55 protein-coding genes (2 of these 55 running past the window's edge) are annotated in these 55242 nt (G+C 70.4%); 35 read left to right on the forward strand and 20 right to left on the reverse strand.

Annotation, left to right across the window (positions count from 1 at the left end; all coding sequences use genetic code 11):
* Together A6B37_RS08370 and A6B37_RS08375 are read right to left on the reverse strand one after the other, a co-directional pair.
* Positions 1-710: the 5' portion of an AraC family transcriptional regulator gene (locus A6B37_RS08370; RefSeq protein WP_111825450.1), read on the reverse strand. Its footprint begins 340 nt before the window's first position; the window shows 710 of its 1050 coding nt (coding positions 1-710); it begins with the start codon at positions 708-710; its stop codon lies beyond the left edge, outside the window.
* Entirely contained in the window at positions 707-1597 is an 891-nt protein-coding gene (locus tag A6B37_RS08375) for a LysR substrate-binding domain-containing protein (protein WP_111825451.1), read from the reverse strand. The genes A6B37_RS08370 and A6B37_RS08375 overlap by 4 nt, the downstream gene beginning before the upstream one ends.
* Before the next feature lie 125 nt (positions 1598-1722).
* Between A6B37_RS08375 and A6B37_RS08380 the strand changes: the two genes are divergently transcribed.
* Positions 1723-2379 (forward strand): NAD(P)H-dependent oxidoreductase, encoded by a 657-nt coding sequence (locus tag A6B37_RS08380; RefSeq protein ID WP_102771567.1) that lies wholly within the window; start codon positions 1723-1725, stop codon positions 2377-2379.
* Here A6B37_RS08380 and A6B37_RS08385 read toward each other — a convergent pair.
* From A6B37_RS08385 to A6B37_RS08405, 5 genes are all read right to left on the reverse strand, one after another.
* The gene (locus A6B37_RS08385) at positions 2376-3278 is read right to left on the reverse strand and encodes a DMT family transporter (protein ID WP_111825452.1); all 903 of its coding nucleotides are present in this window, start codon (positions 3276-3278) and stop codon (positions 2376-2378) included. The genes A6B37_RS08380 and A6B37_RS08385 overlap by 4 nt on opposite strands.
* A 131-nt stretch (positions 3279-3409) precedes the next feature.
* Entirely contained in the window at positions 3410-4660 is a 1251-nt protein-coding gene (locus A6B37_RS08390) for a D-amino acid dehydrogenase (RefSeq protein WP_111825453.1), read from the reverse strand.
* Between the two features lie 116 nt (positions 4661-4776).
* Positions 4777-5214 (reverse strand): Rrf2 family transcriptional regulator, encoded by a 438-nt coding sequence (locus A6B37_RS08395; RefSeq protein ID WP_102771570.1) that lies wholly within the window; start codon positions 5212-5214, stop codon positions 4777-4779.
* Positions 5215-5270: 56 nt separating this feature from the next.
* A complete protein-coding gene (hmpA, locus tag A6B37_RS08400) occupies positions 5271-6488 on the reverse strand; it encodes an NO-inducible flavohemoprotein (RefSeq protein ID WP_102771571.1) in 1218 nt (405 codons plus the stop codon).
* Positions 6489-6577: 89 nt separating this feature from the next.
* Positions 6578-7246 (reverse strand): 4'-phosphopantetheinyl transferase superfamily protein, encoded by a 669-nt coding sequence (locus tag A6B37_RS08405; protein ID WP_111825454.1) that lies wholly within the window; start codon positions 7244-7246, stop codon positions 6578-6580.
* Positions 7247-7356: 110 nt separating this feature from the next.
* Here A6B37_RS08405 and A6B37_RS08410 point away from each other — a divergent pair, with 110 nt between their 5' ends.
* The 18 genes from A6B37_RS08410 (at position 7357) to A6B37_RS08495 (ending at position 22628) form a co-directional block, all read left to right on the forward strand.
* The gene (locus A6B37_RS08410) at positions 7357-8085 is read left to right on the forward strand and encodes a beta-ketoacyl synthase chain length factor (protein WP_111825455.1); all 729 of its coding nucleotides are present in this window, start codon (positions 7357-7359) and stop codon (positions 8083-8085) included.
* A complete protein-coding gene (locus A6B37_RS08415) occupies positions 8061-8942 on the forward strand; it encodes a lysophospholipid acyltransferase family protein (protein ID WP_246842400.1) in 882 nt (293 codons plus the stop codon). Before A6B37_RS08410 ends, A6B37_RS08415 begins: the two co-directional genes overlap by 25 nt.
* A complete protein-coding gene (locus tag A6B37_RS08420; RefSeq protein ID WP_102771574.1) occupies positions 8923-9183 on the forward strand; it encodes a phosphopantetheine-binding protein in 261 nt (86 codons plus the stop codon). Before A6B37_RS08415 ends, A6B37_RS08420 begins: the two co-directional genes overlap by 20 nt.
* Before the next feature lie 17 nt (positions 9184-9200).
* A complete protein-coding gene (locus A6B37_RS08425) occupies positions 9201-9455 on the forward strand; it encodes an acyl carrier protein (RefSeq protein ID WP_102771575.1) in 255 nt (84 codons plus the stop codon).
* Between the two features lie 8 nt (positions 9456-9463).
* Positions 9464-10000: a hypothetical protein gene (locus tag A6B37_RS08430; RefSeq protein WP_348639087.1), complete on the forward strand. Its 537-nt coding sequence runs from the start codon at positions 9464-9466 to the stop codon at positions 9998-10000.
* Between the two features lie 3 nt (positions 10001-10003).
* The gene (locus A6B37_RS08435) at positions 10004-11683 is read left to right on the forward strand and encodes an AMP-binding protein (RefSeq protein WP_111825457.1); all 1680 of its coding nucleotides are present in this window, start codon (positions 10004-10006) and stop codon (positions 11681-11683) included.
* Entirely contained in the window at positions 11680-12432 is a 753-nt protein-coding gene (locus A6B37_RS08440) for a glycosyltransferase family 2 protein (RefSeq protein ID WP_102771578.1), read from the forward strand. Before A6B37_RS08435 ends, A6B37_RS08440 begins: the two co-directional genes overlap by 4 nt.
* Positions 12429-13352, forward strand: coding sequence for a glycosyl transferase (locus tag A6B37_RS08445; protein WP_111825458.1), 924 nt, complete (start codon positions 12429-12431; stop codon positions 13350-13352). The genes A6B37_RS08440 and A6B37_RS08445 overlap by 4 nt, the downstream gene beginning before the upstream one ends.
* Positions 13345-13788, forward strand: a complete 444-nt coding sequence (locus A6B37_RS08450; protein WP_102771580.1) for a thioesterase family protein — start codon at positions 13345-13347, stop codon at positions 13786-13788. The genes A6B37_RS08445 and A6B37_RS08450 overlap by 8 nt, the downstream gene beginning before the upstream one ends.
* Positions 13785-14393 carry an outer membrane lipoprotein carrier protein LolA gene (locus A6B37_RS08455; protein WP_102771581.1) on the forward strand — a complete coding sequence of 203 codons (609 nt, stop codon included), beginning with the start codon at positions 13785-13787 and terminating at the stop codon, positions 14391-14393. Before A6B37_RS08450 ends, A6B37_RS08455 begins: the two co-directional genes overlap by 4 nt.
* Positions 14377-16704, forward strand: coding sequence for a hypothetical protein (locus A6B37_RS08460; RefSeq protein WP_111825459.1), 2328 nt, complete (start codon positions 14377-14379; stop codon positions 16702-16704). The genes A6B37_RS08455 and A6B37_RS08460 overlap by 17 nt, the downstream gene beginning before the upstream one ends.
* Positions 16705-16717: 13 nt before the next feature.
* The gene (locus A6B37_RS08465; protein WP_111825460.1) at positions 16718-17962 is read left to right on the forward strand and encodes an NAD(P)/FAD-dependent oxidoreductase; all 1245 of its coding nucleotides are present in this window, start codon (positions 16718-16720) and stop codon (positions 17960-17962) included.
* On the forward strand, positions 17959-18498 hold the full coding sequence (locus A6B37_RS08470) for a hypothetical protein (protein ID WP_111825577.1): 540 nt from the start codon (positions 17959-17961) through the stop codon (positions 18496-18498). Before A6B37_RS08465 ends, A6B37_RS08470 begins: the two co-directional genes overlap by 4 nt.
* Positions 18495-19694 (forward strand): beta-ketoacyl-ACP synthase, encoded by a 1200-nt coding sequence (locus A6B37_RS08475; protein WP_111825461.1) that lies wholly within the window; start codon positions 18495-18497, stop codon positions 19692-19694. The genes A6B37_RS08470 and A6B37_RS08475 overlap by 4 nt, the downstream gene beginning before the upstream one ends.
* On the forward strand, positions 19691-20146 hold the full coding sequence (locus A6B37_RS08480; RefSeq protein ID WP_102771585.1) for a hotdog family protein: 456 nt from the start codon (positions 19691-19693) through the stop codon (positions 20144-20146). Before A6B37_RS08475 ends, A6B37_RS08480 begins: the two co-directional genes overlap by 4 nt.
* Positions 20143-20874 carry a 3-oxoacyl-ACP reductase FabG gene (fabG, locus tag A6B37_RS08485; protein WP_111825462.1) on the forward strand — a complete coding sequence of 244 codons (732 nt, stop codon included), beginning with the start codon at positions 20143-20145 and terminating at the stop codon, positions 20872-20874. The genes A6B37_RS08480 and fabG overlap by 4 nt, the downstream gene beginning before the upstream one ends.
* The gene (locus A6B37_RS08490; protein ID WP_111825463.1) at positions 20874-22097 is read left to right on the forward strand and encodes a beta-ketoacyl-ACP synthase; all 1224 of its coding nucleotides are present in this window, start codon (positions 20874-20876) and stop codon (positions 22095-22097) included. Before fabG ends, A6B37_RS08490 begins: the two co-directional genes overlap by 1 nt.
* A gap of 69 nt (positions 22098-22166) precedes the next feature.
* The gene (locus tag A6B37_RS08495) at positions 22167-22628 is read left to right on the forward strand and encodes a GatB/YqeY domain-containing protein (RefSeq protein ID WP_102771588.1); all 462 of its coding nucleotides are present in this window, start codon (positions 22167-22169) and stop codon (positions 22626-22628) included.
* A gap of 40 nt (positions 22629-22668) precedes the next feature.
* Here A6B37_RS08495 and dinB read toward each other — a convergent pair whose 3' ends face one another.
* Positions 22669-23748, reverse strand: coding sequence for a DNA polymerase IV (gene dinB, locus A6B37_RS08500; RefSeq protein WP_102771589.1), 1080 nt, complete (start codon positions 23746-23748; stop codon positions 22669-22671).
* A 70-nt stretch (positions 23749-23818) separates the two neighbouring features.
* On the opposite strand from dinB, the gene A6B37_RS08505 reads away from it, so the two are divergent.
* Positions 23819-24241, forward strand: a complete 423-nt coding sequence (locus tag A6B37_RS08505; protein ID WP_102771590.1) for a PaaI family thioesterase — start codon at positions 23819-23821, stop codon at positions 24239-24241.
* Between the two features lie 9 nt (positions 24242-24250).
* On the opposite strand, the gene A6B37_RS08510 is transcribed toward A6B37_RS08505, so the two are convergent.
* Positions 24251-24709: a hypothetical protein gene (locus A6B37_RS08510; RefSeq protein WP_102771591.1), complete on the reverse strand. Its 459-nt coding sequence runs from the start codon at positions 24707-24709 to the stop codon at positions 24251-24253.
* 62 nt (positions 24710-24771) lie between these two features.
* Positions 24772-25587, reverse strand: a complete 816-nt coding sequence (locus tag A6B37_RS08515; protein WP_102771592.1) for an IclR family transcriptional regulator — start codon at positions 25585-25587, stop codon at positions 24772-24774.
* A 109-nt stretch (positions 25588-25696) separates the two neighbouring features.
* Here A6B37_RS08515 and A6B37_RS08520 point away from each other — a divergent pair, with 109 nt between their 5' ends.
* From A6B37_RS08520 to A6B37_RS08530, 3 genes are all read left to right on the forward strand, one after another.
* On the forward strand, positions 25697-27739 hold the full coding sequence (locus A6B37_RS08520) for a metallophosphoesterase (RefSeq protein WP_246842401.1): 2043 nt from the start codon (positions 25697-25699) through the stop codon (positions 27737-27739).
* Between the two features lie 31 nt (positions 27740-27770).
* Positions 27771-28736: a tripartite tricarboxylate transporter substrate binding protein gene (locus tag A6B37_RS08525; protein WP_111825465.1), complete on the forward strand. Its 966-nt coding sequence runs from the start codon at positions 27771-27773 to the stop codon at positions 28734-28736.
* A 111-nt stretch (positions 28737-28847) separates the two neighbouring features.
* Positions 28848-30764 carry a S9 family peptidase gene (locus A6B37_RS08530; protein ID WP_111825466.1) on the forward strand — a complete coding sequence of 639 codons (1917 nt, stop codon included), beginning with the start codon at positions 28848-28850 and terminating at the stop codon, positions 30762-30764.
* On the opposite strand, the gene A6B37_RS08535 is transcribed toward A6B37_RS08530, so the two are convergent.
* The gene (locus A6B37_RS08535; protein WP_111825467.1) at positions 30754-31962 is read right to left on the reverse strand and encodes a GGDEF domain-containing protein; all 1209 of its coding nucleotides are present in this window, start codon (positions 31960-31962) and stop codon (positions 30754-30756) included. The two genes, A6B37_RS08530 and A6B37_RS08535, sit on opposite strands and share 11 nt — an antisense overlap.
* Before the next feature lie 548 nt (positions 31963-32510).
* Here A6B37_RS08535 and pgaA point away from each other — a divergent pair.
* From pgaA to pgaD, 4 genes are read left to right on the forward strand one after another with little or no spacing between them, the layout of a single operon-like run.
* Complete coding sequence (gene pgaA / locus A6B37_RS08540; protein ID WP_281492754.1) at positions 32511-34931, forward strand: poly-beta-1,6 N-acetyl-D-glucosamine export porin PgaA; 2421 nt, start codon at positions 32511-32513, stop codon at positions 34929-34931.
* Positions 34932-34941: 10 nt separating this feature from the next.
* Entirely contained in the window at positions 34942-36978 is a 2037-nt protein-coding gene (pgaB, locus tag A6B37_RS08545) for a poly-beta-1,6-N-acetyl-D-glucosamine N-deacetylase PgaB (protein WP_111825469.1), read from the forward strand.
* Positions 36975-38312, forward strand: a complete 1338-nt coding sequence (gene pgaC, locus A6B37_RS08550; RefSeq protein ID WP_102771599.1) for a poly-beta-1,6-N-acetyl-D-glucosamine synthase — start codon at positions 36975-36977, stop codon at positions 38310-38312. Before pgaB ends, pgaC begins: the two co-directional genes overlap by 4 nt.
* Positions 38309-38752: a poly-beta-1,6-N-acetyl-D-glucosamine biosynthesis protein PgaD gene (gene pgaD / locus A6B37_RS08555; RefSeq protein ID WP_102771600.1), complete on the forward strand. Its 444-nt coding sequence runs from the start codon at positions 38309-38311 to the stop codon at positions 38750-38752. Before pgaC ends, pgaD begins: the two co-directional genes overlap by 4 nt.
* 10 nt (positions 38753-38762) lie before the next feature.
* Here the strand turns inward: pgaD and A6B37_RS08560 are convergent, their stop codons facing one another.
* Positions 38763-40001 carry an MFS transporter gene (locus tag A6B37_RS08560; RefSeq protein ID WP_102771601.1) on the reverse strand — a complete coding sequence of 413 codons (1239 nt, stop codon included), beginning with the start codon at positions 39999-40001 and terminating at the stop codon, positions 38763-38765.
* A 167-nt stretch (positions 40002-40168) separates the two neighbouring features.
* On the opposite strand from A6B37_RS08560, the gene A6B37_RS08565 reads away from it, so the two are divergent.
* Positions 40169-40975 (forward strand): helix-turn-helix transcriptional regulator, encoded by an 807-nt coding sequence (locus tag A6B37_RS08565; protein ID WP_111825470.1) that lies wholly within the window; start codon positions 40169-40171, stop codon positions 40973-40975.
* Positions 40976-41073: 98 nt separating this feature from the next.
* Complete coding sequence (locus A6B37_RS08570; RefSeq protein WP_111825471.1) at positions 41074-43671, forward strand: PBP1A family penicillin-binding protein; 2598 nt, start codon at positions 41074-41076, stop codon at positions 43669-43671.
* Between the two features lie 18 nt (positions 43672-43689).
* Here A6B37_RS08570 and A6B37_RS08575 read toward each other — a convergent pair whose 3' ends face one another.
* A complete protein-coding gene (locus A6B37_RS08575) occupies positions 43690-44391 on the reverse strand; it encodes a metallophosphoesterase (protein ID WP_111825578.1) in 702 nt (233 codons plus the stop codon).
* Between the two features lie 214 nt (positions 44392-44605).
* Here A6B37_RS08575 and A6B37_RS08580 point away from each other — a divergent pair, with 214 nt between their 5' ends.
* Together A6B37_RS08580 and A6B37_RS08585 are read left to right on the forward strand one after the other, a co-directional pair.
* Positions 44606-45781: a PepSY-associated TM helix domain-containing protein gene (locus A6B37_RS08580; protein WP_111825472.1), complete on the forward strand. Its 1176-nt coding sequence runs from the start codon at positions 44606-44608 to the stop codon at positions 45779-45781.
* On the forward strand, positions 45778-45960 hold the full coding sequence (locus A6B37_RS08585) for a hypothetical protein (protein ID WP_102771604.1): 183 nt from the start codon (positions 45778-45780) through the stop codon (positions 45958-45960). Before A6B37_RS08580 ends, A6B37_RS08585 begins: the two co-directional genes overlap by 4 nt.
* Positions 45961-45964: 4 nt before the next feature.
* Here the strand turns inward: A6B37_RS08585 and A6B37_RS08590 are convergent, their stop codons facing one another.
* Entirely contained in the window at positions 45965-46804 is an 840-nt protein-coding gene (locus A6B37_RS08590) for an aldo/keto reductase (RefSeq protein WP_111825473.1), read from the reverse strand.
* A gap of 149 nt (positions 46805-46953) precedes the next feature.
* Between A6B37_RS08590 and A6B37_RS08595 the strand changes: the two genes are divergently transcribed.
* Entirely contained in the window at positions 46954-48747 is a 1794-nt protein-coding gene (locus A6B37_RS08595) for an ABC transporter ATP-binding protein/permease (protein ID WP_168202135.1), read from the forward strand.
* A gap of 52 nt (positions 48748-48799) precedes the next feature.
* Entirely contained in the window at positions 48800-49189 is a 390-nt protein-coding gene (locus A6B37_RS08600) for a Rieske (2Fe-2S) protein (protein ID WP_111825475.1), read from the forward strand.
* On the opposite strand, the gene A6B37_RS08605 is transcribed toward A6B37_RS08600, so the two are convergent.
* Positions 49138-50148, reverse strand: coding sequence for a bile acid:sodium symporter family protein (locus A6B37_RS08605; RefSeq protein ID WP_111825476.1), 1011 nt, complete (start codon positions 50146-50148; stop codon positions 49138-49140). The two genes, A6B37_RS08600 and A6B37_RS08605, sit on opposite strands and share 52 nt — an antisense overlap.
* 103 nt (positions 50149-50251) lie before the next feature.
* On the opposite strand from A6B37_RS08605, the gene A6B37_RS08610 reads away from it, so the two are divergent.
* The gene (locus A6B37_RS08610; protein ID WP_102771868.1) at positions 50252-51094 is read left to right on the forward strand and encodes a LysR family transcriptional regulator; all 843 of its coding nucleotides are present in this window, start codon (positions 50252-50254) and stop codon (positions 51092-51094) included.
* A gap of 11 nt (positions 51095-51105) precedes the next feature.
* Here A6B37_RS08610 and A6B37_RS08615 read toward each other — a convergent pair whose 3' ends face one another.
* Genes A6B37_RS08615 through A6B37_RS08625 form a run of 3 tightly spaced genes read right to left on the reverse strand, consistent with a single transcriptional unit; the run spans position 51106 to position 53300 of the window.
* On the reverse strand, positions 51106-51375 hold the full coding sequence (locus A6B37_RS08615) for a hypothetical protein (RefSeq protein WP_102771608.1): 270 nt from the start codon (positions 51373-51375) through the stop codon (positions 51106-51108).
* 60 nt (positions 51376-51435) lie between these two features.
* Complete coding sequence (locus tag A6B37_RS08620) at positions 51436-52305, reverse strand: N-formylglutamate amidohydrolase (RefSeq protein WP_111825477.1); 870 nt, start codon at positions 52303-52305, stop codon at positions 51436-51438.
* Positions 52306-52307: 2 nt separating this feature from the next.
* Positions 52308-53300, reverse strand: coding sequence for a tripartite tricarboxylate transporter substrate binding protein BugE (locus A6B37_RS08625; protein ID WP_111825478.1), 993 nt, complete (start codon positions 53298-53300; stop codon positions 52308-52310).
* 112 nt (positions 53301-53412) lie between these two features.
* On the opposite strand from A6B37_RS08625, the gene A6B37_RS08630 reads away from it, so the two are divergent.
* Positions 53413-54348, forward strand: coding sequence for a LysR substrate-binding domain-containing protein (locus tag A6B37_RS08630; RefSeq protein ID WP_111825479.1), 936 nt, complete (start codon positions 53413-53415; stop codon positions 54346-54348).
* A gap of 108 nt (positions 54349-54456) precedes the next feature.
* Here the strand turns inward: A6B37_RS08630 and A6B37_RS26325 are convergent, their stop codons facing one another.
* Both A6B37_RS26325 and A6B37_RS08640 read right to left on the reverse strand, forming a co-directional pair.
* Positions 54457-54672, reverse strand: coding sequence for a hypothetical protein (locus A6B37_RS26325; RefSeq protein ID WP_102771612.1), 216 nt, complete (start codon positions 54670-54672; stop codon positions 54457-54459).
* 102 nt (positions 54673-54774) lie between these two features.
* Positions 54775-55242: the 3' end of an AGE family epimerase/isomerase gene (locus A6B37_RS08640; RefSeq protein WP_111825480.1), read on the reverse strand. Its footprint extends 639 nt past the window's final position; the window shows 468 of its 1107 coding nt (coding positions 640-1107); the start codon falls outside the window, past its right edge; the stop codon is at positions 54775-54777.

Raw genomic sequence — 55242 nt, forward strand, 5'->3', positions numbered from 1 at the left:
CAGGTCTCCTGGGCGCTCTCGCCGCGATCGGTCAGCGCCGCTTCCAGGTATCTGCGCGCCAGGTCGGCGGCGACCTGGTCTCCCGGCTCGCGCGGGCGGGACAGGTCGCTGGCCAGGCACACCAGCCCGTTGAAGTCCTGGTTGAATTTGACGGCGCGGCGGAAATAGGCGCGATGCGCGGCGACGTCCTTGGGCGGACGATGCGTGAAACAGACGTCCAGCGGCTGCCAGCGCGGCCCGATCAGTTCGCTGAGGATGCGAAACAGCGTGCCCACGGCCAGCTCGACCGACTGGCGCATCGCCAGTCCGGGCGTGGGCAGCAGATCCTCGCGCAGCACGATCACGTTGCCCGCGTCTTCGACGCGGATGATCAGCGAGGCGTTCACCAGCCGCAGATAGCGGCACAGGGTGTCGATGGCGGCGCGCGGCGTGGGCGCTTGCCTGAGCACCAGGCTGATGGGGCCGAGCGCGGACAGCTTGCGCCTTGCGGCCAGGCGCAGCGCCAGGTCTTCCGTGCGCGTGGCGCGCGCGGTGATCTCCAGCAGTTCGCGCACGGCGTCCCGCGAAATCAGCATCTCCGGATCGTCCAGGAACTTCGCCTGCAGGCCCACCGCCTTCATGAAGGCGTAAGGGTCGCGGCCCAGCGATTGCACCAGTTCGACGTAGCCGCTGAGGCTGCCGCTGCGCATCAGCTGCGGGGCGTGTCTCATGCCTGGGCCTCGAATTCCCGGCCCAGCCACGCCAGGAACGCCTTGACCGGCGGATGCCGTTCGCGCCCCGGCGCGCACAGCGCCGTATAGGCCGCGCCCGCCACCCGCACCTGCGGACGGCAGGCCACCAGGGTGCCCGCGTCCACGCTGTCGGACACCATCACCGAGCTGGCCAGCACCAGGCCCTGCCCGGCGATGGCGGCCTGCAGCGCATAGTGTTCCTCGTCATAGGCATGTTCGGCCGCCGGCCGGCGCCAGGCCGGCAGCCCGGCCGCCTCGCACCAGTCCCGCCAGCCCTGTTCGTACAACAGCGAGTCGCGCCAGCGCACGGTCACCAGCGCCGGCGCGCGCCTGCCCTGCCGCGCCACCAGGGCCGGCGCGCCATAGACGCCGAACCACTCCTGCAGCGTGCAGGCGGCATGCAGGCCCGGATACTGCCGGCGGCTGTAGCGCACCGCCACGTCCACGCTGGCGTCCTGCAGCAGATCCACCGACTCGGCGCTGGCGTTCAGGCGCAGCTGGTATTGCGGATGGGCCTCGTAGAAACGTCCCAGCCGCGGCACCAGCCACAAGGCCGCGAACGAATGCGTGGTCGATACCGTCAGCGCGCCCGAGGCCGGCGCCGGCCGCAAGTCGTCCAGTGTCTGGGCCACGTCCAGCAGCGCGCCGTGCACGCGCGCGAACAATCGGCCGCCGGCGTCCGTCAGGCGCACCCCGCGCGGCACGCGTTCGAACAGCGCCACGCCCACATGGCGTTCCAGCGCCTTGACCTGGTGCGAAACCGCCGTCGCGGTGACGGCAAGCTCGACCGCGGCCAGCTTGAAACTGCGCAGCCTGGCGGCGGCCTCGAAGGTGCGCAGCGCCGTGACGGGTAGCGTGGCGAACATGGATGGCGGGCCCGGGATGAATTTGATTCATCTTAGTTCAGGAATGCTCATTTGTCGCCGCCCGGCGATGAACCTAAATTCTGCCTGACGCATGGCATATCGCCTGCAAGAACGGGAAACCTCACATGAATTCACATCAAGCCGAAAAAAGCCTGCTCATCCTGGTGGGCAGCCCGCGGCGCGACGGCAACAGCGCGGCGCTGGGCGCGGCCGCGCTGCGCGGCGCCGAAACCGCGGGCGTGCGCGCCAGCCTGCTGTTCCTGGACGATTACATCCACGGCTTTCTGCCCGACCTGCGGCGCGCGCCGGCGCCCACGGACCGCTACGCGGAACTGTTCCTGGAGCATTTCCTGCCGGCCGACGGCATGCTGCTGTGCACCCCCATCTGGTGGTACGGCATGTCGGCCCAGGCCAAGGCCTTCTTCGACCGTTCGTTCGCGCACTACGCCGGCGCCGGCCCCGAGCCCGAGCGGGTCAAGGCCCGCATGGCCGGCAAGCGCCTCGGCCTGGCCGTGGCTTCCGAGGAGACCTATCCCGGCGCCGCGCTGGGCATCGTGCACCAGGTCCAGGAATACGCGCGCTACACGCACTCGGATTTCATCGGCTATGTGCACGGCGCGGGCAATCTGCGCGGCGAGATCGCCGCCGACCCGCGCCGGCCGCTGGACGCCGCGGCCGCGCTGGGCGCGGAATTCTTCGCCCGCAAATATTCCGACTACCGGATCGAGACGCCGCGCGCGCGCAATGTGTGGGACGAACCCGCGGGCGCAGGCGCGGACTAGTCCAGCGCCAGCCCGCGGGCGCGGCCGAACAGCGGCCGCTGCACGGTCTGCGCCAGCAGCACGCCGGCCAGCGTCACCGCGCCGCCCAGCAGGTGGTAGCCATGCAGCTGCTCGCGCAGCAGCGCGAAGGCGGCCAGCGCGGTGAACAGCGGCAGCAGGTTGATGAAGATGCTGCAACGGTTGGGGCCCAGCCGCTGCACGCCCTCGATCCACAGGAACGACAGCAGCACCGACGAGAAAATGCCCGCGTAAAGAATCAGCGGAATGGTGTCCGCGTCCAGCGCGGCCTGCGCCGCCGGCACGCGCAGGTACAGCGGCAGCATGTAGAGCAGCGCGAAGATCGACTGCACGAAGGTCGACTGCCAGGCCGGCAGCGGCACCTTCCAGTGGCGCAGCAGCACGCCGTACAGCGCGTACGACAGGGCCGCCAGCAGCATCAGGCCGTCGCCCGCGTGGATGCCTTGCTGGAACACGCTCAGCATGTCGCCCTGCCCCACCAGGTACAGCAGGCCGATGAACGAAAGCGCCCCGCCCGCGGCCATGCCCAGGGTCAGGGGGTCGCGCAGGATCAGCACGCTGAGCAGCATGCTGAGCAAGGGGATCAGCGCGGTCAGAATGGCCATGTTGGTGGCCGTGGTGGTTTCGGCGGCGCGGTACGACAGCGCCTGGAACAGCGCCGAGGACAGCGCGCCGTACAGGGCCAGCTTGGGCCAGAGGCGCAGGATGAGCTTGCGGTTGCGCCAGGCCGGGCGCGCGGTGAACAGGCCCATGAGGAACAGCGCCAGCACCAGCCGGTAGAAGGTGATGGCCGTGGGCGAGATGGCGCTGGCCGCCATCTTGGAGACGATGACGTTGCCCGCCCAGAACAGAATGGCGAACAACGGGTACAGATAGGACATGATGATTGCGCTCGCAGGATTAGGATGGACGCGGCCGCGAAGCGGCGCGCGGATGCCTATCCTAGGGAGCGCGGGACAGTCCGTCTGCCGACGAAATGGCAGGGACTATCTGAAAATGGACATGGGCCGGTTCAGGGGCGAAACGGCGCGGGGTCCAGGGGCAAGGCCACGTCCGCCATCTGGGCGGTCAGCAGCGCCGCGCTGCCGCAGGCCAGCGTGAAGCCCAGCGCGCCCTGGCCGACGTTGAGCCACAGATTGTCGGCCGCAGGGCTGCGCCCGATCAGGGGCTTGCCGGTGGGCGTGGCCGGGCGCAGGCCCGCCCACGGCACCGCCTGGCGCAGGTCCAGCGCCGGGAAGGCCTCGCGCACCTGGCGCTTGAGCAGCGCGATGCGCGCCGGGTCGATGTCGGCGTCGGCGCTGCCGATGTCCACCATGGCCGCGATCCGCAGCATGCCGCCCACGCGGGCGTAGACGATGCGCCGTTCGTAGTCGGTCACGCTGATGCGCGGGGCCACGGAATCATCGCCGTCGGCCAGCGGCACGCTCAGGCTGTAGCCCTTGAGCGGATACAGCGGGACGTCATGGCCCAGCGGACCGAGCAGCGCGCGCGTGCCGATGCCGGTGGCCAGCACGATGGCGTCGGCACCGATGTCGCCCTGGCGCGTGTTCACCGCCACGATGCGGCGGCCTTCGCGCTGCAGTCCGGAAACCGGATTGGACATGACGCATTCCACGTTGCCCAGCGACTGCAGGCGCTCGAACAGCGCCTCGGTGAACTGGCGGCAATCGCCCGCCTCTTCGCTCGGCGTGTAGATGGCGCCGGCCAGGCTGCCGCCCATGCCGGCCAGCGCGGGTTCCAGCGCCAGGGTCTGGGCCGCGTCCAGCACCTGCTGCTCGGCCCCGTGCGCGGCCTGGTAGGCGACCAGCGCGCGCGCTTTCTCCAGCAGCTCGGGGCTGCGGTAGGCGATCAGCTTGCCGTTCTTCAGGTGGCCAAAATCCAGGTTCTCCTGCTCCAGCAGGGTATGCATCACGTCGCGGCTGAGATAGGACAGGCCGGAGAGCTGGGCGGTCGATTCGCGCGCCACCGAGGCGCGGCACGCCAGCGCGAATTGCAGGCACCAGCGCCACTGGTGCGGGTCCAGCCGGGGCCTGAACCGCAGCGGCGAATCAGCCCGCAGCAGCCAGCCCGGCACGCTGGGCAGCACGCCGGGGCCGGCCAGCGGCGCCACGTAGCTGTAGCTGAGCTGTCCGCCGTTGGCGTAGCTGGACACTTCCGCCGGACGGGGCTGGCTGTCGACCAGAACCACGTCGTGGCCCTGGCGCGCCAGAAAATACGCCGACGTGACGCCCACGACGCCGGCACCGATGACGCAAACGCGCATGCCTGAATCCAAATGACTGGGAATCGCCTATTCTCGGGCGCGCGCGGCGCCTGCCGCAAATGCCAAATGCCGCAGGGTCCATAACAAAAGGGAATGCGCAGAAGGGAATGCGCGCCTCAGGCGGCGCGGTGCAGGCGGATGATGGCGGCGGCGGTCGGATCGCGCACCAGGTCGGCCAGCGTGTAGCCGTTGAGCGCGTCGTAGAAGGCCTGCAGCGTGCGCGCCAGCACGCCGGAAAGATGGCAGACGCCGTCCAGCGCGCAAGGCGGCTCGCGGCAGTCGATCAGCGGGCCCTGCTGCTCCAGCTCGCGGATCAGGTCGCCCAGCCGGTACTCGGCGGCCGGGCGCGCCAGGCGCAGGCCGCCGCCCTTGCCGCGCGAGGTGTCGATCCATCCGCGCTGCGCCATGAAGTGCGCCACCTTGACCAGGTGATTGCGCGACAGGCTGAAGCGGTCGGCGATCTCCGGGATGGTGACGGCGGTAGGCCGGTCGCGGCATTGCGTCAGGTACATCAGCACGCGCAGGCCGAAGTCGGTGAATCGGGTCAGTTGCATGGCAAGGTCGGGAAGGTCCCCGGCGGCCGGGGAGACAGGCCGCCAGGATACACCGCTCAGGCCGGCGCGCCGCCGCTGCCGAAGGCCTCGGCATGGATGCGGTCTTCGGGCACGCCCAGGCTGGTCAGGGCCTGGCGCTGCGCGCGCATGAAGCCGGCGGGGCCGCACAGGTAGTAGTCGGCGCCCGGCACGATGGCGTCGTCCTGGATGGCGAGCAGGTCCACGCGGCCGGCGTGGTCGTAGTCGCGGCCGCGCTGGTCGCCGTTGCCGACTTCCTCGTAGAACACGGCCTTGCGCACGTTGGGACGCTCGGCGGCGATGCTGTTGACGTGCTCTTTCATGGCGTGCACCGAGCCGTTGCGGCAGCCGTGCACGAAGCGGATCTGGCGGTCGTCGTTCAGGCCCACCAGGTGGTTCAGGATGGATACCATGGGCGTCAGGCCCACGCCGCCGCTCAGCAGCACCACGGGCGCGTTGCCTTCGGGACGCAGATGGAAATCGCCCTGCGGCGGCGCCACGTCCAGCACGTCGCCCTCCTGCAGGCGGTCGTGCAGGGCGTTGGAGACGCGGCCGGCCGGCGCCTGCGCGCTGCCGGTTTCGCGCTTGACCGAGATGCGCAGGCGATCCTGGCCGGGCGCGTCGGACAGGCTGTACTGGCGCGGCTGCATCAGGCCCAGTTCGGGCACGTACAGGCGCACCGAAACGTATTGGCCGGGCTGGTACGGGGGCACCTTGCCGCCGTCGGCAGGCGCCAGGTAGAACGAGGTGATCTCGGCGCTTTCGCGCTGCTTGCCGACCACGCGGAACCCGCGCCAGCCGGTCCAGCCGCCGGGCTTGGCGGCCGATTCGCCGTACAGCCGCGCCTCTTCGGCAATCAGCAGATCGGCCAGCTGGCCGTAGGCCGCGGCCCAGGCGTCCACCAGTTCGTCGGTGGCCGCCTCGCCCAGCACTTCGCGGATCGAGGCCAGCAGGTGCTTGCCCACGATGGGGTAGTGCTCGGGGCGGATGCCCAGGCTCACGTGCTTGTGCACGATGCGTGTCACCACCGGCATCAGCACCGAAGGATCGTCGATGTGTTCGGCATACGCCGCGACCGCGCCGGCCAGCGCCTGCTGCTGTTGACCGCCTTCCTGGTGGCCCTGGTTGAAGACCTGCTTGAGCTCAGGGTTGTGCTGGAACATGCGGGCATAAAAATGCCGGGTCAGCGCAACGCCATGCGTCTTCAGGACGGGGGCGGTGCTCTTGACCAGGGCGCGGATTTCGGGACTCAACATCTACTGCTCCTTGTGGTGCGATCGGGTTCGCCGTTAAACATATATTCATAATACATCTTTAACAATCTAATGGTAAACCCGCATCCGCTTCAGCCCGCTGACGCCTCCCACTCGCCCAAAATCGCAACCGGCGGCAACACACAATTGGTTGCAGCGCGCCACGCGGGGCGCGCCGGCGTCCCGGCCGCGGCGCGCCAGACCGCCGACGCCACCCACTCCCCGCCCAGGCGGTAAGCCGCCGCCCGCCACGCTCCCGGCGGCGTCCGCAGCCGCCATCCGGCCCAGTCCGCGTCCGGATCGCCCGCCAGGCCGACCGCGGCCATGTCCGCCGGAAAATCCAGCCGCGCCGCCTTCACGAAGGCTTCCTTGAGCGTCCATAGCAGGTAGAAGCGTTCCAGCCGCGCGGCGCCGTCCAGCCGCGCCAGCGCGGCCTGTTCCTGCGGCGCGCAGACCCATCGCGCCAGGCGCGGCACGTCGCGGGGACGTATCCGCTCCAGGTCGGCGCCCAGCGGCAGCCCCGCCGGCCCCGAGGCACACAGCGCATGGCCGGCGCTATGGCTGAGCGAGGTCGTTGCGCCTTCGGCCAGCGCCGTGCGCACGTCCTGCAGCAGGGCGCGGCTGGCGCGCCAGTCGGCCTGCGCCCGGGGCCCGCGCACGGTGCGCGCGCGCGCCGCGTCGCCGGCCGAGAGCCGGTCCTCCGAATAGGCTTGCGCGGCGTGGCCGTCGGCCCACCAGAGCAGGATTTCAGGGGTATCCAAGTTAAAAGGTAACCTGCATTAAAAGGGTCGGAAGAGCGCGCAACAAGATGCGCCCCAGGTAACTTTTTTCATCAAAATCAGCCAAAAGCACCGTAGTAGAATCGCGCGCTATGTTGACGTTTTCGATCGCGCAATGGCGAGGTTGGGCGCCTGGCATCGATAGCCCCGAAGGCTGGCTGGATTGGGCGCGACACCCGTTCTGCCCCGTCGGAAATCAGGATGCGGCCCGGCTGGACTTCTTGCCCGCCCTGCAGCGCCGCCGCCTGAGCGCACTGGCCCGCGGGGTGTTCGACTGCGCGTGGCCGATGGCCCAGGCCCGGCCCGGCATGCCGCTGGTCTACGCCTCGCGCCACGGCGAGACCAGCCGCAACTTCGGGCTGCTGCAGGCGCTGGCCGCCGGCGAACCGCTCTCGCCCACGGCGTTCGGCCTGTCGGTGCACAACGCCATCGCCGCTCAGTGGTCGATCATACGCCGCGAAACCGCCGAATCGGTGGCCCTGTCGGTGGAGGACGACGGCCTGGAGCACGCCATCGTCGAAGCCGCCATGCTGTTCGGCCAGGGCCACGACGACGTGCTGGTGGTGCTGGCCGAAGAATCGCCGCCGGCGCCCTATTCGCCCTGGGTGCAGGACGTGCCGTATTCCTACGCCGTCGCCCTGCACCTGCGCCCCGGCGCCGACTGGACGCTGGCCATGGCGCCGCGCCCGGCCGAGCCGGCCTGTACGCCGCCGCAGCTGTGGCCCAATCCCCTGAACCTGCTGCGCCAACTGTGCCTGGGCGGCGCTGCCTGGCGGCACGCGAACCGCGCGCGCCAGTGGACCTGGACGCGGGCGGCATGACGACCTCGGCGCCGCGGCAGGACTGGTGGCTCTGGCGGCTCGTCGCCACGGGCATGGCGTTCACGCTGTTCGGCGTGGGCGGCGTGCTGCTGCGCGTGCTGGTGTTCCCGGCGCAGCGCCTGCTGCCGGGCGGGCTGCGCGAGCGCCAGCGCCGGGCGCGCCGGACCCTGAGCTGGACGTTCCGCATCTTCATCCGCTTCATGGTGCGCACCGGCATCCTGACCATCGATTTCCGCGGCGCCGAGCGCCTGGGGCAGCCGGGGCAGATGATCCTGGCCAATCATCCCTCGCTGCTGGACGTGGTGTTCCTGGTCGGCCACGTCGACAACGCCAACTGCATCGTCAAGCACGGCCTGGCGTCCAACCCGTTCACGCGCGGGCCGATCGCCGGCTGCGGCTACATCACCAACGACGAGAGCTTCGACATGTTCGACCGCGCCGCCGAGGTGCTGCGCAACGGCGAGACGCTGATCGTCTTTCCCGAAGGCACCCGCACGCCGCGCGATTCGTCGCCGCGCTTTCATCGCGGCGCCTGCGCCATCGCGCTGCGCGGCGCGCGCGTGGTGACGCCCGTGGTGATCAGCATGAATCCGCGCAGCCTGACCAAGGGCGAGCCCTGGTACCGGATTCCGCCCAGCCGGATGCGCTATGTCATCCACGTCGGCGAGGACGTCGATCCCGCCGCCTGGCTGGCCGCGCATCCGCTGCCCATCGCCGGACGCCGGATGAACGATTACCTGCATGCCTATTTCGAAGCCGAGCTGGCGCGCGCCGCGCCCGCCCGCGCTGCGCCGAACCAACCATCGCCCATCGCGGCGAACCCGGAGTCCAAGCTGGATGAATCAACTGGAACTTGAACTGAAAACCTTCGTCATCGAATCCCTGGGGCTGGAGGACATCACGCCCGAGGATATCGACAGCGACGCCCAGCTGTTCGGCGACGGCCTGGGGCTGGACTCCGTGGACGCGCTGGAACTGGGCCTGGCCCTGCAGAAGCGCTACGGCATCACCATCGATCCCGAAACCCGGAACATGCGCGAACATTTCACCAGCATCGCCACGCTGGCAGCCTTCGTGAACGCCCAGCGCCACGACTAATGCAGACGGAGTCCACGATGCAAACCCGCGAAGAAATCTTCGATACGCTGCGCAGCGTGCTGATCGAACTGTTCGAGATCGAACCGGAACGCATCACGCCCGCGGCGAACCTGTACACCGACCTGGAAATCGACAGCATCGACGCCATCGATCTGATCGACCAGGTGCGCCGCCAGACCGGCCGCAAGCTCGACGCCAACGACTTCCGTGCGGTGCGCACCATCGAGGACGTGGTCGAAGCCATGTGGCAGAAGCAGGACCCGGCCGCATGAGACGGGGCGTGGCAGCCGCGCTGACCGTGGCCGGCATCGCGTATCCCTTCGCCGTCTATGCGGCGCTGGGACGCGTGAGCACGGCCTGGATCGCGCTGCCGCTGGCGCTGCTGTGGCTGGCGCGCGGCCTGACCGCGGGCGCGGCGCAGCCCGGCTCGCGCGCGCTGCCGGCCGTCGCGGTCGTGTTCTGCCTGGTCCTGGCCGCCACGGATTCGCAAGCCGGCCTGCGCTGGTATCCGGTCATGGTCAACGCCATGATGCTGGCAGTCTTCGGCGCCAGCCTGAAATTCGGCCCGCCGGTGATCGAACGCCTGGCGCGCCTGCGCCATCCCGACCTGCCGCCGGCCGGCGTGCGCTACACGCGCAAGGTCACGCTGGTGTGGTGCGCCTTCTTCGTCCTGAACGGCGCCACCGCCGCGACCCTGGCCGCCTGGGCGCCGTGGGACTGGTGGCTGGCCTATAACGGCGCCATCAGCTACGGGCTGATGGGGCTGCTGCTGGCCGGCGAGTGGCTGCTGCGTCCGGCCGCGGCCAAAGCGGCCTGAGCCATGTCCTGGACGCCGCTGACGCAACTCCTGCAGCCGGGCGCGCCCGCGCTGGCGGTCGCCGACGAGCCGCTGCTCACGCGCGCCGATTTCGCGCAGGCCTGCCTGTCGGCGGCCGGCGCGCTGCAGGCGCTGCGGCTGCGCCGCGTGGCGCTGTGGTTCGAAGACGCGGCCATGCTGGCGGTCGCGCTGCTGGCCTGCTGGCGGGCCGGCGCGACGGCCGTGCTGCCGGGCGACGTCCAGCCGCATACCTGCGCGGCGCTGGATTGCACCGTGGACGGCTGGCTCGTCGACGCGCCCGTGCCGCTGCCGGCGCCGCGGCAATGGCGGCTGGCGGACCTGCGGGGCACGCCGCTGGCGCCCGCCGAACTCGATCCCGCGCTGGGCCTGGTGCTGTGCACCTCCGGCTCCAGCGGCCAGTCCAAGCACATCGCCAAGACCTGGCGGCAACTGATGGACGAGGTCGACGCGCTGGAACGGCAATGGCCCGGCATGCGCGCGCCCGTGCTGGGCAGCGTATCGGCCCAGCATATGTACGGCCTGCCCTTCCGGGTGCTGTGGCCGCTGTGCGCGGGCCGGCTGCTGGACAGGTTCCAGCGCATCTATCCCGAAGACCTGCAGCGCGCCAGCCTGCGCCACCCCGAGTTCGCCTGGATCGCCAGCCCGGCGCTGCTGCGCCGCCTGGGCCAGCGGCTGGACTGGGCGGCGTTGCGCGGGCGGCTGCTGCGCATCGATTCCGCCGGCGGCGAACTGCCGGCCGACGCGTCCGACCACATCGCGCGCAACCTCGGGCTGCGGCCCGTCGAGATCTACGGCAGCACCGAAACCGGCGCCGTGGCCTGGCGCGAAGGCGCGCAGGACTGGCGGCCGCTGCCCGGCGTGGCCGTGAGCCGCAACGCCGAGGGCGCGCTGCGCGTGCAGTCGCCCTGGGTCGGCGCGGCCGAGGAACAGACCGCCGACGCCGTCGAACTGAGCGGACGCGGATTCCGGCTGCTCGGCCGCCTGGACCGCATCGTCAAGATCGAAGAAAAGCGCATCTCGCTGCCCATGCTGGAGCAGGCGCTGGCGCAGCACCGCTATGTCGCGCAGGCGCGCCTGGGCACGCTGGCCGGCGCGCCGCGGCTGGTCGCGCTGGTCGCGCTGTCGGCCCGGGGCCTGCACGCCCTGCGCAACGGCGGGCGCAAGGCGCTCCTGGCCGAGCTGCGCGCGCACCTGGCCGCCGGCTTCGAATCGCTGGCCATCCCGCGCGCCTGGCGCCTGATGACGCAACTGCCCTGCAACGCGCAGGGCAAGCTGCTGCCGCAGGATTTCGAGGCCGCGGCCGGCCCGCGTCCGCTGGCGCCGCAGGCCGTGGCGCTGCCCGCCGGGGCCGACGGCGAACGCCGCTACGCCATGGAGATCCCCTGCGACCTGATCCATTTCAGCGGCCACTTCCCGGCCGTGCCGGTGGTGCCGGGCGTGGCGCAGATCGGCTGGGCCATGTCGCTGGCCCGGCGCGACCTGCGGCCCGGCCTGCGCTTTGGCGGCATGGAGGTCCTGAAGTTCCAGCGCCTGCTCCGGCCCGGCGACCCGGCGACGCTGACGCTGAAATGGGACGCCGCCAAACACAAGCTGCATTTCGCCTATACGGTGGACGGCCAGCCGTGCTCGTCGGGCCGCATCCTGGAGGACGGCGCGCCATGAGCGGCTATCGCCTGTGCGCGCTCATCCCCGTGTACAACCACGGCGCCACCGTCGGCGCCGTGCAGGCGCAACTGGCCGCGCAAGGCCTGCCCTGCGTGCTGGTGGACGACGGCTCCGAGCCCGGCTGCGCCGCGGTGCTGGACGCGCTGGCCGCGCGGCCCGGCACGCATCTGCTGCGGCGCCCGGCCAACGGCGGCAAGGGCGCGGCGGTGCAGGACGGGCTGCGGGCGGCGGCGGCGCTGGGCTACACCCACGCGCTGCAGGTCGACGCCGACGGGCAGCATGCCCTGGCGGACGCCGCTGCGTTCGCGCGCGCCTCGCGCGAGCACCCGCAAGCCCTGGTCTGCGGCCGGCCGGTATATGGCGACGACGTGCCGCGCAGCCGCCTGTACGGCCGCTGGCTGACCCGCGTCTGGGTCTGGATCAATACGCTGTCGGCCGACATTCCCGACGCCATGTGCGGATTCCGCGTCTATCCCCTGTCGCTGGCGCTGCCGGTGATCGACGGCGCGCGGGTCGGCCAGCGCATGGATTTCGACATCGCGGTGCTGGTCCGGCTGCACTGGCGCGGCGCGCCCATGATCTGGCTGCCGACGCGCGTGGCTTACCCGCGAGACGGCGTCTCGCATTTCAAGGGCGTGCGCGACAACGCGCTGATCAGCCGCATGCACGCGCGCCTGTTCTTCGGCATGCTGGTGCGCGCGCCGGCGCTGCTGTGGCGCCGGCTGGCGCGAGGAGCGCGGACATGAGCGCGGCCGACGGACACTGGGCCGAGCAGCCCGAACGCGGCAGCCTGGCGCTCATGCGCCTGACGGTCTGGGCCGCGCGCAGGCTGGGCCGGCGCGCCATCGCGCCGGTGGTCTGGCTGGTGGTGCTGTATTTCTACGTCTCCGGCGCCCGCGCGCGCCGCGCCATCGCCGCCTACCAGCGCAGGCTGAGGCAGGCGGGCGGCCTGGCTGCGCCGCTGCCGCGCACGCTGCCGGTCTACCGCCAGTACCTCGCCTTCGCGCACGCCATCCTGGACAAGTTCGACGCCTGGCGCGGCCGCATCACGCCGGCCAGCCTGGACATCGCCGATCCCGACGGCCTGCACGCGCAGATGGGCCGGGGCCGCGGCCAGATCCTGGTCGGCTCGCACCTGGGCAATATCGAAATCTGCCGCGCGCTGGCGCAACAGGCGGGCACGCTCAAGCTCAACGTGCTGGTCCACGACAAGCACGCGGCGCGCTTCAACCGCCTGCTCGGCGAGGCCGGCGGCGGCCTGCGCATGATCCAGGTCAGCGAGCTGGACGCCGGCGTCATGCTGGACCTGGCCGAACGGCTGGAGCGCGGCGAGTGGCTGGCCATCGCCGGCGACCGGGTGCCGCTGCGGGGCGACCGGACCACGCCGGTGCAGTTCCTGGGCGACACCGCCCTGCTGCCCCAGGGCCCCTGGCTGCTGGCCGGCCTGCTGGGCTGCCCGGTCAACCTGCTGTTCTGCACGCGCCAAGGCGCGCGCTACCGCGTGAGCCTGGAGCGCCTGCGCGAGCGCGTGCAATGGACGCGGGCCACGCGCCCGGCGCGCATCGCGGAACTGGCCCAGGGCTACGCCGACCGCCTGGCCGCGCACTGCCGCCAGGCGCCGCTGCAATGGTTCAACTTCTACCCTTTCTGGAAAGACGATGCGTAAAAGAGGCGTGATCAGCGCTGAAGTCGAAATCCGGGTGCCATTCTTCGACGTCGACTCGATCCACGTGGTCTGGCACGGCCACTATGTGAAGTACCTGGAACAGGCGCGCTGCGAGCTGCTCGACGCGCTGGGCTATAACTACTGCGCCATGCGGGCCAGCGGCTATGCCTGGCCCGTGATCGACCTGCACCTGCGCTATGCGCAGCCGGCGCAGTTCGGCCAGCGCCTGGTCGTGCGGGCCGAACTGGTGGAATGGGAGCATCGCTTGAAGATCCATTACCTGATCCTGGACGCGCAGACCGGCCAGCGCCTGACCCGGGCCAGCACCGAGCAGGTCGCGGTCCGCATCGAGACCGGCGAAATGCAGCTGGCCTCGCCGGCCGCGCTGACCGAGGCCGTGCGGCGCCGCCTGCAAGCCATGGAAGCGCCGGCATGAAGCGGCGCGTCCTGCTGCGCGCCGCGCTGCTGGCGCTGGCCCTGCCGTCCTGGAGCGCGCAGGCCTTCGAACTGGCCGACCTGCAGGCGCAGCTGCGCGCCGCGCCCGTGGTGCGCGGCCACTTCGTGCAGCAGAAATTCCTGCGCTCGCTGCCGCAGCCGCTCACCAGCCGCGGCGACTTCACGCTGGCCGCCGGCAAGGGGCTGCTGTGGCTGCTGCGCACCCCCGTGGCCCAGGACCTGCGCATCGACGCGCGCGGCATCTCGCGCCGCGGCGACGACGGCAAATGGCAGGCCCTGCCGCAGCGCGCAGGCGCCAGCCACGAAAACCAGCTGTTCCTGTCCGTGCTGGCGGGCGACACCAGCGGCCTGCGCGAGAACTTCGATCTTGCGCTCAGCGGCACGGCCCAGGCCTGGCGGCTCGTGCTCACGCCCAGGTCGGCGCTGCTGCGCCAGATCTTCGACGGCATCCGGATCGACGGCGCGGCGCTGGTCCAGCGCATCGAACTGCGCGAGACGCAGGGCGACCGCACTGTGCTGCAGATGCAGGACGCGGCCGCCGCCCAGGCCCTCACCGCCGAGGAGCAACGTGCGTTTGCCGATTGAACGCTGGCTGCCCCGGCTGTTCAAGCTGGGGCTGCTGCTGGTCCTCTGCCTGGGCGCCTGGCTGTGCCGCAACGGCTGGCCGGTGTCGGCCGACCTGATGGAGCTGGTGCCGCGCGCCGGCAGCGACGCCACGCGCCAGCTTGCCGAGGCCCGCATCCAGGAGCCGCTGTCGCGCCAGCTGATCGCGCTGGTGTCGGCCGGCGCCGACCCCGCCGCGCCCGCGCGCCGGCTGGCGCAGCGCTGGACCGACAGTGGCCTGTTTTCGCGCGTGCAGGTGGAACTGGACGTGGACCTGGCGGCGCTGCGCCGGCAGCTTCTGGCCGGCCGGCTGGCCATGCCGCCGGCGGCCGACCGGCGCCAGCTGGAGACCGATCCCGCCGCCTACGCCGCGCGCCGCGCGCGCGAACTGTCGGATCCGTTCTCGTCCTCGGGGCTGGTGCCGGCGGACCAGGACTGGCTCGGCCTGACCCGCCGCGCCGAGGAAGCCCTGCATCCGGGCGGCGCGGTGCAGTACGACATACGCAGCGGCACCCTGCAGGCCGAGCATGCGGGCAGGCGCTGGATCCTGGTGCGCGCCGAAACCCGCGACGACGCCTTCGACTCGGCCACGCCCCAGCGCATCGCGGCGCAGCTGGAGCAGGACCGCAAGGTGCTGGACGCCGAAGGCGCCGAACTGCTGGTGGCCGGCGGCCCGCTGTACGCGGCCGCCGGCCGCGCGCAGGCCGTGGCCGAAAGCAGCTGGATCGGCGCCGGCGCCACGCTGGGCATCGTCGCGGTGCTGCTGCTGACGCTGCGCCGCGCGCGCGCCCTGCTGGCCTTCGCGCCGGTGGCCGTGGGCCTGGTGACCGGCGCGGTGGCCTGCGTGGCGGTGTTCGGCTCCATTCATCTGCTCACCCTGGTCATCGGCGCCAGCCTGATCGGGGTGGCGGTGGATTTTCCGCTGCACTGGCTGGGCAAGAGCTACGGCATGGCCGACTGGCGCAGCTGGCCCGCGCTGCGGCGCGTGCTGCCGGGGCTGACCATCAGCCTGGCCGCCACCCTGGTGGGCTATGTGGCGCTGGCGTTCACGCCGTTTCCGGCGCTCACGCAGACGGCGGTGTTTTCCGCGGCCGGCCTGCTGGGCGCCTACGCCTGCACGGTGTGCCAGCTGCCGGCCTGGATGGAGGGCTGGCGTCCGCGTCCCTGGCAGCCGCTGCTGCGCCTGTCGACGGCGGCGCTGGATGCGCGTGAACGCCTGCACGCCCGCCGCGGCGCGTTCTGGATAGGCGCGCTCGCGCTGGCCGCGGGCGCCGCCGGCGGCATCGCCCGGCTCGGCGTCCAGGACGACCTGCGGCAGTGGCTGAGCCTGCCCGCGCCGCTGCTGCAGCAGGCGCGCCAGATCGGCGAGATCACCGGCTTCGTGCCGACCAGCCAGTTCTTCCTGCTGCGCGCGCCCGACGCCGACGAGCTGCTGCGCCGGCAGGCGCGCGTGGCGCGGGCGCTGGACGCCCTGGTCGAACGCGGCGACCTCGCCGCCTACAACGCCTTGAGCCAGCTGGTCGCGCCCGTGGCCGAACAGCAGGCGCTGGGCCGCAGCCTGGCCGCGGCGGCCGCGCAGCCCGAACGCTGGGCCCCGCTTACGGCCCTGGGCATTCCCTATGAAGCCTTGCAGGAGGAACTGCGGTCGCTCGCCGCCCTGCCGCCCGTCACCATCGCCGCGGCGCTGCAAGGCCAGCAGGCCGAACGCTGGCGCGGCCTGTGGCTGGGCGAGCGCGATGGGCAGGTCGCGGGCATGGTGACCCTGCTGGGCCTGCGCGACGCCGCCGCGCTCGCCGGCATCGCCGAAACCGTGCCGGGCGCGACGCTGGTGGACCGCAGCGGCGAACTGAACCGCATGTTCGCCGACACCCGCATCGAGGCCGCCGAACTCAAGCTGCTGTCCTACGCCGTGGCCGCCGCCCTGCTGCTGCTGACGCTGGGGCGCGCGGCCGCCTGGCGTATCCTGACCGTGCCGGTCGCCGCCACGGCATGCAGCCTGGCCGCGCTGGGCTACCTGGGCCAGCCGCTCACGCTGTTCAGCCTGTTCGGGCTGCTGCTGGTGTCGGCCATCGGGGTGGATTACGCGATCTTCATGTACGAGCGCATCGCGGGCGCGCCCGCCAGCCTCGTCGGCATCGCGCTGAGCGCGTCCACCACCCTGCTGTCCTTCGGGCTGCTGGCTTTCAGCCGCACCCCGGCGCTGGCCAACTTCGGGCTGGCGGTGGCGCTGGGCGTGGCCTTCTCGCTGCTGTGGGCGCCCTGGGTCCGGCCGGCCGCGCCGCAAACTGAATAGGAGAAGGTCGGAGATGGAACAACGCGAAGTCGTGATCATCGGCGCGGGCCCGGCCGGCGCGGTCGCCGCGGCGCTGCTCAAGCGGCAGGGGCATGACGTGCTGGTGCTGGAGCGCCAGCAGTTTCCGCGCTTTTCCATCGGCGAAAGCCTGCTGGCCCATTGCCTGGAATTCGTGGAGGAAGCGGGCATGCTGCCGGCGGTCCGGGCCGCGGGCTTCCAGGTCAAGAACGGCGCGGCCTTCGCCTGCGGCGAGCGCTACAGCTATTTCGACTTCCGCGACAAGTTCACCCCCGGTCCGGGCACCACCTTCCAGGTGCAGCGCGCGCGCTTCGACCAGGTGCTGGCCGACGAGGCGGCGCGCCAGGGCGTGGAGCTGCGCTACCGGCAGGAAGTGACCGCGGCCGACTTCGATGGCGAGCCGACGCTGGCGGTGCGCGGCGCCGACGGCGCCAGCTACCGCGTGCAGGCCCGCTTCGTGCTCGACGCCAGCGGCTACGGGCGGGTGCTGGCGCGCCTGCTGGACCTGGAAATCCCCTCGTCGATGCCGCCGCGCAAGGCCATCTACACCCATATCGAGGACCGCATCGACGACCCTGGCTTCGACCGCGAGAAAATCCTGATCAGCGTGCATCCCGAGGAACGCGGCATCTGGTACTGGCTGATCCCGTTCTCCAACGGCCGCAGCTCGTTCGGCGTGGTGGGCGGCGAGGAACGGTTCGGCGGCGCCGATGCCGATCCGATGGCCGTCCTGCGCGCGATGGCGCGCGCCGCGCCCAACCTGGAACGCATCCTGAAGCACGCCGTCTGGGACACGCCGGCCGGCGCCATCGGCGGCTATTCGGCCAGCGTGCGCCGGCTGCATGGCCCCGGCTACGCGCTGCTGGGCAATGCCGCGGAATTCCTGGACCCGGTGTTTTCATCGGGCGTGACCATCGCGCTGCGCTCGTCCAAGCTGGCCGCCGACGCGCTGCACCGCCAGCTGGGCGGCGCGCAGGTCGATTGGCAGACGGCGTTCGCCGACCCGCTCATGGTGGGCGTGGAGACGTTCCGCGCCTACGTGCAGGGCTGGTACAGCGGCGAATTCCAGGACGTGGTTTTCTACGAACACGCGCAACCCGAGATCCGCCGCATGATCAGTTCGATCCTGGCGGGCTACGCCTGGGATCTGTCCAACCCCTTCGTCGCCAGCCCGCAGCGCCGCCTGCGCATGCTGAGCGAACTGTGCCGCGGCAGCGACGCGCCGCCGGAGGCCGCATGACGATAACGAGGCTCGCCCGCTGCATCGGCGCGGCCTGGCTGGCGGCCGCGCTGGCCGGCTGCGCCGGCGCCCCGCCCCTGCCGGCGCGCACGGCGGCGTTCGCGCTGCCCCGGCAGCTGCACGTGGTGCAGGCCGCGCCCGGCCAGCCGCCGCAGGACGCGATGCTGGTGGTGCAGCGCGAAGGCGCCGCGCTGCGCTGGTCGCTGTTCGACCTGGTGGGCGTGCCGCAGGCCCGCCAGATGCTCGAACACGGCCAGTGGCGCAACGACGGCTTCCTGCGCCCCAACCCCCAGGCGCGCGACCTGTTCGCCGCGCTGATGTTCGCCTGGACGCCCGAGGCCGAGCTGGACGCCGCCTATGGTCCGGGCCGCTGGCAGGCGCGCCGCACGGGCGCGGCGCTGCAGCGCGACCTGCTGGAACAGGGGCGCGCGCGCTGGAGCGTGCGCTGGCCCGACGCCGCCCGGGCCGGCGATTTCACCATCGTCGACGCCGACGGCACGAACTGGCGGATCTCGCCGCTGAAGGAGCAGCCATGAACGCGTGGTTGGGCAAGCCCGGCGTGGTCTGCGCGCTGGGCGCGGGCATAGACGCCGTGGCCGCGGCCGCGCTGGCCGGCGACACGTCCGGCATGCGCGCGCGCACCGGCTGGGTGCGCGGACGCGCCCTGACCCTGGGCGGCTACGACGGCGAGCTGCCGGCCATTCCCGACGCCCTGCCGGCGCATCACCGCAGCCGCAACAACCAGTTGCTGCTGGCCGCGGCCCTGCAGATCGAAGCGCAATTGCGCGGCGCCGTGGCGCGCTACGGGCCGGGCCGCGTGGCCGTGGTGCTGGGCACCAGCACCTCGGGCGTGAACGATAACGCGCCCGCCTTCGGCCACCTGGCCGCGCACGGCGCCTGGCCGGCCGACTACGACTACCGCCGCCAGGCCCTGTCCTCGCCTGCGTCGTTCTTCGCCGACTGGCTGGGCGTCAGCGGACCGGCCTATACGCTGTCGACGGCCTGCACCTCGGGCGCGCGCGCCCTGCTGTCGGCCCGCCGCCTGCTCGAACTGGACCTGTGCGACGCCGTGGTCTGCGGCGGCGCGGACACGCTGTGCCGGCTGACCATCAACGGATTCGCCGCGCTCGGCGCCATCGACGACGGCCTGTGCCTGCCGTTCTCGGCCAACCGCCGCGGCATCAACATCGGCGAAGCCGGCGCGCTGTTCCTGATGGCGCGCGACGCGGCCGGGCCCGACGGCGTGGCCCTGCTCGGCGGAGGCGCCAGTTCCGACGCCTGGCACATGTCGGCGCCGGAGCCGACCGGGGCCGGCGCGCGCCAGGCCATGCAGGCCGCCCTGGCCTCGGCCGGCCTGGACGCGGCCAGCGTCGGCTGGGTCAACCTGCACGGCACCGGCACGCCGCACAACGACGCGATGGAAAGCCACGCCATGCACGCCGTGTTCCCGCAGGGCGTGCCGTGCTGTTCGACCAAGGCGCTGACCGGCCATGCCCTGGGCGCGGCCGGCGCGCTGGAGGCGGCGCTGGCCTGGGCCACGCTGTCGGCCTCCAATGCCGGCGCGCGCCTGATTCCCCACGTCTGGGACGGCGTGTCCGACCCGCAGCTGCCGGCGCTGGAATTCAGCACGCCGGCGCACCGCTACGCGCCGGGCCGCCCGCGCGTGGCCATGAGCAATTCGTTCGCGTTCGGCGGTAACAACGTCAGCCTGATCCTCGGAGCGCAGCCATGATCCCGTGGCCCATCGCCAGCCTGCTGCCGCACGCCGGCGACATGATATTGATAGACGAGATCCGCAGCTATGATGCGGACAGCCTGTGCGCGCTGGCCGTCGTCAAGCCCGGACCCTATAGCCTGGCGGACGGTTCGCTGCCGCCCTGGCTGGGCATGGAGCTGATGGCCCAGGCCGTGGGCGCCTGGGCCGGCTGCCGCGCGCGCGAGGCCGGCCAGCCCGTCAAGCTGGGCTTTCTGCTGGGCACGCGGCGCTACGAAAGCCATGCCGACGCCCTGCCGGCCGGCGCGCGCCTGACGGTCCAGGTGCGCCGCGGCCTGGCCGACGCCAGCGGCATCAGCGTGTTCGAATGCGAACTGCACGACGGCGCGCGCCTGCTGGCGCAGGCCAGGCTGAACGTCTACCAGCCGCAGGACCCCAACGCCTTTATCCAGGAAGAGTCACCCGAATGAGCGCAGCCCCCATCCTCGTCACCGGTTCGAGTCGCGGCATCGGCCGCGCGATCGCGCTGGCCCTGGCCGACGCCGGCCACGATCTGGTGCTGCACTGCCGCCGGCAGCGCGGCCAGGCCGAGGCCGTGCAGGCCGAAGTCCAGGCGCGCGGCCGCCAGGCCCGCGTGCTGCAGTTCGACGTCGCCGACCGCCAGCAATGCGCGGCCGCGCTGCAGGCCGACGTCGACGCCCACGGCGCCTACTACGGCGTGGTGCTCAACGCCGGCCTGACGCGCGACGGCGCCTTTCCCGCCCTGACCGGCGACGACTGGGACGAGGTGCTGCGCACCAACCTGGACGGCTTCTACAACGTGCTGGGTCCGCTGGCCATGCCCATGATCCGCCGCCGCGCGCCGGGCCGCATCGTCTGCATCGCCTCCGTCTCCGGCGTGGTGGGCAACCGCGGCCAGGTCAATTACAGCGCGTCCAAGGCCGGCCTGATCGGCGCGGCCAAGGCGCTGGCGGTGGAGCTGGCCAAGCGCCAGATCACCGTGAACTGCGTGGCGCCCGGGCTGATCGACACCGACATGCTGGACGAGCACGTGCCGGTCGACGAGATCCTCAAGGCCGTGCCGGCGCAGCGCATGGGAAGGCCCGAGGAAGTGGCCGCCGCCGTCGCCTTCCTGATGTCGCCGGGCGCGGCCTACATCACGCGCCAGGTCATCGGCGTCAACGGAGGGCTGTGCTGATGAAGCGGGTGGTCGTCACCGGCATGGCCGGCATCAGCGCGCTGGGTTCGGACTGGGCCGGCGTGCGCGCGGCGATGGAAGCGCGCCGCAGCGCCATCCGCTGCATGCCGGAATGGTCGCGCTACGCGGAACTGAATACCCGGCTGGCCGGGCCCATCGAGGATTTCCGCCCGCCAGCGCACTGGACCCGCAAGCAGCTGCGCAGCATGGGCCGCGTCTCGCAGCTGGCGGTGCGCGCCGCCGAGCTGGCCCTGGCCGACGCGGCGCTGCTGGACGACCCCGCCATCAAGGACGGCCGCATGGGCGTGGCCTGCGGCTCGTCCATCGGCAGCACGGCGGAAATCCGCGCCTTCGGCAATATGCTGCTCAACGGCGTCACCGACGACCTGAACGCCAATTCCTACGTGCGCATGATGCCGCACACCACGGCGGCCAACGTCGGCATCTTTTTCGAACTCAAGGGCCGCATCATCCCCACGTCCAGCGCCTGCACCTCGGGCAGCCAGGGCATCGGCTACGCCTACGAGGCCGTGCGCTACGGACGCCAGGAACTGATGCTGGCCGGCGGCGCCGAAGAGCTCTGCGCCAGCGAGGCGCTGGTGTTCGACGCGCTCTACGCCACCAGCCAGAAGAACGATACGCCCGGCCTCACCCCGCGCCCCTACGACCGCGACCGCGACGGCCTGGTGATCGGCGAAGGCGCCGGCATGCTGGTGATGGAATCGCTGGACCACGCGCTGGCGCGCGGCGCGCGCATCCATGCGGAAATCGTGGGTTTCGGCAGCAACTCGGACGGCGCCCACATCACCCGCCCGGAGGCCCGCACCATGCGCGTGGCCATGGAAATGGCGCTGGCCGACGCCGGCCTGGCGCCGCAGGCCATCGGCTACGTCAACGGCCACGGCACCGCCACCGAGCAGGGCGACATCGCCGAAACCCAGGCCACCCACAGCCTGTTCGGCAGCCGCATGCCGATCAGCTCGCAGAAGAGCTACCTGGGCCATACCCTGGGCGCCTGCGGCGTGCTGGAATCCTGGTTCAGCATCGAAATGCTCAACCGCGACTGGTACGCGCCCACGCTGAACCTGGACCACGTCGATCCGCGCTGCGGCGAGCTGGACTATCTGACCGAGGGCCGCCGCATGAGCAACGAATATGTCATGAACAACAACTTCGCCTTCGGCGGCATCAACACCTCGCTGATCTTCCGCCGCTGGCGCTGAAACGGCCGCCGCGGCGGCGGCCGGGAGATTAAACTAGCCGTTTGCCGCAACACCTCAAAAGGTTCCCCCATGAGCACTGCTACGCTCAAGACCCGCCTCTCCGACTCCGTCAAGGAAGCCATGCGCGCCAAGGCCACCGAACGCCTGGCCACGCTGCGCTTCCTGCTGGCCGCCGTCAAGCAGAAAGAAGTGGACGAGCGCCGCGACCTGAGCGACGCCGAAATCACCGCCATCATCGAAAAACAGGTTAAGCAGCGCCGCGAATCCATCGCCGCCTTCGAGCAGGCCGGCCGCACCGAGACCGCCGAGCAGGAAAAGGCCGAACTGGCCGTGCTGCAGGAATTCCTGCCGCAGGCCGCCACGCCCGAGGAAGTCGCCGCCGCCATCGACGCGGCGCTGGCCGAAGTGGCCGCGCAAGGCGTGACGGGCGCGCCCGCGATGGGCAAGGTCATGGCGCTGCTGAAGCAGTCGCTGGCCGGCCGCGCCGACATGAGCGCGCTGTCGCAGCAGGTGAAGGCCCGCCTGGGCTGATCCCGCGCGGCCCGCCGGCGGCGGGCCGCCGTGCACCGAATCAGAACACCCCGCCGAACAGATCCGGCTGGCGCGCCTGCTCGCCCGGTTCGGCGAAATTGCTCATTCCCACCCCCGCCAGCCGGTACAGCGTGTGCGGCGGCAGTTCCACTCTTTCGCACAGCAGCCGCGCCACCGCGGCCAGTTCGGCCGCGGACCCCGGCGGATAGGCGCTGGTCTGGCTGCGCGTCAGGATGCGGAAGCGGTCGGTCTTGAGCTTGAGCACCACGGTGCGCCCCAGCGCGCCCTTTTTCAGCGCCTGGTCCCACACCTTCTGCGCCATGCGCTCGATGGCCTCGCCCAGCGCCTCCAGGCGCACGTCCTGCGAGAACGTGGTCTCGGCCGAGACCTGCTGCAGCGGCGCGTCGGTCTGCACCGCGCGCTCGTCGATGCCGCGCGCCAGTTCGTACAGGCGCCGCCCGTAGCGGCCGAAGTAATGCTCCAGCTCCTGCGCGCCGTGGGTGGCCAGGTCGCCCACGGTATGGATGCCCAGCTGCTCCAGGCGGGCCTGGGTCACCTTGCCCACGCCCGGCACCTTGCGCACCGGCAGCGGCTCCAGGAAGGCCAGCACCTTGGCCGGCGGCACCACGAACAGGCCGTCCGGCTTGTTCCAGTCGGAGGCGATCTTGGCCAGGAATTTGTTGGGGGCCACGCCGGCCGAGGCGGTCAGGCCGGTTTCCTCGCGGATCTGCCGGCGGATGACCTGGGCTACCTCGGTGGCCGAAGGCAGGCCGCACTTGTTGACGGTCACGTCGAGGTAGGCCTCGTCCAGCGACAGCGGTTCGATCAGATCGGTATGGCGCGCGAAGATCTGGCGCACCTGGCGCGACACTTCGCGGTAGCGGTTGAAGTCCGGCGGCACGTAGACCGCGTGCGGACAGAGGCGCTCGGCGCGCGCCGCCGACATGGCCGAATGGATGCCGTAGCGGCGCGCCTCGTACGAGGCGGCGCAGACCACCGAGCGCGGCCCGGTCCAGGCCACCACCACCGGCCGGCCGCGCAACTCCGGATTGTCGCGCTGCTCCACCGACGCATAGAACGCGTCCATGTCCACATGCACGATCTTGCGCCCCTCAGACACCCTGATATCCCGTGGCAAAAGCATATATTATGACCGGCGACCCGCTATCCAATCCCGCCATCACCGTTCCATGACCGCACCCGCAACCGCGCAAACCGATTACTTCGGCCTCACCATTCCCTTCATGCATTTCGTCGGCCTGGTGCCCGAGCACATCGAGCCGGGCTATGCCCGCACCTCGCTGCCCTGGCGCGCCGACCTCACCAACAGCCGCGGCGACATACACGGCGGCACGCTGATGAGCGTGCTCGACTTCACCTTGAGCGCCGCCGCGCGCGGCTCGGCCGACGGCGAAGAAGGCATGGCCACCATCGACATGAACACCTCGTTCCTGTCGCCCGGCACGGGCGACCTGAAGATCGAGGCGCGCTGCCTGCGCCGCGGCGCCTCCATCGCCTTCTGCGAAGGCGACGTGCGCCGCGCCGACGGCGAACTGGTGGCGCGCGCCACCGCCACGTTCCGCATCATCCGCCGCCGCCCGGGCGGCGACTGACCGGCCGGCTCAGTCCCTGGGCAGGTCGCGCTTGGGCTGGACCTGCGGGCGCGGGTCCAGCGGCATATAGCTGCTGCACGACACCAGGCCGTAATAGACGGCGTCCTGCATGGCGCGCATCGCCGCCGCGTCCCAGGTGCCCTGGCCCCACATCGCGACGCGCACGTCGGTGCTCTTGGGGCCGGCCGCCTTCAGGTCGACCCGCGACATCACGTTGTCGCTGTAGGGCGCCAGCACGCGCACCACGCCGGACTGCGCCGGCTCGTCGATGTCGGCCACCACGCGGTAGGCGTTGTCGGTGCTGCGCAGGCAATCGCGCGATTGGCGGATCGCCGCCGCATAGGCGTCCTTGAATGCCACCGGCGCCTTGAATTCGCTGTGCGGCGACGAACCGTCCTGCGAGATGCCCATCGAGCATCCCGCCAGGCCCAGGGCCAGTGCCGCAGCCGCGGCCAGATTCCTGTACATGTGTATCTCCAGATCAGTGCCCGCGATTATCCCGCATATCGGCCCGGCGCGGCCGCGGGGCGTCACAGGATGCCGATGCGGTATTCGAGGTTCTTGACCAGGGTGCGCAGGCGCGGGCCCAGCGTTTCGTACACGTACTGCCGGTCCAGGCCGTCGGCCGGGATGGTCACGTTGAAGGCCAGCGGCAGGTCGTTGGAGCGAAAGCGCATCGGCGTGGCGATGCCGCAGAGCTCGGCGCGCCAGTCCTTGGTGACCACGCAGAAGCCGTGTTCCTCGATTTCCTCGTAGGCCGCCGGCAGGGCCGGACCGAACCGCTCCCACTCATCGGGGAATTCCTCGGCCAGCCGGCCGCAGATCAGCTCGCGCTCGGCCGCGGTCTGGGCATACAGCAGCGCGCGTCCGGTCGCGGTGCGCAGCAGCGGGCGGGCCGAGCCGATGTCCGGCCGCGAGGCGTTGGAAGCGCCGTCCTGCACCGTTTCCACGTACACCGCCTGCAGGCGGTCGCGGATCGCCATCGACACCGGGCCGCGCGCGTAGCGCGCCAGTTCCACCATGTCGTGCGCGGCCAGCTGGCGCAGGGTCAGGTGCACCAGCAGCGGATAGCCCAGCGTCAGCACCGCCGGCCCCAGTGAGTACTTGCCCGTGCGCTCGTCGCGCCGCAGATAGCCCAGCCCCACCAGCGTGAACGTCAGCCGCGATACGGTCGGGCGCGTCAGCCCCAGCATCTCGGAAATCTCCTTGTTGCCCAGCAGCGGCTCGGCCGCCGAAAAGCACTTCAGCACGTCCAGCCCGTTGGACAGCGTGGAGGCGAAACGCGGGTGCGCCTCGAGCGAGGCGCGGGATTCGAGTTCGTAGTGAAGCGGCGTTTTCGAGTGCATAGGGGCCTAGGGTTGCGGAGCATTGACAGTATATCGCCGGCCGAAATACAAACTATCCGACCGATAAATACATTTGAATTCCATTTATTGAAATTGGAGTATGACCGCCGTGACCGAACCCCAGTTTCCGCGCCAGCCCCTGGGCGCCCGCCTGTTCAGCTTCGCCGTCGTCGCCGACACCCACGTGAACGAATCCGAGGACACCTGCGCCTCGCCGTTCGCCACCAACGCGCGCGCCAACGCGCGGGCTCGCCACGTCTTCGCCGACATCGCGCGCCTGGACCCGGCGCCGGCCTTCGCCATCCACCTCGGCGACATCGTCCACCCGGTCCCCGGCCTGCCCTCCTTCGAGGAAGCCGCGCGCCGCTTCAAGGCCATCGCCAGCCAGATCGACATGCCGCTGCACCTGGTGCCCGGCAACCACGACGTGGGCGACAAGCGCATCGACTGGATGCCGGCCGACGTCGTCTGCGACGGCTATCTGGACAAGTACCGCGGGATCTTCGGCCCCGACTACTACGCCGTGGACCACGGCGGGGTCCGCTTCCTGTTCGTCAACGCGCTGCTGTTCAACTCCGGGCTGGACGCCGACGCGGCCCAGCGCGAGTGGATCGACGGGCAACTGGCCGGCGCGCCCGGGCGCGTGTTCGTGTCGCTGCACTATCCGCCCTACCTGCACGATCCGGCCGAACGCGGCTCCTACGACAACATCGACGAGCCCGGCCGCGGCTGGCTGCTGTCGCGGCTGCGCAATCCCCAGGTGGAGGCGGTATTCGCCGGCCACGTCCACAATTTCTGGTACGACGTGATCGGCGGCGCGGAACTGTACATGCTGCCCTCCACCGCTTTCCTGCGGCACGACTATTCCGAGTTCTACCGCGTGCCGCCGGCCGACGAGTTCGGCCGCGGCGACGTCGAGAAATTCGGCTACTTCGTCGTCGACGTGCACGAGCGCGGCCACGTGGCCAAGCTGATCCGCACCCACGGCGCGATGCGCGGCGAAGCCGCCGGCGGCCAGCCTCCGGCGCGCGCCCTGCCCCCCGTGCATACCAAGACCGCCGTCAGCGACGGCGTCGCGGTCGAACTGCGCCACCCGTGGGCCGAGATCGTCGAGATTCCCTGCACCGGCGGCGTGCAGGAATTCGGCCGCAAGCTGGCGCGCAACGACTACCCGCTCATGGCCATGTGGGAAATGGGGCTGCGCACGCTCAAGATCCCCACCCAGGACCTGCACGACGAACAGACGCTGCGCCGCGCCCGCCTGATGGCCGACGTCGGGCATCGCTTCGTGCTGACTTCGCTGGGCGTGCCCGACACCGCCCTGCTGGACCGGGCGCGCGCCCACGGCGTGCCCATCGCGGCCATCGAGATCAACCTCAGCGCGCGGGCCTTGCAGGACGCGGGGCCCGCGCTCGCCCGGCTGCGCGGCCACACCGACGCGCGGCTCATCTACGGCAAGATCCGCACCGGCGAGGACGACGCGCATTTCGACGGCAAGCACTACAGCCATTTCGTCAACACCGGGCTGCGCGCCGCCGAACTGGACGCCGCCGCGCCCCTGCTGCGGGCGCGGCTGGAACAGAAGCACATCGACGGCATCACCGTGCGGCTGGACTGGGGCGCCGATCTCATCGCCGCCCATGCCGACCTGGCGCGGCGCGCGCAGGACTGGGGCATGTGCGTGAACGTGGGGGTGAAGCTGGCCGACCGCCTGGCGGCGGCCAACACCGACGACGCCGCGATCGCCGCCCTGGTGGCCGAAGCCTTCCTGGCCTCGCGCACGGGCGACGCGGTGAGCTATGCCTTCGACACCTTCATGGACGTGGACCGCGGCTACTTCCCGCGCAATGGCCTGATCGACCGGCGCTACGATCCGCGGCCCGCGGCGCTGGCGCTGGCGGCGCTGAACGCCGTGTTCGACCGGCCCGGCCCGGCCTCGGTCGAACGGCTGGACGGCCCGGCGCACACGCGCCTGTGCCGCTTTCTTACGCACGGCCGCAGCTACGAACTGGCCTACGGCCCCGCCGCCGCGGTGCACGGCCATGCCGCGGGCGCTGGGCGCATCATCGACCTGCTCTGCCCGCAGACGCCGGCGGACTCGGCCGGCCACGATCGGCCGGGCCATGCGCTGCTGCTGATCGAGCGCGGCTGATCCCGAATCCCCTATCCCAAGGAGCCATCCCATGCTTCGAATCGGAATGAAAATCGCGGCGGCGCTGGCCGCCGCCTGCCTCGCGCTGACGGCCCGCGCCGAATCCTTTCCGGACCGGCCGGTGCGCCTGATCGTGGCCTACGCCCCCGGCGGCGCCACCGACGTGATCGCCCGCGTGCTGGGCGCGAAGCTGACGGCGCAATGGGGCCAGCAGGTCGTGGTCGAGAACCGCTCCGGCGCCAGCGGGATGATAGGCGCCGAGCAGGTGGTGGGCGCCAAGCCCGATGGCCATACCCTGCTGCTGGCCTACACGCCCGAGGTGTCCATCAACAAGCTCGTGTTCAAGCAGATGCGCTACGACCCCATGAAGGACCTGCAGCCCATCGCGCTGGTGGCCGATGCGCCGCTGATCCTGGTCAGCGGCCCCAAGCTGCCGGTGACCACCTACGCCGACATGAAGCGGCGCACGGCGCAGGGATCGGCGGTATTCGGTTCGCCGGGCACGGGCGGGCAGCAGCATCTGGCCGGCGAGCTGCTGCGCGTGCGCTCGGGCATGAACCTGATGCACGTGCCCTATCGCGGCACGTCGCTGGCGGTGGCCGACCTGGTCGGCGGCCAGATCGACGTCTTCTTCGCCACCGCGCCGGCCATCATCAGCCACATCAAGGCCGGCACCCTGCATCCGCTGTTCGTGGCCGGCCCGCAGCGCCAGGCCGTGCTGCCGGACACGCCGACGGCGCGCGAGGTGGGGCTGGACGACTTCGACCTGTCCAACTGGTTCGGCCTGTTCGGCCCGGCCGGCATGCCGCCGGCGCTGGTCGCACGCATCTCGGCGGACGTGGCCCGCGCGCTGCAGGACGCCGACGTGCGCGCCAAGCTCGAAGGCCAGGGCCTGACAGTCACGTACAAGCCGCCGCAGGAATTCAAGGCTTTCATCGCCGCCGAAATGAGCAAATACGCCGGCATCGTCAAGACGGCCGGGGTGACGCCGCAATAGCGGGGACGATGCGCAAGGCGGTTCGACACCGCCGGCGGCGCTATGGCATCATCGGTGGACCAGGCGGCTGCCGGCCCAGCCCGCGGCCGCAGCAACCCCGGAGGTCCTCTCTTGTTCTCGTTCCTCAAGCGCACCGTCCTGGCCGCCAGCATCGTCGGCGCATCGCTGGGCGCCAGCGCCGCCCAGCCGCCGCGCGCCTATCCCCTGAAGGATTTCTTCCGCAACCCCGACCGCGGCTTCTTCCGCCTGGCCGACGACGGCAAGACCCTGGGCTTCATGCAGCCCACCAGCGTGGACGGCAGCCCGGCCCGCATGAACATCTACGTGCAGCCGCTGCAAGGCAGCAAGCCCGTGGGCGACCCGCGCCTGCTCACGCGCGAGACTGCGCGCGACATCAGCAATTTCTTCTGGAAAGGCGCCGACGTGGTGCTCTACCAGAAGGACTTCGGCGGCGACGAGAATTTCCACGTGCTGGCGGTCAACGCCAAGACCGGCCAGATCACCGACCTGACTCCCTACGAAGGCGTGCGCGCCGGCATCGAGGACGACCTCGAGGACGACCCCGACCACGTCCTCATCAGCCACAACCAGCGCGATCCCGAAGTCTTCGACGTCTACCGCGTCAACGTCCATACCGGCGCGGCGGTGCTGGTGGCGCAGAACCCCGGCAACATCGTCGGCTGGCAGACCGACCACGCCGGCAAGGTACGCGCCGCCGTCGCCAGCGACGGCCTGAACACCACCCTGCTCTACCGCGACGACGAAGCCGCCGAATTCCGCCCGCTGATCACCACCGACTACCGCACCAGCGTCAGCCCGGCGTTCTTCACCTTCGACGACCGCAAGTTCTACGCCCTGTCCAACCGCGGCCGCGACAAGCTGGCGCTGGTCGTCATCGACCCGGCCAATCCCGACGCCGAAGAGGAAATCTACACGCCCGAGGACGTGGACCTGGACGCCGCGGCGTACTCGCGCAAGCGCCGCGTGCTGACGCTGGCCGCCTACCAGACCGACAAGCCGCAATACCGCTTTTTCGACGCGCAGACCGAGGCGCTGTTCAAGGCGCTGTCGGCGCGGCTCGCGGGCTACGATTTCGCCATCCAGGGCTACGACCGCGATGAAAACAAATTCATCGTCGCCGCCTACAACGACCGCACGCCCGGCTCGCGCTACATCTACGACGCCGCCGCCGACACGCTGACCAAGCTGGCCGACATCAACCCGGCCATTCCCGAGGCGGACATGTCGCGCGTGCAGCCCATCAGCTACCAGACGCGCGACGGCCTGACCGTGCACGGCTACCTGACGCTGCCGGCCGGCCGCGCGCCGTCCGGCCTGCCTTGCATCGTCAATCCGCATGGCGGGCCGTGGGCCCGCGACGGCTGGGGCTACAACCCGGAGGTGCAGTTCCTGGCCAACCGCGGCTTCTGCGTGCTGCAGATGAACTTCCGCGGCTCGACCGGCTATGGCCGCGCCTTCTGGGAAGCCGGCTTCGGGCAATGGGGCCTGAAGATGCAGGATGACATCACCGACGGCGTCCAGTGGCTGGTGCAGCAAGGCATCGCCGACCCCAAGCGCATCGGCATCTACGGCGCCAGCTACGGCGGCTACGCCACGCTGGCCGGCGTGGCCTTCACGCCCGAGCTCTACGCCGCGGCGGTCGACTACGTGGGCGTGTCCAACCTGTTCACGTTCATGCAGTCGATCCCGCCGTACTGGAAGCCCATGCAGGCCAAGATGCAGGACATGGTGGGCGACCCCGAACGCGACCGCGAACGCCTGGCCGCGACCTCGCCCGCGCTGCACGCGGACCGCATCGTCACGCCGCTGTTCGTGGCGCAGGGCGCCAAGGACCCGCGCGTGAACAAGGACGAGAGCGACCAGATGGTCAAGGCGCTGCGCGCGCGCGGCGTGGAGGTCGAATACATGGTCAAGGACAACGAAGGCCACGGCTTTCACAACGACGAGAACAAGTTCGAGTTCTACGAGGCCATGGAACGCTTCCTGAAGGAACACCTCAAGCCGTAGACCGCGCCTCGGCTGCCGCGCCGTCCGGGCGCGCGCGGCCCGCGGCCCGCCCGATCGAGGCCATCTCCACGCGGTCGCGGCCCTGCTGCTTGGCGCGGTAGAGCGCCGCGTCGGCGCGCGCCAGGATGCCGTCGGCGGTATCGCCCGGCTGGTACAGGGCCAGGCCGCCGCTGGTGGTCATGGGCACCTCGGCGTCCGGCAGGGCCAGCGGCGCGTCGCGCACCGCGTCGCATACCCGCTGCGCCTGCACCAGCGCGTGCGCCGGATCGCAGTCATACATCAGCAGCGCGAATTCCTCGCCGCCCAGCCTGCCGAGACGGTCGCTGGCCCGCACCGCGCGCTGCACCACCTGCGCGTAATGGCGCAGCGCGCCGTCGCCGGCCGCATGCCCGTAGCGGTCGTTGATGGACTTGAAGTGGTCGATGTCCAGCAGCAGCACGGCCAGCTTGCCGCCGGCGCGATGGCAGCGGCGCAATTCGCGTTCGAGTTCGTCGAGGATGCTGCGCCGCGAGTGCGCCCGCGTCAGGCTGTCGAAGGCCAGCGCCGCCTGCATCTGCTCGGACAGGCTGGTCTGCACCAGCAACAGCAGGGCCAGGAACAGCGCCGGCACCGTGACCGCTCCGCAGACGATGAAGAACAGCCCCCAGGCCGACGGTTCCAGCAAGGAATGGGGCGCCTCGCCGCCGATGGAATAGACCGCCAGGCGCAGGCCCTGCACGGCCGCCAGCCCGAACATCGCCAGCATCAGGTACGCCATCACGCCGCGGGTCTGCAGGCGCCGGCGCTGGCGGAAAATCACCCGCCCCGTGGCCAGCATGGCCACGCAGGTCATGGCCGAAAACAGCAGGATGCGGGCGCGCAGCTCGCCGCCGGCAAACAACAGCAGCGCGAACGCCAGGATGCACAACGCGCCCAGCGCCGCCGTGGCCTGCGCCTGCGGCGGCAGCCCGAAGAACCGCCGCACGCCGACATGGACCAGGCCGAGCGAGCCGACCCAGGCGGCGTTCGAGACCATCACGGCCGGGCCGGGCGCCAGCAGGCCGGACGAGGCATACGCCAGCAGCGACGCCACGGCCAGCGCATTGGCCGCGGTGAACGCGCGGATGCCGCCCAGGTCGCGCGCAGGGAACAGCACGAACAAGGGCAGCGCCAGCGCCGTGGCCAGTCCCCACATCAGAAAGAATAAGGAAATCGTCATGGCTCCTGCCGCGCGCCCTCGTTGGGATTGCCGCACTGCGCACCGCTCGCGCCGCGTTACACCCTAGCATTTTTGACGTCTTTTGTTACAGTCAGGACGAGCCGGCACGCTATCCTCGTCGGCACTCGCCCCGGCCCGAGCGACGAAGAATACGCCAGCGCCGGCCCCTGTGCGCGCCTCCTTTGCACTACTTGACAGTTGAAATATCCAAAACGTCCTACAGTGCATCCCGTTGACGGCGCCGCAGAGTGCCGCAACCACGTCCATCGGACGTGGCGCGTACTAGCCATGCACTTCGATAGCGCGAGTGCGAAGGTCCCCGCAGCGGGCGCCGCGCAACTGAACCCATGTTCCCCACCTCCATCGCCGGCGCTGCGCGCCCGCGCGGCGTCCGGCTGTCCGGCCGGCGCGCGCCTGCCCGGCGGAGGCGGCGAACGTCCCGAGTCGCAACTGCGGAAGTACTACAGATGCCATGCAAAGGAAAACCTGCGGGAAAAGCCGCCAACCGGCCGCTATCGCGCCTTGACGCCGCGGCGGGCCTGCGCCTGCTGGCCGCCTGTGCGGTCCTGGCGCCTGCCTTGGCGCTGGCCGCCCCCGCCGAGGATTACGACGGCCTGATCGCCCGGGCCCGCGCCGGCGACTACGAGCCCGCGCTGGAGATGCTGCGCCGGCAAGGCGCCGCCGCCGGGCCACGCGCCATCTACGACCACATCGTCATCGCCGGCTGGGCCGGCCGGCCCGCCGAGGCGGCGGCCGCCTTCGAGACGCTGCCGGCCGGCGCCAATCCGCCGGCCGACGTGCAGCTGGCCGCCGCGCGCGCCTACCGCGACCTGCAGCGCTGGCCCGAGGCGCTGGCCGCCTACCGCGCGGGGCTGCGCCGCCATCCGCGGCACACGGCTTTCCAGGCCGGCGAAATCATGACGCTGGCCGACGCCGGCCAGACGCAGGCCGCGCTCCAGGCCGGCGAGCGCTGGGTGGCGCGCCAGCCGCGCGACGTCGACGCGCGCCTGGCGCTGGGCTACGTCCACGTCCGCCAGGGGCGCCCTTTCGAGGCCCTCTACCAGGCCGACCGCGCCCTGGCCCTCGCTCCCGACACGCCCTACGTGCAGCGCGAATACATACAGGCGCTGTCCCGCGCCCGCATGTCGGGCGCGGCGCTGGCGCGCGCGTCCGAGCATCCCGGCCTGTTCGACGCCGCCCAGATGCGGCGCTTCGAGGCCGACGCCGTGGCCCAGCAGGTGCGCCTGGCCTCCATGCCGGCGCGCAACGAAGCCGAACGCTACGTCGTCGCCGACCGCGCCCTGGCCCGCTACGACGAGCTGATCCCGGCCTGGCAGGCGCTGGGCGAGGCCGCGCGCGACGACGTGCTGCGCGCCCGCATCGACCGCCTGCACGCGCTGCATGCGCGCGCGCGCATGGCCGACCTGGTGCGCGAATACGAGGCGCTGCGCGCCGAAGGCGCGCAGGTGCCGCGCTACGCGCTGAACGACGTGGCCTCGGCCTACCTGTACCTGCGCCAGCCGGAAAAGGCGCGCGACATCTACCGCCAGGTCGCCGCCGACGACGCGGCCCGCAACGACGATCCCGAGGACCGCCTCAACACCGAGACCGGCCTGTACTACTCCCTGGCCGAGTCCGAGCAATTCGACCAGGCCTCGCAAAGCCTGGCCGCCAACCGCCAGGACTATCCGGACTGGGTCTACCTCAAGGGCCAGCCCAGCCGCCTGCCCAACGACCTGCGCCTGGAGCGCATGCAGACCGAGGCCGCCGCCAGCCTGCAGGCCGACGACACCCCGGCCGCCCAGCGCAGTCTGGAACACATGGTGCGCGAGGCGCCCAACAACTCCGGGCTGCAGGCCCAGCTTGCCGGCGTCTACCGCGCCCGCTCGCAGCCGCGCGCCTCGGAACGCACGTTGAAAATGGCCGAGACGCTGTCGCCGCGCAGCCTGAGCGTGGAGAACGGCCAGGGATTCACCGCGCTCGACCTGCAGGAATGGCGCCAGGCCGAGGCGCTCAGCCAGGACACGCTGGCGCGCGCGCCCGAGGACCTGGTGTCGCGCCGGCTGGCCCGCCAGTGGCAGGTGCACAACATGGCCGAGCTGCGCATCGCCGGCTACCGCGGCCTGGCTTCGGACAGCCCGGTCTCGGGCAGCGGCGACTTCGGCATCGACGCGGTGGTGTACTCCAAGCCGCTGGACTACAACTGGCGCGCGTTCGGCGGCGGCGGCTACGCGGCCGGCGACTTCGAGGAAGGCCGCGGCACCTACCGCTGGGTGCGCGCCGGCGTCGAATGGCGCGGCCGCGACCTCACCGTCGAGGGCGAAGTCTCCACCCACGACTACGGCGACGGCGTCAAGCCCGGCCTGCGCCTGAGCGCCGCCTACGACCTGGACGACCGCTGGCAGGTCGGCGGCTCGGCCGAGCTGATCTCGCGCGAGACGCCGCTGCGCGCGCTGGCCAGCGGCATCTCGTCGAACAGCCTGTCCGCTTTCGTGCGCTGGCGCGCCGACGAGCGCCGCGAATGGACCCTGGCGCTGTCGCCCTCGCACTTCAGCGACGGCAACAACCGCTGGTCGCTCGGCCTGATCGGACGCGAACGCGTCTACACCGCCCCGCACCTGAAGGCCGACCTGGAATTCGACATCTCCACCCAGCACAACAGCGGCGGCAGCGACGTGCCCTATTTCAACCCGCGCTCGGACCTGACGCTGGTGCCCGGCCTGCGGCTGACGCACACGCTGTACCGGCGCTACGAAACCGCGTGGGAACAGATCGGCACCGTCGGCGCCGGCGCCTACACGCAGCAGGGCTACGGCACCGGCGGCGTGTTCGCCCTGGGCTACGGCCAGCGCTACCGCGCCAACGACGTGCTGGACATGGGCGCCATGATCACCGGCATCAGCCGCCCGTACGACGGCGACCGCGAGCGCGAACTGCGCATCGTGTTCGACCTCGCCTACCGCTTCTGAGACCGCCGCCATGCTTAGAACCCATACCCGCATCCTCCTGGCCGGCCTGTTGCTGCTGCTGATCCTGTTCCTGACCGCCTGCGCCAAGGACATTCCCGTCTACACGCCGCCGGCCGAACGCAGCCTCGCGCCGGCCGACCGGCCCTGGCCGTCCGGCCAGTTCCTGGCCCTGGCCTATCACGACGTGGAAGACGAAGACCCCGACCAGGGCTTTCTCAGCGTGCGCACCGACCGGCTGGTCGACCAGCTGGCCTGGCTGCGCGAGAACGGCTACCAGGCCGTGTCCGTGGACCAGATCCTGGCCGCGCGCGAAGGCGGCAAGCCCCTGCCCGAGCGCGCGGTGCTGCTCAGTTTCGACGACGGCTACCGCAGCTTCCAGACCCGCGTGCTGCCCATCCTCGAAGCCTACCGCTGGCCGGCCGTGCTGGCGCCGGTCGGCGTCTGGATGGACACGCCGGCCAACCGCAAGGTGGATTTCGGCGGCAGCCCGCAGCCGCGCGAGCGCTTCCTGGACTGGGACGGGGTGCGCGAGATCTCGCGTTCCGGCCTGGTGGAGATCGCCGCCCACACCAACGCCTCGCACTACGGCGCCCTGGCCAACCCGCAGGGCAATACCGAGCCGGCGGCCGCCATCCGCGTCTACGACGCCGGCGCCCGCCAGTACGAAACCGAGGCGCAGTTCCAGGCCCGCATGCAGCGCGACGTCGCCGCCATCAGCGAGAAGATCCGTCGCGCCACCGGCAAGGCGCCGCGCGTCTGGGTCTGGCCCTACGGCGCCGAAGGCGGCTCCACCCTGAAGATCGCCGGCGAGCACGGCTACCGCATGGCGCTGACGCTGGAAGACGGCCCCAGCCGGGTCTCGCGCCTGATGTCCGCGCCGCGCCTGCTGCTGGCCAACGATCCGCACCTGCGCCCGTTCGCCGACAGCATCGGCGGCATGGAAGCCCTGCCCACCATGCGCGTCGCGCACGTGGACCTGGACTACATCTACGACCCCGACCCGGCGCAGGTCGACCGCAACCTGGGCGAACTGGTGCAGCGCATCGCCGACATGCAGATCAACACGGTGTTCCTGCAGGCCTTTGCCGATCCCGAGGCCGACGGCCTGGTGCGCTCCGTGTACTTTCCCAACCGCTGGCTGCCCATGCGCGCCGACCTGTTCAACCGCGTCTCTTGGCAGTTGCAGAACCGCGCCCACGTGGCGGTCTACGCTTGGATGCCGGTGCTGGCGGTCGACCTGGACCCGTCCATCGCGCGCGTGACGCGCTGGGACCCCGCGCATCCCGGGGCCGCCCCGGCGCCGGATCCCGACCAGTACCGCCGCCTCTCGCCCTTCGATCCGGTGGCGCGCCAGCGCATCGGCGACCTGTACGAGGACCTGTCGCGCTACACCCTGTTCGACGGCGTGCTGTTCCATGACGACGCGGTGCTCAGCGATTTCGAGGACGCCAGCCCCGGCGCGCTGGCGGCCTACCGCCGCGCCGGCCTGCCCGGCTCCATCGCCGAGCTGCGCGCCGATCCCGACACGCTGCAGCGCTGGACCCGCCTGAAAAGCCGCGCGCTGGTCGATTTCACGGACGAGCTGACCCGGCGCGTGCGCGCGGTGCGCGGCCCGCACATCAAGACGGCCCGCAACATCTACGCCCAGCCCATCCTGAACCCCGCCAGCGAAACCTGGTTCGCGCAGAACCTGGACGACTTCCTGCAGGCCTACGACTGGACCGCCCCGATGGCGATGCCGCGCATGGAGAACGTGCCCGAAGCCGGCGAGCACGCCTGGCTGGACAGCATGGTCGACGCGGTGGCGCGCCGCCCCGGCGCGCTGGACAGGACCGTGTTCGAACTGCAGGCGCGCGACTGGCGCACCGGCCCGGACCGTCCCGAGTCCACGCCCATCGACACGGCCGTGCTGGCCGGCTGGATGCAGCGGCTGCAGCTACGCGGCGCCCGCAACTTCGGCTACTACCCCGACGACTACTCGCAAGACCAGCCCCGGCTGCAAGACATCCGGCCCGCCATCTCCGAAGCGTGGTATCCCGTCCGATGATAGACCGCCTGATCGCTCTGCTCATACTCTGCGCCATGCTCGGCGTGCCGTTCGGCTTCACGCTGATGCTGACCGGCGAGGCGCTGCTGGGCTTCGTGTTCTTCTACCCGCTCTTCATGTCCGGCCTGTGGATGAGCGGCGGCCTCTATTTCTGGTGGCACTGGGAGCGGCACTGGAAATGGGGCAAGGACCGCCAGCCGCCGGCGCTGCCCGGCAATCCGCTGGTGTCCATCCTGGTGCCCTGTTTCAACGAGGCCGAGCACGGCGAAGAGACCCTGCTGGCCGCGCTGGCGCAGAACTATCCGCACATCGAGGTCATCGCCATCAACGACGGCTCCAGCGACGGCACCGCCGACATGCTGGACCGCCTGGCCGCGCGCCACGACCGGCTGCGCGTGGTGCACCTGGCGCAGAACCAGGGCAAGGCCATGGCGCTGCGCATGGGCGCGCTGGCCGCGCGCAGCGAGTACCTGGTGTGCATCGACGGCGACGCCACGCTGGACCCGGACGCCGCCGCCTACCTGGTGGCGCCGCTGATCCAGAACCCGCGCGTCGGCGCGGTCACCGGCAACCCGCGCATCCGCACCCGCTCGACCATGATCGGCCGCATCCAGGTCGGGGAGTTCTCCTCCATCATCGGCCTGATCAAGCGCACCCAGCGCGTCTACGGCCAGGTGTTCACCGTGTCCGGCGTGGTCGCCGCGTTCCGGCGCGCGGCGCTGGACCGCGTGGGCTACTGGAGCCTGGACATGATCACCGAGGACATCGACATCAGCTGGAAGCTGCAGCGCGACCACTGGTCCATCTTCTACGAGCCGCGCGGCCTGTGCTGGATCCTGATGCCCGAGACCCTGCGCGGGCTGTGGAAGCAGCGGCTGCGCTGGGCCCAGGGCGGCGCCGAGGTCTTCCTGAAGAACCTGCGCTCGATCTGGATCTGGCGCCACCGCCGGCTGTGGCCGCTGATGGCGGAATTCTGTCTGTCCACCGCCTGGGCCTTCGCCTTCGGCATCTCGGTGCTGCTGTGGGCCGTCAGCCAGGTCGTGGCGCTGCCCAACAACATGTACATCGCCAGCCTGATGCCGCCGGCCTTCACCGGCATGATGCTGGCCATGGTGTGCCTGCTGCAGTTCGTCGTCAGCATCCTGATCGACCGCCGCTACGAGCCCGGCCTGCCGCGCGCGCTGTACTGGGTCATCTGGTATCCGCTGGCCTTCTGGATGGTGAGCCTGTTCACCACCCTGGTCAGCTTTCCCAAGGTCATGCTCCGCAAGCAGGCCCGGCGCGCGCGCTGGGTCAGCCCGGACCGGGGCATCAAATCACCGGACGCATCATGATCATCACCACGCAACGCTCGCGCGCGGGCTATCTGTTCGACCTCGTCCTGACCGCCCTGGGCTGGTTCGCCTTCGTGTACCTGTTCGGCGCCGGCATCCTGGCCATCCTGCGCGACGCGCAGGGCCCGGGGCTGTCGCCGCTGCCGGCTTTCGTGCCCACGCTGCGCACCCTGTCGGGCTATGCGCTGCTGGCGCTGGCCAACGCCGCCCTGCTGGTGGCCTGGGCGGTCTACAACCACCGGCGCTTCGCGGGCAAGGACCGGCGCAAGCCGATCAAGCCGCTTGGCGACCGCCGGCTGGCCATGAGCTTCGGGCTCACGCCGGCGCAGCTGGCGGAGCTGCGCGCATCGCGCACGGCCGTCATCCACCACGGGCCGGACGGACGCATCACCGGCATCGAGACGCGCAGCCCGCTGCTTACCGCGGTGCACACGGGTTGACCGCGGGCTACTACGCCTTCTTCTTCTCCACGTCCGGCAGCAGGACTGCCACCACCCCCAGCAGGGGCAGATAGGCGCACACCTGGTACACATGGGCGATGCTGGTCGCGTCGGCCAGCTTGCCCAGCGCCGCCGCGCCCAGGCCGCCCATGCCGAACGCAAAGCCGAAGAACAGGCCGGCGATCATGCCGACCTTGCCCGGCACCAGTTCCTGCGCATAGACCACGATGGCCGAGAACGCCGAGGCCAGCACCACGCCGATCACCACCACCAGCGCCCCGGTCCAGAACAGGTTGGCGTACGGCAGCAGCAGCGTGAACGGCGCCACGCCCAGGATGGACACCCAGATCACGATCTTGCGGCCGATGCGGTCGCCCACCGGCCCGCCCACCACCGTGCCCACCGCCACCGCGGCCAGGAACAGGAACAGGTACAGCTGCGCCTCGCGCACCGACAGGCCGAACTTGTCGATCAGGTAGAACGTGAAATAGCTGTTCAGGCTGGCCAGGTAGAAATACTTGGAGAACACCAGCACGCCCAGCACCGCCAGCGCGCCCAGCACCTGCCGGCGCGACAGCGCATTGCCGGCCGCCGCGCCGCGCGCCCGCGGCTTCAGGCGCTCGCGGTTGGCGCTGTACCAGCGCCCGATGCCGGTCAGCACCACGATGCCGAACAGCGCCGCCAGCGAAAACCAGGCCACGCTGCGCTGCCCGTGCGGAATGATGAACAGCGCCGCGGCGAGCGGCCCGAGCGCCGAGCCCACGTTGCCGCCCACCTGGAACAGCGACTGCGCCAGCCCGTGGCGCCCGCCCGAGGCCATCCGCGCCACGCGCGACGACTCCGGATGGAACACCGACGAGCCCGTGCCCACCAGCACCGCGGCCGCCAGCAGCCAGCCGAACGACGGCGCCATCGCCAGCATCAGCAGCCCCGCCAGGGTGAAGCCCATGCCCACCGGCAGCGAATACGGCTTGGGATTGCGGTCGGTGTAGAAGCCGATGAACGGCTGCAGCAGCGAGGCCGCCAGCTGGTACACCAGCGTGATCAGCCCGATCTGCGCGAACGACAGCGTGAAGGACTCCTTCAGCATGGGATAGATGGCCAACAGGATCGACTGGATCATGTCGTTCATCAGGTGCGCCACGCTGATCGCGCCCAGCACCTTGAAGGCGGTGGACGGGTCTGAAGCGGCGGGCGCGGCGGGTTGGGCGTCGGCCATCGCGGCCGCGGGATTCTGGGCGGGGTTCATGGATCTCGGGAAATAAAGGGGACGGCTTTCCCGGCGCGATGCCGGGACCTGTAGCCAGTGTAGGAAGCGCGTCCCGTCCCGATCTGCCATTTTTCGTCTTGAAAGTGACAAAATGCGTGAATCATCCTTTTGTCGCCTGACTCATTCTCAAGCCGGAAGTGACAGCCATGCTGACCCGCACCCTTCCCGATCCCGGCCGCAGCGTCAACGCCCAGGACTACCAGGACCGCCCGCGCGTGGTCACGGCCATGGCCAAGGAATTCCCGGCCGGCGCGCGCACGGGCACCCACTCCCATCCGCGCGCCCAGCTGGTGTACGCGGTCGGCGGCACCATGCGCGTGACCACGCCCACCGGCCTGTGGGCCCTGCCGCCGATGCGCGCGCTGTGGGTGCCCGCCGGGGTGCCGCACGGCGTGGACATGGTGAGCGCGGTCTCCATGCGCTCGCTCTACCTGCAGGCCGAGGCCGCGCGCGGCTACTGGCCGCAATGCCAGGTGGTCGAGGTCAGCGCGCTGCTGCGCGAGCTGATCCTGGCGCTCACCGCCGAACCCATCGACTATCCGCTGGGCGGGCGGGCCGAGCAGATCGCCGCGCTGGCCCTGTCCGAACTGGCCGCCGCCCGCGTCGCGCCCCTGCAGATCCCGTGGCCGCGCGACCGCCGCCTGCAGACCATCTGCGCCGCCATCCTGGACCGGCCCGGCCTGCAGCGCGGCATCGAGGACTGGGGCAGCGAGGTCGGCGCCAGCGCCCGCACCCTGATCCGGCTGTTCCAGGCCGAACTCGGCCTGAACTACCGCCAGTGGGTGCAGCAGGTGCGGCTGGCCGACGCGGTATGCCGCCTGGCCCAGGGCGAGCCGGTCGCGCGCATCGCCTCCGATCTGGGCTACCGTAGCGCCAGCGCGTTTTCCGCCATGTTCCACCGCGCGCTGGGCGCGCCGCCGCAGCGCTACCTGCGCCCGGCCGCCCAGAGCTGAAAGCCGGCCGGCGGGCTTCGCCCGAGTTACATTTTTCGTTACCGAAACCTTATTGCCCGCTGGGCGGTCTATACGGTTATGTCCTAGAATCGCCTGCAATGAGCACCCCCCAGCAATCTCCCGCCACCCCGGGCGGCAAACCGGGTTTCCCCTGGAAACGACACCTCGTCAAGGCGGGCATCGCCGCCGCCGGCGTGGCCGTGTGCGGCGCCGTCGCGCTCGGCCTGGCGCTGGCCCTGGCCTGGCCCAGCCTGCCCGACCTGCACGCCATGACGGACTACCGTCCGCGCGTGCCGCTGCGCATCTATACCGCCGACAAGGTGCTGATCGGCGAATACGGCGAAGAACACCGCAACGTGCTGCGCATCGACGAAATCCCGCCGGTCATGCGCCAGGCGGTGCTGGCCGCCGAGGACGACCGTTTCTACAGCCACGGCGGCGTGGACTGGATGGGCGTGGCGCGCGCGGTGCTGACCAATATCGTCAAGCAGTCCAAGACCCAGGGCGGCAGCACCATCACCATGCAGGTGGCGCGCAATTTCTACCTGTCGTCGGAAAAGACGTACTCGCGCAAGTTCTATGAGCTGCTGCTGACCTTCAAGATCGAATCCGAGCTCACCAAGGACCAGATCCTGGAGCTCTACATGAACCAGATCTACCTGGGCCACCGCGCCTACGGCTTCGCCGCCGCCTCGCGCACCTATTTCGGCAAGCCCCTGTCCGAGGTGACCCCGGCCGAGGCCGCCATGCTGGCCGGCATCCCCAAGGCGCCCTCGCGCTACAACCCCATCACCAATTTCGCGCGCGCCCAGATCCGCCAGCACTACGTGCTGGGCCGCATGAAGACCCTGGGCTACCTGACGCCGGAACAGGCCGACGAGGCCATCAACCAGCAGCTGACCGTCCGCGGCGCTGACGGCGCCAGCGCGCGCGGCTTCGCCATCCACGGCGACTATCCCGCCGAACTGGCCCGCCAGCTGATGTACGGGGTGTTCCAGGAACAGACCTATTCCAAGGGCATCGACGTCTACACCACCATCGATTCCAAGGACCAGGAGGCCGCCTATCTCGCGGTGCGCGACGGCGTGCTGGCCTATACGCGCCGCGCCCCCTATCCCGGCCCCGAGGACCAGATCGACCTGCCCGCCAACGTCGAGCAGGACCCGGTCGCGCTCGACGAAATCCTCGACGGCGTGCAGGAAAAAACGCCCGACAGCGAAGACCTGCTGGCCGCCGTGGTGCTGGCCGCCAGCCCCACGGAAGTCACCGTGGCCCGCAGCGCCCGCGAGATCATCACGATCTCCGACAAGAAGGCGCTGGCGGTCGTGGCGCGCGCGCTCAACCCCAAGGCCGGCGACAAGCAGCGCCTGCGCCGCGGCTCGGTCGTGTACCTGCACAAGAACGGCGACAACTGGGAAATCATCAACATGCCGGCGCTGCAGGCCGCGCTGGTGTCCATGCAGCCCGAGGACGGCGCCATCCGCGCCATGATCGGCGGCTTCGACTACAACCGCGGCGGCTTCAACCGGGTCACGCAGGCCTGGCGCCAGCCAGGCTCCAACATCAAGCCCTTCGTCTACGCGGCCGCGCTGGAGCGCGGCTTGACTCCGGCCACGCAGGTCTCGGACCAGCCCTTCATGCTGACCGCCGAGCAGACCGGCTCCAAGGCCTGGCAGCCCAAGAACGACGGCAACAAGTACGAACCCATGATGACGCTGCGCCAGGGCCTGGTGCGCTCCAAGAACATGGTGTCGATCCGCATCCTGCAGGCCATCACGCCGCAGTACGCGCAGGACTACCTGACCCGCTTCGGCTTCGACAAGGCGCGCTGGCCCGCCGTGCTGCCGCTGGCGCTGGGCGCCGGCGGCGCCACGCCGCTGCAGGTGGTCAACGCCTACAGCGTGTTCGCCAACGGCGGCTACCGCGTCACGCCCTACCTGATCGACCGCGTCACCGACCGTTCCGGCAACGTGCTGATGCAGGCCCAGCCCGTGGTCGCCGGCGACGAGCAGGCGCGCGCCATCGACCCGCGCACCGCCTGGGTGATGGACGACATCCTGCGCGACGTGACCGTCAGCGGCACCGGCGCCCGCGCGCACCAGGTGCTCAAGCGCAACGACGTGGGCGGCAAGACCGGCACCACCAACGAGGCCGTGGACGTCTGGTTCTCCGGCTTCACGCCCAAGCTGGCCACCACCGTCTGGATGGGCTTCGACCAGCCGCGCTCGCTGGGCACCAACGAATTCGGCAGCGGCCTGGCGCTGACCACCTGGCTGGACTACATGCAGCCGGCGCTCAAGGGCATGCCGGAAAGCAAGCCCGCGCCGCGGCCCGACGGGCTGCTGGTGGACAACGGCGAATACTATTTCTCGGAATTCCCGCCGGGCCAGGCCGTGGCCTCGCTGGACCTGTCGTCCAGCGACGAGCTGACGGATTTCCTGAACAACCGCCGCTCCACCGATGGCGTGGACACCTCGGTCAAGCCGCTGCCGCCTCCTCCGGCGCCGGGCGGCGGCGCCGACGCGCCGATCCAGATGCCGCAGGCCCTGCCCATCCCGGTGCCCCAGGCCCGCAGCGCGCCGCCGGCCGGCGCGGCCTCCTTCCCGCCCATCCCGGTGCCGCGCGTCGACGCCGAGGCCCCGGCCCAGGCCGGCGCCGTCAGCGGCCCCGGCGCGCTGCCTGCGCGGCCGCTGTAATCGCCGCGCCGCGCGGGATCAGAGCTCCGTCACCACGTCGCGCGGCCAGGCCTGCAGCGACTCCAGCTCCAGGAAGGTGAAGTAGCCCGAGCGCCAGCCCTCGGTGTCGATGTGGTAGACATTGCCCAGCGCCAGCGGCGCGGCGACCGGTGTGTGGCCCGCCACCACCGCGCGCACGCCCTGGATGCCGCTACGGTTCATCAGGCGCAGCCGCTCGCGCGACCATTGGCAGGTCTCGGCGGTGCGCCGGTAGCGGTCCTGCAGCGCCGACTCCAGCCGCGGCCAGAACAGCACCGGGCAATCGGCGTGCAGCAGGCCCACCGTGCCGGCCTCGGTCTCGACCTCGATGGCGATCGGCAGCCGCTCGAACGCCTCGGCAAAAGCCTCCTGCCGCTCGCGCGGCAGATCCAGGAACCAGCCGCCGCCGTATTCCCGCCAGTTCTTCACATCCACCCGGCCCGTGCGCACGTGGCGGATGGCGTAGTCCTCGTGATTGCCCTGCACCGCATAGAACCAGGGCCGCGCCAGCCAGTCCAGCACCGCCTCGTTTTCCGGGCCGCGATCCACCAGGTCGCCCACCGAGAACAGCCGGTCCCGGGACGGCTCGAAACCCAGCTCGCCCAGGCTGTCCTCCAGGCGCGAAAAATGCCCGTGCAGATCGCCCACCGCGAAATCGCGGCCCTGCGTATTGCGCGGAACTTTGAGAAAACGCTGCTCCATGGCCTGCAAACCACCACTTTATCGATACACGACCTTTCCTTTTTAACCCGCTTTGGCGCGGCCCCCGCGCACAGTTCTTATCCGGCCCTGGAAAAATAGATGACGCGAATCAGTCTTATTCGTGATAACTTTGCATGTTTCTTACCCAGGGCTTAATACGCCCTCCCAAAACCGCTCCCGCACCGCTTTGACTGCGCTGCCCGCGCCTCACACCATGACAGCCGCGTCCACCATCAAAACCTGGTATCTGGTCCATAAGTGGACCAGCCTGGTCTGCACGATCTTCCTGCTCATCATCTGCCTGACCGGCCTGCCGCTGGTGTTCCATCACGAGATCGAGCACTGGCTGGACGACGCCAAGCCGCTGTCGGACGTGCCGGCCTCCACCCCGCCGGCCAGCCTGGACAAGCTGGTCGGCGCCGCCCGCGCCATGTACCCGGGCGAAGTCGTGGACTACGTCTACGTCGACCCCGACGAACCCCAGGTCTACGTCGGCATGGCCAAGAAGCCCGGCGACGCCCTGGTGTCGGGCCATGCCGTGCGCATGGACGGGCGCACCGGCGACGTGCTGCTGGACGGCCCGCCGTACGTGGACGATCGCTTCACCTTCATGAACATCATGCTGGCCCTGCACGTGGACCTGTTCGCGGGGCTGGCCGGCGAACTGTTCCTGGGTTTCATGGGCCTGCTTTTCTGCGTGGCCATCGTCTCCGGCGTGGTGCTCTACGGCCCCTTCATGAAAAAGCTGGAGTTCGGCACGGTCCGCGCCGCCCGCTCCACCCGCCTGAAGTGGCTGGACCTGCACAACCTGCTCGGCATCGTGACGCTGGTCTGGGCCTTCGTGGTGGGCGTGACGGGCGTGATCAACGAACTGTCCACGCCGCTCTTCCGGCTATGGCAGTCCACCGAATTGCCGCGCATCCTGGAGCCCTACAAGGGCGCGGGCGTGCCCACCGAGCTGGCCTCGGTCCAGGGCGCCGCCGACACCGCGCTCAAGGCCGTGCCGGGCACCATCGCCGGTTTCATCGCCTTCCCCGGCAACGCCTTCGGCAGCCCCCACCACTACATCGTCTGGATGCGCGGCGACACGCCGCTGACCTCGCGCCTGAACACGCCGGTGCTGGTCGACGGCCGCAGCGGCGAGCTCACCACCGTGGCCCGCATGCCCTGGTACCTGACCGCGCTGGAGCTGTCGCGCCCGCTGCACTTCGGCGACTACGCCGGCCTGCCGCTGAAGATCATCTGGGCGCTGCTGGACGTCATCACCATCATCGTGCTGGCCAGCGGCCTCTACCTCTGGCTGGCGCGCCGCCGCGCCACCGAAGCCCGCATCGCCGAACTCGTGCGCAAGCACCAGGCGGCCGCCCAACCTCAACGGAATCCCGCATGACCAAGACGACCCGCGGTTTCATGTTCGTCTGGGGCGCGCCCATCGTCCTGGGCCTGCTCAGCGTATTCGGCCTGCTCGCCGCGCTGCTGGGCACCGGCGGCTGGCACTGGGCTTCCTGGGTCGCCCTGTCCATCCTGCTGGCGGTGATCGTGCGCTATTGGGCGTTTCCGGCGACGTAACGGCCTACGACCCGCCCATCCACGCGAACGTTTCCGGGTCCGGCCCCAGGCGCTCGCCGTCGGGGATCGCGTCGATGGCGGCCATGTCGGCCGCCGACAGCTCGAAATCGAACACGTCGATGTTCTCCCGGATGCGCGCCGGCGTGACCGACTTCGGGATCACCAGCAGGCCGTGCTGCAAATGCCAGCGCAGCGTCACCTGCGCGGGGGATTTGCCGTATTTGCGCGCCAGGTCCACGATGGCCTTTTCCTTGGCCACGCCGCCCTGGGACAGCGGACTCCACGACTGCGTCGCGATGCCGTGCCGGGCATGGAACTCGCGCAGCGCGCGCTGGGCGAAGCCGGGATGCAGTTCGATCTGGTTCACCGCGGGCGCGACGCCGGAGTCATCCATCAGCCGCTGCAGGTTGGCCTGGGTGAAATTGGAAACACCGATCGCGCGCGCCAGTCCGTCGCGCTGCATCTCGATCATGGCGCGCCAGGCTTCCAGGTATTTGTCGCTGCCGGCCACCGGCCAATGGATCAGGTACAGGTCCACATAGGCCAGGCCCAGCTTCTGCAGGCTTTCGTCCATGGCCTTGCGGGCGTCGTCGTATCCATGCCGGTCGTTCCAGAGTTTGGTGGTGATGAACAGATCCTTGCGGGCCACGCCCGCGGCGCGCAGGCCCGCGCCCACGCCGGCCTCATTGCCGTAGATCGCCGCGGTGTCCACCAGGCGGTAGCCCGCCGCCAGCGCCGTCTTGACGCTGTCGGCGGCCTGCCCGTCCGGCACCTGCCAGACGCCCAGGCCCAGCTGCGGAATCCTGCCGCCGCCGTTCAATTCCACTACGGGTACGTTCGCCATAAAACCCTCCGTAACTAGCAATCGACTCTCGATGATACCCCCAGGGCCGGCAAGCCCCTGCCGGGCGGGATGGCCGCGGGTGCCCGATAATGCCGGTGTCCCGGCGCGCCGCGAGCGCGGCCGGCCCTGCTCACCACCCTGCTCCCTCCATGCCCGCTCCCGACACGCGGCCCGCGCGCCGCGGCAATCTGCACACATTGCGCACGCTGTTTCCCTACCTGTGGCCGCCCGGCCAGCCTGGCCTGAAGGCCCGCGTGGTGGCGGCCCTGCTGTGCCTGTTCGCCGCCAAGGCGGCCACCGTCTACGTGCCGCTGCTGTACAAGCAGGCGGTCGACCAGCTGGGCCAGGGCGCGCCGGGCACGGTGGCGGTGCCGGTGGGGCTGATCCTGGCCTACGGCTCGGCGCGCGTGCTGTCGCTGCTGTTCTCCGAACTGCGCGACGCCATATTCGCGCGCGTCGGCCAGCACGCCATCCACGCGGTGGGGCTGCGGATCTTCCGGCATCTGCACGCATTGGCGCTACGCTTTCACCTGGCGCGCCAGACCGGCGGCCTGAACCGCGCCATCGAGCGCGGCACCAAAGGCATCCAGACGCTGCTGTCGTTCCTGCTCTTCAACATCCTGCCGACCTTCTTCGAAATCGGGCTGGTCTGTATCGTGCTGTGGAAGATGTTCGACGCCTGGCTGGCGCTGGCCACAGGCGCCACCGTCCTGCTGTATATCGGCTACACGCTGGCCGTGACCGAGTGGCGCACCAAGTTCCGCCGCCAGATGAACGAAACCGATTCGGAGGCCAACACCAAGGCCATCGAAAGCCTGCTGAACTACGAAACGGTCAAGTACTTCGGCAACGAGGAGCACGAAGCCCGCCGCTACGACGCCTCGCTCACGCGCTACGAACGCGCCGCCGTGCGCAGCCAGGTCAGCCTGTCCATCCTCAACATCGGCCAGGCCGCCATCATCTCGGCCGGCCTGACACTGGTGATGTGGATGGCCGCCAGCGGCATCGCCGACGGCCGCTACACGCTGGGCGATTTCGTGCTGGTCAACACCTACCTGCTGCAGCTGTATTCGCCGCTCAGCTTCTTCGGCTTCATCTACCGCGAGATCAAGCAGGCGATCGTGGACATGGAACGCATGTTCGAGCTGCTGGGGCAGGACCGCGAAATCGCCGACCGTCCCGGCGCCCGGCCGCTGCGCGTGACCGGCGGCGAAGTCGAACTGCGCGACGTGCGCTTCGGCTACGACGCGCGCAGGCCCATCCTCAAGGGCGTGAGCTTCACCATTCCCGCCGGCAAGACGGTGGCCGTCGTCGGCACCTCGGGCGCGGGCAAATCCACCATCGCGCGCCTGCTGTTCCGCTTCTACGACGCCGACGGCGGCGCGATCCTGGTCGACGGCCAGGACGTGCGCGAGGTGACCCAGGCCAGCCTGCGCGCGGCCATCGGCGTGGTGCCGCAGGACACCGTGCTGTTCAACGACACCATCCGCTACAACATCGGCTACGGCCGCCCGGGCGCCAGCGACGCCGAGATCGAGGCGGCCGCGCGCCTGGCGCACATCCACGACCTGATCATGGCCATGCCCGACGGCTACAGCACCCTGGTCGGCGAACGCGGCCTGAAGCTGTCGGGCGGCGAAAAGCAGCGCGTGGCCATCGCCCGCACCCTGCTGAAGAACCCCGCCATCTTCCTGTTCGACGAGGCCACCAGCGCGCTCGACACTCACACGGAACGCGAGATCCAGGCAAACCTGCGCGAAGTCAGCCAGGGCCGCAGCACCCTGATCATCGCCCACCGCCTGTCCACCGTGGCCGACGCCGACGAGATCATCGTGCTGGCCGACGGCCGCATCGTCGAGCGCGGCCGCCATCCGGCGCTGCTGGCGCAGGGCGGCGTCTACGCCGGCATGTGGGCCCGCCAGCAGGAAGGCCGCGCCGATTGACAAGCCCGGCCGCTTGCCCGACTATCGCACCCTTTGATCGCCAGGCCCCGCCATGCAGGACTCCACCGCCGCCCCCGCCATCCGCGTCTGCGCCGCCGCCGACCTCGTCAACGGCGGCCTGGGCGTGAAAGTCCCCGTCTCCGACGGCGCCGGACGCACCACCGCGTTCTTCGTGCGCTACCAGGACCGCGTGCATGGTTACCTGAACCGCTGCGCCCACGTGGGCGTGGAGCTGGACTGGGAAGGCAGCTTCTTCACCCGCGCCGGCGACCTGCTGATGTGCGCGCGCCACGGCGCGACCTACCGGCCCGACACCGGCCTGTGCGTGGGCGGCCCCTGTAAAAACGGCCGCCTGACCGCGCTGTCGGTCGAGGAACGCGACGGCGCCGTCTACTGGCGTCCCGCCGGCAAGATCCGGCCGCTGGACGACGCCTCCGCCTGAGGCGCTTGCGGCCGTTCGGCATAGCGGCGCGCCAGCACCGCGCAGACCATCAGCTGCATCTGGTGGAAGATCATCAGCGGCAGCACCACCACGCCCATCTGCGCCGTGCCGAACAGCACCGTGGCCAGCGGAATGCCCGAGGCCAGCGATTTCTTGGAACCGCAGAACACCAGGGTGATCTCGTTCTCCTTGGACAGGCCCAGCCTGCGCGCGCCCCAGGTCGTGATCAGCAGCACCGAACCGAGCAGCACGGCGTTGACCAGCACCATCGCCGCCATGTCGATGGCCGGAAACGTATGCCAGATGCCCTGCGCCACGGCCTCGCTGAACGCGGTGTAGACCGCCAGCAGGATCGAACTGCGGTCCACCTTGGCCAGCTTGCTGTTGTTGCGCTGCGCCCACGCGCCTATCCAGGGCCGCAGCAGGCTGCCGGCCGCGAACGGCACCAGCAGCTGCAGCAGGATGCGGCCGGCGTCGGCCAGGCCGTGGCCCCCGCCCTGGCGGTGCAGCAGCAGCGCCACCAGCAGCGGCGTCAGCACGGTGCCCAGCAGGTTCGACGCCGTGGCCGCGCAGATCGCGCCCGGGATATTGCCGCGCGCCATCGAAGTCAGCGCGATCGAAGACTGCACGGTCGAGGACAGCGTGCACACGAACAGCACGCCCAACCAGAGCGACGGCGTCAGCAGGCCGGGAAACAGCGCGCGCAGGGCCAGCCCCAGCGCCGGAAACAGCAGGAAGGTGCAGGCCAGGATCAGCGCGTGCAGCCGCAGGTCCTTCACGCCCGCCACGATGGCCTGCGTCGACAGGCGCGCGCCATGCAGGAAGAACAGCAGCGCGATCGCCACGTTGCTGGCCACCAGCATGAAGGACGCGCCCCGGCCCGTGGCCGGGAATACGCTGGCCAGGACCACGGTGGCGATCAGGATGAGCGTGAACGAATCGGGAAGAAAGCGGCGCATGGCAGGGAATTCCGTGATGATCGGAGCCCACTATAGGCGCGCCTCTTGTCATCGTGAAGCCCATTAGGTACTGTAGCTGCTATCGGTAATTCCTATGACCGCCATGCTCAACCCCCTGTGGCTCAACACCTTCGTCGCCGCGGCCGCCGCCCCCAGCTTCTCCGAAGCGGCGCGCCGGCTGGGCCTGGCCCAGCCCACCGTGAGCGAGCACATCCGCCAGCTGGAGCTGGCGCTCAAGCGCCGCCTGTTCCTGCGCGACACGCACTCGCTCGCGCTCACCAGCGACGGCCGCAGCCTGCTGGTGCATGCCGAGATCATCCTCGACGCGCACGAGCGCGCCGAACGCCTGTTCGACGCGCCGCGCCTGCGCGGCCGCGTGCGCCTGGGCACCTCGGACGACCTGGCCATGGGGCCGCTGCCCGACGTGCTGGCCGCCTTCCGCCTGGCCCACCCCGAGGTCGAACTGGACCTGACCATAGGCGTCACCAGCGAGCTCTACAAGCTGCTGGACGACAACGGGCTGGACGTCATGATCGGCAAGCGCCGCCGCGGCGACCGCCGCGGCCAGACCCTGCACAAGGAAGCGCTGCTGTGGCAGGCGCGCGAGGGCCTGCGCTTCGCGGCCGACCAGCCGCTGCCGCTGATCCTGCTGCGCGAGCCCAGCGTCACGCGCGGGCTGGCGCTGGACGCGCTGGCGCGCGCCGGGCGCAGTTGGCAGATCGTGTGCACCAGCACCAGCTACGCCGGCTGCCAGGCGGCCGCGCGGGCGGGCCTGGGCATTACCGTGCAGCCCTCGCACCTGGCCACCGCCGGACTGGCCGCGCCCGCGGCGGCGGCGCAATTGCCTGCGCTGCCCCAAGTGGAATTCATCGTGATTTCGGCGCCCGCGCCCAACCGGCCCACGCGCGCCCTGACCGACATCCTGATGCGCAGCACGCTGACCTGAGGCGCCGCAGATTATCCGGGCAGGTGGTCGGGCACGCCGTCGGCGTCCACGTGCGCCACCCGGTCCAGCGCGTTGCGCGCGGCCGACATGGCTTCCACCGTGCTGCGGAAACGCCGGCTGGCGTAGATTTCGAACGCCAGGTTCTCCGGCTCGGCGTCCTCGTCGCCGTCCTGCGCGCGGTCCAGCCGCCGCGTTTCCAGAAAGGCGCGCGGCGGCGTGCGGCCCTCGGGCTGGGTCGCATACGCGACCACCGAGTAACCGTTGATGATCTTCTCAGCCATGGCGGCTCCGTATGGCCGCGGCGCGGCCCCTGTTCAGGCTACGGCCCGCCGCCGCCAAACTTAAGCCGCCGCGGCCTGGCGCGTGCGCACGTAGGCCGCCACCTGGGCCAGCACGTCCGACAGGTCGGCCTGCAGTCTGGCGAAGCCCGCATTGCGTTCGCGCGTGGCTTCGTCCATGTACAGCGGGCGGCGGATCTCCACCTGCAGGCTGTGGCGGTTCAGTTCCGGCTGGCCGATCTGCGCGATCAGCTGCACGCCCTTGTAGGGGTCGTTGCGCGCCACCGTGTAGCCCTTGTCGCGCAGCGCCGTTTCGATCAGGGCGATGAATTCCGGCTCGCAGGTCGTGCCGTCGCGGTCGCCCAGCACGAAGTCGGCCAGCGGATGTTCGCTCTTGCGGCCCAGGCGCTCGTAGGCGTCGTTGGGCATGGAATGCAGATTGAGGTGCCACACCGCGCCGAAGCGCTGGACGGTGCGCTGGATGGCATCGGACAGGGCCGCATGGTAAGGCTGGTAATACGCCTGGATGCGGTGGCGCACTTCGGCCAGCGTCAGCCGGCGGTCGTAGATCGGCGTGGCCTTGTCCATCCGGCGCCAGATCAGGCCCTTGCCCAGGCGGGTCTTTTCGCCCGGCTCCAGCGGCTCGGGCCAGGGCTCGGCCAGCAGCTCCGGGTCCAGGTCGCGCAGCGTGCGGTTGGGGTCGATATAGACGCGCGGGAAGTTCGCGGCGATCAGCGTCGCGCCCAGGGCGGGCGCCGCCGACCACAACGCGTCGACGTGCGTGTCCTCGCCCTGGCGCAGCTGGGCCAGGCTGGCCGCCGCCCCGAAATCCGCCGGATAGCGCTCGCCGCTATGCGGCGAATCGCAAACCAGCGGCAGGGCCGGCGCCGTGGGCTCGTGCACGGAAACTGCGTCGAAGTCGGCGTGTGTCATGGTCAGTCAGCCTGGATGTTGGCGGTCTTGGCCACTTTGGCGTAGCGGGCCAGGGCCTGTTCGATCTGCGCCTGGAATTCCTGCGGCGTGGTGGGCATCAGCGTACCACCGACTTCCTCGGCCTTCTTGCGGAACTCCGGATCCTGCTGGGCCGTGCGCACGGCCTGGTTCAGGCGGTCCACCACGGCTTGCGGCGTGCCGGCCGGCGCCACCAGGCCGAACCAGCCGCCCGTGCCCATGTCGGGGTAGCCCAGCTCGATATAGGTGGGCACGTCCGGCAGCAGCGGCGAGCGCTCCATGCCCAGCACGGCCAGCGCGCGCAGCTTGCCGCCCTGCACCTGCGGCAGGGTCGAGGACAGGTTGTCGGTGATCGCGTCGACCTGACCGCCCATCACGTCGTTCAGGGCCGGGCCCGCGCCGCGGTACGGCACGTGCAGCAGCTTGATGCCCGCCAGCATCATGAAGTTCTCGATGTTCACGTGGCCCAGCGAACCCACGCCCGGCGAGGCGAAGCTGTAGCGCTCCGGCTCGGCCTTGGCCAGCTTCACGAACTCGGCCATGTTCTTGGCCGGGATATTGGGATTGATCGCGAAAATGCTGGGCACGGCCACCACGTTGGCCACCGGCACGAAGTCCTTGACCGGGTCGTAGTTCATCTTGCGGAACACGGCCGGATTCGAGCCGTGCGTGCTCATCGTGGCCATGCCGAGGGTGTAGCCGTCCGGCGTGGCGCGCGCCACCTGCTCCATGCCCAGCGAACCGCCGGCGCCGGCCTTGTTCTCGACCACGATGGTCTGCTTCAGGTCGCGGCCGGCGTACTCGGCGATCAGGCGGGCCACGATGTCGGTCGAGCCGCCGGCGGCGAACGGCACCACCAGCTTGATCGGACGGGAGGGATAGTCGGCGGCCTGGGCCGCAGCGCCGGCGAAGGACAGGGAGGCGAACAAGCCGGCGAGCGCGAAGCGCGCGGACCGGCCGAAAGAACGGCGGGACATGGGGATGGCTCCGAAAATGGAAGGTCTATCGACAAGGCCGCCAGTGTCCGAACTTTACGGTCCCCTTTCAAACGACTATATTGCATTCTTTCATTACCAATGGTCATGCTAGATGCGCTTGCAGTCGCCCTCCATGTCCGAACTGCATGCGTTCATGACGGCCGCGCGCCTGGGCAGCTTCACGCAGGCGGCCGAGACCTTGTGCGTCACCCAGGGCGCGGTCAGCCGCGCCATCGCCCGCCTGGAGGCGCATTTCGGCCAGCCCCTGATGCACCGCAACGCCCACGGCCTGACCCTCACCGAAACCGGCCGCCGGCTCTATGACGGCGCGCATGCGCCCCTGCAGGCGATCGAGGCGCTCAGCGCCGAACTGCGCGCCGACGACCGCCGCCTGCGCCTGACCCTGTCGTCCGTGCCCACGCTGGCCAGCGCCTGGCTGGTGCCGCGCCTGCCCGATTTCCACCAGCGCCACCCCGAAATCCAGCTCGGCTTCGCGGCCTACCGGCGCAACGAGGATTTTTCGGGCGCCACGCCCGACGCCAGCATTCTTTCCGGCACGCCCGAGCAATGGCCCGGCTGGCAGGCCGACTACGTCATCGGCCGCGAAATGGTCGTGATCTGCCACCCCGCCCGGCTGGCCGCGCGCCGCGCGCAAGGGCTGTGGAGCACGCCCGCCGGCCTGCTCGGCGAAGCCCTGCTGTATCACACCAACGGCGTCGAAAACTGGGCGCAATGGTTCGCCGCCGCCGGCGTGCCGCGCGGCTCGGTCAAGCTGTCCAATGGTTTCGACCAGGTGTCCATCCTGGTGCGGGCGGTGATGGCCGACATGGGCATCGCCGTGCTGCAGCGCTGCCTGGTGCGCGACGACCTGCTAGCCGGAACGGTGGCGGCGCCCTTCCCCGAACTGCCGATACGCATCGCCCGCGGCTACCATCTGTGCGCGCCGGCCCAGCGCCGCGACCACTACGCGCTGGCCTGTTTCCGGCAATGGCTGCTGGAGACCGCCGGCCGCGACCCCGACGTGCTGGCCGCCGGCAACGCCGCCTGAAGGCCCAGGTACGCGAAACACTTCATTTCGCGGCAGGGCCGGAAAATGCTTCAAAAGAAAACAAAACGGGCTCCTTACGGAGCCCGGCTCAACCGCGCGGCGCAACGCTCAAGGCGCGAGCTTGAATCCCAGGTCCACGCCCCACTTATCGGTTTCACGCAGCCATTTGGCGCCGCAGTTCAGGCAACGGAAGTGATCCTCGCGGCTTTCCTCGCGGCCTTTCTGCGTCGGGTTGGTAAATCCCTGGTGTCCGAGTTGAGCATGCGGCGCAACGCCAGCAAGGCCCGGGTTAATGCGTTGGCAAGCCAAGCACATAACGCTCATTGATGCTTCCCCACAAACAGTGTTTCCAAATTGTAAGGGATTTCACCAATGCTTTTCTATTAAATCGGGCCCTATCGCCACAAAAAATTGTTAACGCCACAATTAAACAACGTCGGGCATCGCCGCCAGGCAGGTCGCCAGGTGATAGGGCGACGTCGAAGGCATGTCCGAACGTGTAACAACTCCGTCCGCATCCAGGCATTCATACCAGCCGCCGGCATGCAGAAACCGCTTGCGGAAAACCTCCAGGCCCGCGGCCAGCGCCGGCAGATCGCCCTGCACCGCCAGCACCCGCAGGTATTCGGTCTGCGCCCAGATCCGGCGCGTGTCGTCGATGACCGCGCCGGATTCGTCCAGCGCCGCCACCACGCCCGCCTGGTCCACGCCGCGGCGGCGCGCCCATTGCACCGCGCGCGGCAGCGATTCGGCCAGGTCCAGGCCTTCGAACACCGCCGCTGAGCCATGCACCAGCGACAGCCACTCGAACTGGTGCCCCGGCTCCAGCCGGTTGCCGGCCGTGCCCTGCCGCTCCTCCGAGATGCACTGCGACGGCGCGTGCACGAAGCGATG

Source organism: Achromobacter sp. HZ01, assembly GCF_003267925.1.
In the GTDB taxonomy this organism is placed as follows: Bacteria; Pseudomonadota; Gammaproteobacteria; order Burkholderiales; family Burkholderiaceae_B; genus Achromobacter; species Achromobacter pulmonis_A.

What these genes read in the sequence shown, in the direction of transcription:
- A6B37_RS08470 (WP_111825577.1), top strand. Translation starts at nt 17,959, where the DNA reads ATGACGATAACGAGGCTCGCCCGCTGCATCGGCGCGGCCTGGCTGGCG.
- A6B37_RS08535 (WP_111825467.1), bottom strand. Translation starts at nt 31,962, where the DNA reads ATGACGATTTCCTTATTCTTTCTGATGTGGGGACTGGCCACGGCGCTG.
- A6B37_RS08480 (WP_102771585.1), top strand. Translation starts at nt 19,691, where the DNA reads ATGATCCCGTGGCCCATCGCCAGCCTGCTGCCGCACGCCGGCGACATG.
- A6B37_RS08490 (WP_111825463.1), top strand. Translation starts at nt 20,874, where the DNA reads ATGAAGCGGGTGGTCGTCACCGGCATGGCCGGCATCAGCGCGCTGGGT.
- A6B37_RS08395 (WP_102771570.1), bottom strand. Translation starts at nt 5,214, where the DNA reads ATGCAACTGACCCGATTCACCGACTTCGGCCTGCGCGTGCTGATGTAC.
- A6B37_RS08625 (WP_111825478.1), bottom strand. Translation starts at nt 53,300, where the DNA reads ATGTCCCGCCGTTCTTTCGGCCGGTCCGCGCGCTTCGCGCTCGCCGGC.
- A6B37_RS08570 (WP_111825471.1), top strand. Translation starts at nt 41,074, where the DNA reads ATGAGCACCCCCCAGCAATCTCCCGCCACCCCGGGCGGCAAACCGGGT.
- A6B37_RS08475 (WP_111825461.1), top strand. Translation starts at nt 18,495, where the DNA reads ATGAACGCGTGGTTGGGCAAGCCCGGCGTGGTCTGCGCGCTGGGCGCG.
- fabG (WP_111825462.1), top strand. Translation starts at nt 20,143, where the DNA reads ATGAGCGCAGCCCCCATCCTCGTCACCGGTTCGAGTCGCGGCATCGGC.
- A6B37_RS08420 (WP_102771574.1), top strand. Translation starts at nt 8,923, where the DNA reads ATGAATCAACTGGAACTTGAACTGAAAACCTTCGTCATCGAATCCCTG.
- A6B37_RS08435 (WP_111825457.1), top strand. Translation starts at nt 10,004, where the DNA reads ATGTCCTGGACGCCGCTGACGCAACTCCTGCAGCCGGGCGCGCCCGCG.
- A6B37_RS26325 (WP_102771612.1), bottom strand. Translation starts at nt 54,672, where the DNA reads ATGAGCGTTATGTGCTTGGCTTGCCAACGCATTAACCCGGGCCTTGCT.
- A6B37_RS08505 (WP_102771590.1), top strand. Translation starts at nt 23,819, where the DNA reads ATGACCGCACCCGCAACCGCGCAAACCGATTACTTCGGCCTCACCATT.
- A6B37_RS08525 (WP_111825465.1), top strand. Translation starts at nt 27,771, where the DNA reads ATGCTTCGAATCGGAATGAAAATCGCGGCGGCGCTGGCCGCCGCCTGC.
- A6B37_RS08560 (WP_102771601.1), bottom strand. Translation starts at nt 40,001, where the DNA reads ATGAACCCCGCCCAGAATCCCGCGGCCGCGATGGCCGACGCCCAACCC.
- A6B37_RS08455 (WP_102771581.1), top strand. Translation starts at nt 13,785, where the DNA reads ATGAAGCGGCGCGTCCTGCTGCGCGCCGCGCTGCTGGCGCTGGCCCTG.
- A6B37_RS08445 (WP_111825458.1), top strand. Translation starts at nt 12,429, where the DNA reads ATGAGCGCGGCCGACGGACACTGGGCCGAGCAGCCCGAACGCGGCAGC.
- A6B37_RS08510 (WP_102771591.1), bottom strand. Translation starts at nt 24,709, where the DNA reads ATGTACAGGAATCTGGCCGCGGCTGCGGCACTGGCCCTGGGCCTGGCG.
- A6B37_RS08385 (WP_111825452.1), bottom strand. Translation starts at nt 3,278, where the DNA reads ATGTCCTATCTGTACCCGTTGTTCGCCATTCTGTTCTGGGCGGGCAAC.
- A6B37_RS08495 (WP_102771588.1), top strand. Translation starts at nt 22,167, where the DNA reads ATGAGCACTGCTACGCTCAAGACCCGCCTCTCCGACTCCGTCAAGGAA.
- A6B37_RS08620 (WP_111825477.1), bottom strand. Translation starts at nt 52,305, where the DNA reads ATGACACACGCCGACTTCGACGCAGTTTCCGTGCACGAGCCCACGGCG.
- A6B37_RS08575 (WP_111825578.1), bottom strand. Translation starts at nt 44,391, where the DNA reads ATGGAGCAGCGTTTTCTCAAAGTTCCGCGCAATACGCAGGGCCGCGAT.
- A6B37_RS08565 (WP_111825470.1), top strand. Translation starts at nt 40,169, where the DNA reads ATGCTGACCCGCACCCTTCCCGATCCCGGCCGCAGCGTCAACGCCCAG.
- pgaB (WP_111825469.1), top strand. Translation starts at nt 34,942, where the DNA reads ATGCTTAGAACCCATACCCGCATCCTCCTGGCCGGCCTGTTGCTGCTG.
- A6B37_RS08600 (WP_111825475.1), top strand. Translation starts at nt 48,800, where the DNA reads ATGCAGGACTCCACCGCCGCCCCCGCCATCCGCGTCTGCGCCGCCGCC.
- A6B37_RS08375 (WP_111825451.1), bottom strand. Translation starts at nt 1,597, where the DNA reads ATGTTCGCCACGCTACCCGTCACGGCGCTGCGCACCTTCGAGGCCGCC.
- A6B37_RS08615 (WP_102771608.1), bottom strand. Translation starts at nt 51,375, where the DNA reads ATGGCTGAGAAGATCATCAACGGTTACTCGGTGGTCGCGTATGCGACC.
- hmpA (WP_102771571.1), bottom strand. Translation starts at nt 6,488, where the DNA reads ATGTTGAGTCCCGAAATCCGCGCCCTGGTCAAGAGCACCGCCCCCGTC.
- A6B37_RS08585 (WP_102771604.1), top strand. Translation starts at nt 45,778, where the DNA reads ATGACCAAGACGACCCGCGGTTTCATGTTCGTCTGGGGCGCGCCCATC.
- A6B37_RS08440 (WP_102771578.1), top strand. Translation starts at nt 11,680, where the DNA reads ATGAGCGGCTATCGCCTGTGCGCGCTCATCCCCGTGTACAACCACGGC.
- A6B37_RS08515 (WP_102771592.1), bottom strand. Translation starts at nt 25,587, where the DNA reads ATGCACTCGAAAACGCCGCTTCACTACGAACTCGAATCCCGCGCCTCG.
- A6B37_RS08425 (WP_102771575.1), top strand. Translation starts at nt 9,201, where the DNA reads ATGCAAACCCGCGAAGAAATCTTCGATACGCTGCGCAGCGTGCTGATC.
- A6B37_RS08465 (WP_111825460.1), top strand. Translation starts at nt 16,718, where the DNA reads ATGGAACAACGCGAAGTCGTGATCATCGGCGCGGGCCCGGCCGGCGCG.
- A6B37_RS08610 (WP_102771868.1), top strand. Translation starts at nt 50,252, where the DNA reads ATGCTCAACCCCCTGTGGCTCAACACCTTCGTCGCCGCGGCCGCCGCC.
- A6B37_RS08590 (WP_111825473.1), bottom strand. Translation starts at nt 46,804, where the DNA reads ATGGCGAACGTACCCGTAGTGGAATTGAACGGCGGCGGCAGGATTCCG.
- A6B37_RS08450 (WP_102771580.1), top strand. Translation starts at nt 13,345, where the DNA reads ATGCGTAAAAGAGGCGTGATCAGCGCTGAAGTCGAAATCCGGGTGCCA.
- A6B37_RS08410 (WP_111825455.1), top strand. Translation starts at nt 7,357, where the DNA reads ATGTTGACGTTTTCGATCGCGCAATGGCGAGGTTGGGCGCCTGGCATC.
- pgaD (WP_102771600.1), top strand. Translation starts at nt 38,309, where the DNA reads ATGATCATCACCACGCAACGCTCGCGCGCGGGCTATCTGTTCGACCTC.
- A6B37_RS08580 (WP_111825472.1), top strand. Translation starts at nt 44,606, where the DNA reads ATGACAGCCGCGTCCACCATCAAAACCTGGTATCTGGTCCATAAGTGG.
- A6B37_RS08380 (WP_102771567.1), top strand. Translation starts at nt 1,723, where the DNA reads ATGAATTCACATCAAGCCGAAAAAAGCCTGCTCATCCTGGTGGGCAGC.
- A6B37_RS08390 (WP_111825453.1), bottom strand. Translation starts at nt 4,660, where the DNA reads ATGCGCGTTTGCGTCATCGGTGCCGGCGTCGTGGGCGTCACGTCGGCG.
- A6B37_RS08630 (WP_111825479.1), top strand. Translation starts at nt 53,413, where the DNA reads ATGCGCTTGCAGTCGCCCTCCATGTCCGAACTGCATGCGTTCATGACG.
- pgaC (WP_102771599.1), top strand. Translation starts at nt 36,975, where the DNA reads ATGATAGACCGCCTGATCGCTCTGCTCATACTCTGCGCCATGCTCGGC.
- A6B37_RS08605 (WP_111825476.1), bottom strand. Translation starts at nt 50,148, where the DNA reads ATGCGCCGCTTTCTTCCCGATTCGTTCACGCTCATCCTGATCGCCACC.
- A6B37_RS08595 (WP_168202135.1), top strand. Translation starts at nt 46,954, where the DNA reads ATGCCCGCTCCCGACACGCGGCCCGCGCGCCGCGGCAATCTGCACACA.